At 54.5% G+C, this 57,671-nt stretch carries 52 protein-coding genes, 3 tRNA genes and 1 other RNA gene (2 of these 56 cut by a window edge); 25 read left to right on the top strand and 31 right to left on the bottom strand.

All coding sequences use genetic code 11. The features are described from left to right. On the top strand, nt 1–144 hold the 3' end of the coding sequence (locus tag LH86_RS07580) for a DMT family transporter (RefSeq protein WP_039299824.1). It extends 822 nt beyond the left edge of the window; 144 of the gene's 966 nt are visible here — the last part of the coding sequence; the start codon falls outside the window, past its left edge; its stop codon occupies nt 142–144. A gap of 63 nt (nt 145–207) precedes the next feature. Here LH86_RS07580 and LH86_RS07575 read toward each other — a convergent pair whose 3' ends face one another. Further along, nucleotides 208–1,863, bottom strand: a complete 1,656-nt coding sequence (locus tag LH86_RS07575; protein ID WP_039299822.1) for a methyl-accepting chemotaxis protein — start codon at nt 1,861–1,863, stop codon at nt 208–210. A 245-nt stretch (nt 1,864–2,108) separates the two neighbouring features. On the opposite strand from LH86_RS07575, the gene ytfE reads away from it, so the two are divergent. Next, complete coding sequence (gene ytfE, locus LH86_RS07570) at nt 2,109–2,774, top strand: iron-sulfur cluster repair protein YtfE (protein WP_039299820.1); 666 nt, start codon at nt 2,109–2,111, stop codon at nt 2,772–2,774. A gap of 66 nt (nt 2,775–2,840) precedes the next feature. Here ytfE and cycA read toward each other — a convergent pair whose 3' ends face one another. Both cycA and fklB read right to left on the bottom strand, forming a co-directional pair. Beyond that, nucleotides 2,841–4,253 carry a D-serine/D-alanine/glycine transporter gene (gene cycA / locus LH86_RS07565; RefSeq protein ID WP_039289735.1) on the bottom strand — a complete coding sequence of 471 codons (1,413 nt, stop codon included), beginning with the start codon at nt 4,251–4,253 and terminating at the stop codon, nt 2,841–2,843. 278 nt (nt 4,254–4,531) lie between these two features. Beyond that, the gene (fklB, locus tag LH86_RS07560) at nt 4,532–5,152 is read right to left on the bottom strand and encodes an FKBP-type peptidyl-prolyl cis-trans isomerase (protein WP_008460415.1); all 621 of its coding nucleotides are present in this window, start codon (nt 5,150–5,152) and stop codon (nt 4,532–4,534) included. A gap of 271 nt (nt 5,153–5,423) precedes the next feature. Here fklB and LH86_RS07555 point away from each other — a divergent pair, with 271 nt between their 5' ends. After that, nucleotides 5,424–6,008, top strand: a complete 585-nt coding sequence (locus tag LH86_RS07555) for an OapA family protein (protein WP_039289734.1) — start codon at nt 5,424–5,426, stop codon at nt 6,006–6,008. A 231-nt stretch (nt 6,009–6,239) separates the two neighbouring features. Here the strand turns inward: LH86_RS07555 and rplI are convergent, their stop codons facing one another. From rplI to rpsF, 4 genes are read right to left on the bottom strand one after another with little or no spacing between them, the layout of a single operon-like run. Beyond that, the gene (gene rplI / locus LH86_RS07550) at nt 6,240–6,689 is read right to left on the bottom strand and encodes a 50S ribosomal protein L9 (protein WP_008460412.1); all 450 of its coding nucleotides are present in this window, start codon (nt 6,687–6,689) and stop codon (nt 6,240–6,242) included. 41 nt (nt 6,690–6,730) lie between these two features. Further along, the gene (gene rpsR / locus LH86_RS07545; RefSeq protein WP_000135199.1) at nt 6,731–6,958 is read right to left on the bottom strand and encodes a 30S ribosomal protein S18; all 228 of its coding nucleotides are present in this window, start codon (nt 6,956–6,958) and stop codon (nt 6,731–6,733) included. Between the two features lie 4 nt (nt 6,959–6,962). Then, nucleotides 6,963–7,277 carry a primosomal replication protein N gene (gene priB, locus LH86_RS07540; protein ID WP_008460409.1) on the bottom strand — a complete coding sequence of 105 codons (315 nt, stop codon included), beginning with the start codon at nt 7,275–7,277 and terminating at the stop codon, nt 6,963–6,965. A gap of 8 nt (nt 7,278–7,285) precedes the next feature. Beyond that, entirely contained in the window at nt 7,286–7,681 is a 396-nt protein-coding gene (gene rpsF, locus LH86_RS07535; RefSeq protein ID WP_008460407.1) for a 30S ribosomal protein S6, read from the bottom strand. Nucleotides 7,682–8,028: 347 nt separating this feature from the next. Here rpsF and yjfY point away from each other — a divergent pair, with 347 nt between their 5' ends. Beyond that, entirely contained in the window at nt 8,029–8,304 is a 276-nt protein-coding gene (gene yjfY, locus LH86_RS07530; protein ID WP_008460405.1) for a DUF1471 family protein YjfY, read from the top strand. Between the two features lie 87 nt (nt 8,305–8,391). Here the strand turns inward: yjfY and yjfP are convergent, their stop codons facing one another. Further along, nucleotides 8,392–9,120, bottom strand: a complete 729-nt coding sequence (yjfP, locus tag LH86_RS07525; protein WP_039299818.1) for an esterase — start codon at nt 9,118–9,120, stop codon at nt 8,392–8,394. A gap of 166 nt (nt 9,121–9,286) precedes the next feature. On the opposite strand from yjfP, the gene bsmA reads away from it, so the two are divergent. Together bsmA and yjfN are read left to right on the top strand one after the other, a co-directional pair. Further along, nucleotides 9,287–9,616, top strand: coding sequence for a biofilm peroxide resistance protein BsmA (gene bsmA / locus LH86_RS07520; protein ID WP_039299815.1), 330 nt, complete (start codon nt 9,287–9,289; stop codon nt 9,614–9,616). 157 nt (nt 9,617–9,773) lie between these two features. Then, nucleotides 9,774–10,049, top strand: a complete 276-nt coding sequence (gene yjfN / locus LH86_RS07515; protein ID WP_039289719.1) for a DUF1471 family protease activator YjfN — start codon at nt 9,774–9,776, stop codon at nt 10,047–10,049. 15 nt (nt 10,050–10,064) lie between these two features. Here yjfN and LH86_RS07510 read toward each other — a convergent pair whose 3' ends face one another. The 15 genes from LH86_RS07510 to nnr form a co-directional block, all read right to left on the bottom strand. Continuing rightward, nucleotides 10,065–11,699: an isovaleryl-CoA dehydrogenase gene (locus tag LH86_RS07510; RefSeq protein ID WP_039299812.1), complete on the bottom strand. Its 1,635-nt coding sequence runs from the start codon at nt 11,697–11,699 to the stop codon at nt 10,065–10,067. A 108-nt stretch (nt 11,700–11,807) separates the two neighbouring features. Beyond that, nucleotides 11,808–12,539 (bottom strand): 23S rRNA (guanosine(2251)-2'-O)-methyltransferase RlmB, encoded by a 732-nt coding sequence (gene rlmB, locus LH86_RS07505; RefSeq protein WP_008460387.1) that lies wholly within the window; start codon nt 12,537–12,539, stop codon nt 11,808–11,810. 179 nt (nt 12,540–12,718) lie between these two features. Beyond that, nucleotides 12,719–15,166, bottom strand: coding sequence for a ribonuclease R (gene rnr / locus LH86_RS07500; RefSeq protein WP_039299809.1), 2,448 nt, complete (start codon nt 15,164–15,166; stop codon nt 12,719–12,721). 38 nt (nt 15,167–15,204) lie between these two features. Next, complete coding sequence (nsrR, locus tag LH86_RS07495; RefSeq protein ID WP_008460383.1) at nt 15,205–15,630, bottom strand: nitric oxide-sensing transcriptional repressor NsrR; 426 nt, start codon at nt 15,628–15,630, stop codon at nt 15,205–15,207. Between the two features lie 177 nt (nt 15,631–15,807). After that, the gene (locus tag LH86_RS07490; RefSeq protein WP_039299806.1) at nt 15,808–17,106 is read right to left on the bottom strand and encodes an adenylosuccinate synthase; all 1,299 of its coding nucleotides are present in this window, start codon (nt 17,104–17,106) and stop codon (nt 15,808–15,810) included. A 102-nt stretch (nt 17,107–17,208) separates the two neighbouring features. Then, nucleotides 17,209–17,406, bottom strand: coding sequence for a DUF2065 domain-containing protein (locus tag LH86_RS07485; protein WP_008453600.1), 198 nt, complete (start codon nt 17,404–17,406; stop codon nt 17,209–17,211). A 62-nt stretch (nt 17,407–17,468) separates the two neighbouring features. Next, a complete protein-coding gene (gene hflC, locus LH86_RS07480; protein WP_039299803.1) occupies nt 17,469–18,473 on the bottom strand; it encodes a protease modulator HflC in 1,005 nt (334 codons plus the stop codon). 2 nt (nt 18,474–18,475) lie between these two features. Further along, the gene (hflK, locus tag LH86_RS07475; protein WP_039299799.1) at nt 18,476–19,735 is read right to left on the bottom strand and encodes an FtsH protease activity modulator HflK; all 1,260 of its coding nucleotides are present in this window, start codon (nt 19,733–19,735) and stop codon (nt 18,476–18,478) included. Between the two features lie 84 nt (nt 19,736–19,819). Continuing rightward, nucleotides 19,820–21,100 carry a ribosome rescue GTPase HflX gene (gene hflX, locus LH86_RS07470; RefSeq protein ID WP_008453606.1) on the bottom strand — a complete coding sequence of 427 codons (1,281 nt, stop codon included), beginning with the start codon at nt 21,098–21,100 and terminating at the stop codon, nt 19,820–19,822. Nucleotides 21,101–21,175: 75 nt separating this feature from the next. Beyond that, entirely contained in the window at nt 21,176–21,487 is a 312-nt protein-coding gene (gene hfq, locus LH86_RS07465; protein WP_008453608.1) for an RNA chaperone Hfq, read from the bottom strand. Between the two features lie 101 nt (nt 21,488–21,588). Next, nucleotides 21,589–22,533: a tRNA (adenosine(37)-N6)-dimethylallyltransferase MiaA gene (miaA, locus tag LH86_RS07460; RefSeq protein WP_039299796.1), complete on the bottom strand. Its 945-nt coding sequence runs from the start codon at nt 22,531–22,533 to the stop codon at nt 21,589–21,591. Then, nucleotides 22,526–24,403, bottom strand: a complete 1,878-nt coding sequence (gene mutL, locus LH86_RS07455; RefSeq protein ID WP_039299789.1) for a DNA mismatch repair endonuclease MutL — start codon at nt 24,401–24,403, stop codon at nt 22,526–22,528. The genes miaA and mutL overlap by 8 nt, the downstream gene beginning before the upstream one ends. Before the next feature lie 9 nt (nt 24,404–24,412). Then, nucleotides 24,413–25,744, bottom strand: coding sequence for an N-acetylmuramoyl-L-alanine amidase AmiB (gene amiB / locus LH86_RS07450; RefSeq protein WP_039299786.1), 1,332 nt, complete (start codon nt 25,742–25,744; stop codon nt 24,413–24,415). A gap of 13 nt (nt 25,745–25,757) precedes the next feature. After that, nucleotides 25,758–26,219 (bottom strand): tRNA (adenosine(37)-N6)-threonylcarbamoyltransferase complex ATPase subunit type 1 TsaE, encoded by a 462-nt coding sequence (gene tsaE, locus LH86_RS07445; RefSeq protein WP_008453617.1) that lies wholly within the window; start codon nt 26,217–26,219, stop codon nt 25,758–25,760. A 4-nt stretch (nt 26,220–26,223) separates the two neighbouring features. Then, the gene (gene nnr, locus LH86_RS07440; RefSeq protein WP_039299783.1) at nt 26,224–27,735 is read right to left on the bottom strand and encodes a bifunctional ADP-dependent NAD(P)H-hydrate dehydratase/NAD(P)H-hydrate epimerase; all 1,512 of its coding nucleotides are present in this window, start codon (nt 27,733–27,735) and stop codon (nt 26,224–26,226) included. On the opposite strand from nnr, the gene queG reads away from it, so the two are divergent. Beyond that, entirely contained in the window at nt 27,734–28,873 is a 1,140-nt protein-coding gene (gene queG, locus LH86_RS07435) for a tRNA epoxyqueuosine(34) reductase QueG (protein ID WP_039299780.1), read from the top strand. The genes nnr and queG overlap by 2 nt on opposite strands. Before the next feature lie 272 nt (nt 28,874–29,145). Here queG and LH86_RS07430 read toward each other — a convergent pair. The 4 genes from LH86_RS07430 to orn all read right to left on the bottom strand — a co-directional run bounded on the left by LH86_RS07430 (nt 29,146) and on the right by orn (nt 30,177). After that, nucleotides 29,146–29,221, bottom strand: a tRNA-Gly gene (locus LH86_RS07430). A gap of 36 nt (nt 29,222–29,257) precedes the next feature. Beyond that, nucleotides 29,258–29,333: transfer RNA gene (locus LH86_RS07425), tRNA-Gly, on the bottom strand. A 37-nt stretch (nt 29,334–29,370) separates the two neighbouring features. Continuing rightward, a tRNA-Gly gene (locus LH86_RS07420) sits at nt 29,371–29,446 on the bottom strand. A gap of 185 nt (nt 29,447–29,631) precedes the next feature. Then, nucleotides 29,632–30,177, bottom strand: coding sequence for an oligoribonuclease (orn, locus tag LH86_RS07415; protein WP_039299777.1), 546 nt, complete (start codon nt 30,175–30,177; stop codon nt 29,632–29,634). A 113-nt stretch (nt 30,178–30,290) separates the two neighbouring features. Between orn and rsgA the strand changes: the two genes are divergently transcribed. The 3 genes from rsgA to mscM all read left to right on the top strand — a co-directional run bounded on the left by rsgA (nt 30,291) and on the right by mscM (nt 35,866). Further along, complete coding sequence (gene rsgA, locus LH86_RS07410; RefSeq protein ID WP_008453624.1) at nt 30,291–31,346, top strand: small ribosomal subunit biogenesis GTPase RsgA; 1,056 nt, start codon at nt 30,291–30,293, stop codon at nt 31,344–31,346. 77 nt (nt 31,347–31,423) lie between these two features. Next, entirely contained in the window at nt 31,424–32,383 is a 960-nt protein-coding gene (gene asd / locus LH86_RS07405) for an archaetidylserine decarboxylase (RefSeq protein WP_039299774.1), read from the top strand. 144 nt (nt 32,384–32,527) lie between these two features. Beyond that, a complete protein-coding gene (gene mscM, locus LH86_RS07400; RefSeq protein ID WP_039299771.1) occupies nt 32,528–35,866 on the top strand; it encodes a miniconductance mechanosensitive channel MscM in 3,339 nt (1,112 codons plus the stop codon). Between the two features lie 47 nt (nt 35,867–35,913). On the opposite strand, the gene LH86_RS07395 is transcribed toward mscM, so the two are convergent. Then, nucleotides 35,914–36,804: a LysR family transcriptional regulator gene (locus LH86_RS07395; RefSeq protein WP_008453630.1), complete on the bottom strand. Its 891-nt coding sequence runs from the start codon at nt 36,802–36,804 to the stop codon at nt 35,914–35,916. Between the two features lie 105 nt (nt 36,805–36,909). On the opposite strand from LH86_RS07395, the gene LH86_RS07390 reads away from it, so the two are divergent. The 6 genes from LH86_RS07390 (at nt 36,910) to LH86_RS07365 (ending at nt 45,711) form a co-directional block, all read left to right on the top strand. Then, a complete protein-coding gene (locus tag LH86_RS07390) occupies nt 36,910–37,611 on the top strand; it encodes a pirin family protein (protein WP_039299769.1) in 702 nt (233 codons plus the stop codon). A 1,134-nt stretch (nt 37,612–38,745) separates the two neighbouring features. Further along, the gene (locus tag LH86_RS22770) at nt 38,746–41,412 is read left to right on the top strand and encodes a glycosyltransferase (protein ID WP_039299766.1); all 2,667 of its coding nucleotides are present in this window, start codon (nt 38,746–38,748) and stop codon (nt 41,410–41,412) included. Then, entirely contained in the window at nt 41,412–42,860 is a 1,449-nt protein-coding gene (locus LH86_RS07380; protein WP_039299764.1) for a radical SAM protein, read from the top strand. Before LH86_RS22770 ends, LH86_RS07380 begins: the two co-directional genes overlap by 1 nt. Nucleotides 42,861–42,863: 3 nt before the next feature. After that, on the top strand, nt 42,864–43,655 hold the full coding sequence (locus LH86_RS07375; RefSeq protein WP_039299763.1) for a hypothetical protein: 792 nt from the start codon (nt 42,864–42,866) through the stop codon (nt 43,653–43,655). 81 nt (nt 43,656–43,736) lie between these two features. After that, nucleotides 43,737–44,900: an MFS transporter gene (locus LH86_RS07370; protein WP_039299760.1), complete on the top strand. Its 1,164-nt coding sequence runs from the start codon at nt 43,737–43,739 to the stop codon at nt 44,898–44,900. A 16-nt stretch (nt 44,901–44,916) separates the two neighbouring features. Continuing rightward, nucleotides 44,917–45,711, top strand: a complete 795-nt coding sequence (locus LH86_RS07365; protein WP_039299753.1) for a hypothetical protein — start codon at nt 44,917–44,919, stop codon at nt 45,709–45,711. A gap of 41 nt (nt 45,712–45,752) precedes the next feature. Here LH86_RS07365 and LH86_RS07360 read toward each other — a convergent pair whose 3' ends face one another. Then, entirely contained in the window at nt 45,753–46,850 is a 1,098-nt protein-coding gene (locus tag LH86_RS07360; protein WP_039299751.1) for an AAA family ATPase, read from the bottom strand. Between the two features lie 280 nt (nt 46,851–47,130). Between LH86_RS07360 and LH86_RS07355 the strand changes: the two genes are divergently transcribed. Further along, the gene (locus tag LH86_RS07355; protein ID WP_039299749.1) at nt 47,131–48,057 is read left to right on the top strand and encodes a bifunctional helix-turn-helix transcriptional regulator/GNAT family N-acetyltransferase; all 927 of its coding nucleotides are present in this window, start codon (nt 47,131–47,133) and stop codon (nt 48,055–48,057) included. 432 nt (nt 48,058–48,489) lie between these two features. Here the strand turns inward: LH86_RS07355 and rnpB are convergent. Beyond that, an RNA gene (rnpB, locus tag LH86_RS21765) (RNase P RNA component class A) lies at nt 48,490–48,866 on the bottom strand. Between the two features lie 59 nt (nt 48,867–48,925). Then, nucleotides 48,926–49,735 (bottom strand): DeoR family transcriptional regulator, encoded by an 810-nt coding sequence (locus LH86_RS07350; protein WP_039299747.1) that lies wholly within the window; start codon nt 49,733–49,735, stop codon nt 48,926–48,928. A 251-nt stretch (nt 49,736–49,986) separates the two neighbouring features. Here LH86_RS07350 and kbaZ point away from each other — a divergent pair, with 251 nt between their 5' ends. The 8 genes from kbaZ to LH86_RS07310 form a co-directional block, all read left to right on the top strand. Next, nucleotides 49,987–51,279: a tagatose-bisphosphate aldolase subunit KbaZ gene (gene kbaZ / locus LH86_RS07345; protein WP_039299745.1), complete on the top strand. Its 1,293-nt coding sequence runs from the start codon at nt 49,987–49,989 to the stop codon at nt 51,277–51,279. Between the two features lie 24 nt (nt 51,280–51,303). Continuing rightward, nucleotides 51,304–51,777: a PTS N-acetylgalactosamine transporter subunit IIB gene (gene agaV, locus LH86_RS07340; RefSeq protein ID WP_039299743.1), complete on the top strand. Its 474-nt coding sequence runs from the start codon at nt 51,304–51,306 to the stop codon at nt 51,775–51,777. 10 nt (nt 51,778–51,787) lie between these two features. Continuing rightward, nucleotides 51,788–52,570: a PTS N-acetylgalactosamine transporter subunit IIC gene (agaW, locus tag LH86_RS07335; RefSeq protein WP_008453654.1), complete on the top strand. Its 783-nt coding sequence runs from the start codon at nt 51,788–51,790 to the stop codon at nt 52,568–52,570. Further along, a complete protein-coding gene (gene agaE, locus LH86_RS07330; RefSeq protein ID WP_039299740.1) occupies nt 52,560–53,429 on the top strand; it encodes a PTS N-acetylgalactosamine transporter subunit IID in 870 nt (289 codons plus the stop codon). The genes agaW and agaE overlap by 11 nt, the downstream gene beginning before the upstream one ends. A 12-nt stretch (nt 53,430–53,441) precedes the next feature. Further along, on the top strand, nt 53,442–53,876 hold the full coding sequence (agaF, locus tag LH86_RS07325; protein WP_039299737.1) for a PTS galactosamine/N-acetylgalactosamine transporter subunit IIA: 435 nt from the start codon (nt 53,442–53,444) through the stop codon (nt 53,874–53,876). Nucleotides 53,877–54,225: 349 nt separating this feature from the next. Continuing rightward, a complete protein-coding gene (locus LH86_RS07320) occupies nt 54,226–55,383 on the top strand; it encodes an SIS domain-containing protein (RefSeq protein WP_039299734.1) in 1,158 nt (385 codons plus the stop codon). 10 nt (nt 55,384–55,393) lie between these two features. Next, nucleotides 55,394–56,272 carry a tagatose-bisphosphate aldolase subunit KbaY gene (gene kbaY / locus LH86_RS07315; protein ID WP_039299732.1) on the top strand — a complete coding sequence of 293 codons (879 nt, stop codon included), beginning with the start codon at nt 55,394–55,396 and terminating at the stop codon, nt 56,270–56,272. A 22-nt stretch (nt 56,273–56,294) separates the two neighbouring features. Then, on the top strand, nt 56,295–57,671 hold the 5' portion of the coding sequence (locus tag LH86_RS07310; protein ID WP_039299730.1) for an enterotoxin. Its footprint extends 513 nt past the window's final position; only the first 1,377 of its 1,890 coding nucleotides appear in the window; it begins with the start codon at nt 56,295–56,297; its stop codon lies off the right edge, out of view.

The following is a 57,671-nucleotide window of genomic DNA, read 5'->3' as shown; positions in this document are numbered from 1 at the left end:
GGTCTGGCTTATACCTTTATGATTCGCCAGAGCTGGCCGCCGCTGTTAACGCTGGGCGGGGTGCTGTGCCTGACGATTGGCGTGGTGCTCGCGGTGCGCTCCAAACCGGAGAAAGCAACGGTGGTTCAGGTTTCCGAGGCGTAAAAAAGCCGGGGCTTAGCCCGGCTTGCGAGAAGAAGATCCCGGCTTAGTATCGCCGGGATTTTTTTAGAAGGTTTCCCAGTTCGCATCCGAAACCGGCATCACCTGTTTGGTTTTCAACTGCGGCGTTTTTACGTGAGCTGCTTTTGCGAGACTCGGCGCACGACGGCTGATTTTAAACACCGCCACCGCTTCATTAAGGCGAGAAGCCTGTTCTTCCAGCGCAGCCGCTGCAGCCGCGGACTCTTCGACCAGCGAGGCATTCTGCTGGGTTACTCGGTCCATCTCCGCCACGGCCTGCCCAACCTGATCGATACCCCGGCTTTGCTCGTCCGACGCAGATGCAATTTCACCCATAATATCGGTAACCCGGGTTACGGCGCTGACGATTTCCGCCATCGTTTTACCGGCTTCATTCACCAGGTCTGAGCCCGCGTTAACGCGCTCGCCGGAATCATCGATCAGGGCCTTAATCTCTTTTGCTGCCTGGGCGCTGCGCTGGGCAAGCGTACGCACTTCACCCGCGACTACGGCAAACCCGCGCCCCTGCTCACCTGCTCTGGCCGCTTCTACCGCGGCGTTAAGCGCCAGAATATTGGTCTGGAAAGCAATGCCGTCAATCACGCTGGTGATTTGGGCGATTTTGCTTGAGCTGGTGGCGATTTCGTCCATCGTCCGCACCACGCCTTCCACCACGTTGCCGCCTTTTTTCGCGGTTGTGGAAGCATCCAGCGCAAGACGAGAAGCCTGCCGCGCGTTGTCGGCATTTTGCTTCACCGTAGCCGTTAGCTGTTCCATGCTGGCCGCCGTTTCTTCCAGCGAAGCCGCCTGCTGCTCGGTACGGGAAGAGAGATCGTTGCTGCCGGCAGAGATTTCACCGGCACCGGTATAAATGGTATCGGCCCCGTCGCGCACTACGCTGACGGTATTCGCCAGGGCGGTTTGCATCTCTTTCACGCTGTTAGCCAGCAGAGCCATTTCGTTTTTACCCTCTGCCTCAATAGGCCGGGTCAGGTCGCCTGCAGCAATGGCACGAATGTGATCCATCACTTCACTCAGAGGCATCAGCAGGACGCGGCGCATCGCAACCCAGCTCACCACAATCACGCCTATGACACCAAGCATGACGACGCCAAGGATCCACAAAATCCGCTGGTAGTCGGCCTGGTTATCGCGCACGCCCTGACTGGAAAGCTCGGCCTGCTCATCGCGCCATTCGCGGTAGACCTTCTGCATCGCCACCTGCTTTTGTTCCGCATTCTGCTTGAACATTTGCTCCAGGTTGCCCTGGGCCAGGAAGGTGTTCATTTTGGCAAGCGTCGAGGCGTAGTTATGGTATTGCGCTTCCAGTTCATCGCTCAGGTGAGGCCGCAGCCCAGGGGTGTCGGGTAACGCCTGGTACTTTTCGAAATGGCTTTGCGCTTCCGCCAGCAGTGAATTAGCCGTGGCGACTAACTCCTGGAGCTGCCCGCCGTTGATCTGGTTCGCCATGCTGCCCTGAATACGCAGCATGCCGCGGTTCAGCGTGACGCGAGCCTGGTTGAGACCGATCCAGGCATCGGTAAATTCAGCCACGTTCTGGCTGGAGAGTTGGGAGACAGTAAAGTTGTTCTTATCGTTATTGAGGGCATTGATGAAAACCGTGGCTGACAGCAGCTGCATGAGCCCCAGCACAATCAACACGGTAACCAGTAAGGTGATAACTTTCATTCTTTTAAACATGTATAGCCTTTTCTTATGCAGATATTGTCCGACGTCTAACTATCGGCAGCACCTCCTGGTTATTTATGCTTCTCCTATCCACAAACCACCATTTTTGGGGATTTTTTGTAAGCATTCAGTATGTTAAGTAGAAAACATTTTTTGTGATCCATATCTCGCTATGATCGCTGCCCCGAAAGGGTTATAGTGCTCACATAAAGATGCATTTAAAATGCATCTTATATTTTATGATGAGGAATCAAGCTATGGCCTACCGCGATCAACCTTTAGGTGAACTGGCGCTGACTATTCCACGCGTTTCTGCACTGTTCCGTAAACTGGATTTGGATTTTTGCTGCGGCGGAAAACAGACGCTGTTGCGCGCGGCAACGCGTAAGGAACTCGATCTGGAAGCGATTGAAGCTCAGTTGGCCGCATTAGCTGAACAACCCATAGAGAAAGACTGGCGCGCTGCGCCGCTGGCCGAAATCATCGATCACATCATTGTGCGCTTCCACGACCGCCATCGCGAGCAACTGCCGGAACTGATTCTGCAGGCAACCAAAGTCGAGCGCGTCCATGCCGATAAGCCCAACGTGCCGAAAGGGCTGGCGAAATATCTCACCATGCTGCATCAGGAACTGAGCAGCCACATGATGAAAGAGGAACAAATCCTGTTCCCGATGATTAAACAGGGCATGGGCACGCAGGCCGGTGGCCCGATTAGCGTGATGGAAAGCGAGCATGATGATGCGGGCGAACTGCTGGAAGTGATCAAGCACACCACCAATAACGTCACGCCGCCGCCGGAAGCCTGCACGACGTGGAAAGCGATGTATAACGGGATTAATGAACTGATTGAAGACCTGATGAACCACATCAGCCTGGAGAATAACGTTCTGTTCCCACGCGCGTTGGGCGGAGAGAAATAAGCACTTCGCATTACAAAAAAACCTCTCCCGGAAAGGAGAGGTTTTTTTAACATTTACACTGCGTGCTTATTTACCGATATTTGCCAGACGTTTCTTACCGATGAACAGCCAGCCAGCTCCCAGAACAATGAACCACAGCGGCGTCACGATCAGCGCCTGACGGGTATCATCTTCCAGCGTCAGCAGGACAATCACAAAGACGAAGAACGCCATGCACACCCAGCACATCAGCTTGCCCAGCGGCATCTTATAGATGGACTTCTCATGCAGATGAGGACGCTGTTTGCGGTACACCAGGTACGAGCAAAGAATGATAGTCCAGACGAACATGAACAGAATCGCGGAAACCGTGGTGATCATAGTAAAAGCGGCAATCACATTCGGGTTCACGTAAAGCATCACCACGCCGCCCAGCAGGCAGATACAGGAGAAGGTTAACCCTTTCGCCGGTACCGCACGTTTGGAAAGCTTAGCGAACGCTTTAGGCGCCACGCCGTCCTGCGCCAGGCCGAACAGCATACGGCTGGTAGAGAACACGCCGCTGTTCGCGGAGGAGGCCGCAGAGGTCAGCACCACAAAGTTGATGATACTTGCCGCAGCCGGCAGGCCGACCAGCATGAAAAGCTCAACGAACGGGCTCTTGTTCGGTACCACGGAGCTCCACGGCGTCACCGACATGATGATGATCAGCGAGAAGACGTAGAACATAATGATGCGCACCGGGATCGAGTTAATCGCCCGCGGCAGTGATTTTTCAGGATCTTTGGTTTCTGCGGCCGTGGTGCCCACCAGCTCAATACCCACGAAGGCAAAGACCGCTATCTGGAACCCGGCAAAGAAGCCGCTGATGCCTTTCGGGAACCAGCCGCCGTCGTTCCAGAGGTTGTTGAAGGAGGCCTCAACGCCGGACGGAGAATGGAAACTGGTCAACACCATCACCAGGCCGATAACGATCAGCGCGACAATGGCGACGATTTTAATCATCGCGAACCAGAACTCCATCTCACCGAACATTTTCACGGTGGCCAGGTTCAGGCTCAGCAGCACCAGCACAACGGCAAGTGAGGCGACCCAGTCGGAAAGCCCGGGGAACCAGAACTGAGCGTAGGCGGTTATCGCCACGACGTCCGCCATACCGGTCACCACCCAGCAGAACCAATACGTCCAGCCGGTGAAATACCCCGCCCACGGCCCCAGCAAATCTGCGGCAAAATCGCTGAACGACTTATATTCCAGATTCGATAACAGCAGTTCGCCCATCGCACGCATCACGAAGAACAGCATAAAGCCGATGATCATGTAGACGAAGATGATGGACGGCCCCGCAAGGCTGATGGTTTTCCCTGACCCCATAAACAAGCCGGTGCCGATAGCACCCCCAATGGCAATAAGCTGAATATGACGGTTTGTTAAATTACGCCGCAGCGACTGCTCGGTCGGCGCCTGAGCGTCGTCCGCGACTTTGACCTGATCTACCATGTTTGTATTTTCCTGTACCTGTCTGTTTTTTCAGGCTCTACTGGCCCGTGAAGTGTTTTTACGTGATGTTGTTTTGTGTGATACGAGGTAAGAATCGGCGGGATAAATAATAAGCACAAGGGTAATGTTAATTTTTTGTTTAATTTGAGTGTGAAATCGCATTCACTGCGCGATATAGCTCACAAAAATACCCGTAAAACAGGTTAATGCAAGATAAAATCACGTTAGTTTATTATTAGGCAATGCAAAACCCCGCACCTGGCGGGGTTCCGAGCGCTTTACAGAATTTCCAGCAGCTCGACTTCAAACACCAGGGTGCTGAATGGTGGGATAGAAGCACCGGCACCGCGCTCGCCGTAAGCGAGGTTGTGCGGAATAGTCAGTTCCCATTTGGAGCCTACCGGCATCAGGGTCAGCGCTTCGATCCAGCCAGCAATAACGCCGCTTACCGGAAACTCTGCCGGTTCGCCACGCTGGACGGAGCTGTCGAAAACGGTGCCGTCGATCAGCTTACCGGTGTAATGCACGCGAACGTGATCTTTACGGGCCGGGATTGGGCCTGTGCCCTGAGTGATAACGCGGAACTGCAGGCCGGATTCGGTGCTGCTCACGCCTTCTTTCTCTGCGTTCTCAGCCAGGTATTTTTGGCCTTCTACCGCCAGCTCTTTCTGACGCTCACGACGGACTTCGTCCGCACGTTCGTGAACTTCACGCAGAGCGCGGTGTACAACGTCAACAGGAACTGCCGGGGCATTCCCTTCCAGCGCGTCACGGAGGCCAGCGACCAGCGCTTCTGGCAGTAAACCTTGCAGACCGGATTCGCTCAGCTGCTGGCCTACCTGCAGACCAATACCGTAACTTGCTTGTGCTTCGACGCTGTCAAAAGAAGGGGTTGTCATGGGTTTTCCTTTCATGATGTTTAAAAGCAAGCCCGAAGCATAACAGCGTCAATCCGCAGGGTAAATGACATTGGAGGAAAGGTGACAAATGCAAACGAAACGGGAACAATAGCTTAAACGGGCGCAAAACTGTGGTTCACCGTTACGGGAACCAGGATTGCTTCAGGCATCAGACAGTTAGCGTTTACACTCTAAATAATTCGAGTTGTAGCCAACATCGGCAGCTTGAAGCAGGACGAGTCTATACTGGAAAGTAGTCTTTTGAGGAGGGTTGCCCATGCAATTCGCTGTTAAACCATGGCTTACGCGGATTTGGCATGCACCTGAGCATATCCGCTTGTTGGATCCGTTACCTCCCCTGCACCGCCGAGGCATTATTCTTGGCTTCGCGTGCGTGATTCTCGGCTTTCTCCTGCCAGGGGCAGATAACGATAGCCGCCCGGTCACACGCGATGCGCAGCTCTCCGTACAATCTCAGTCACCGATGCAGGCCGAACTGACGCCTTCCAATGTCCCCGCGACGCCGGTTGAGCCTCCACGCGTGGAGGAGCAAACCCAGGCTCCAGTTCCCCACGATAATAATGATATCGAGCAGCAGTGGCGCTCCTACCGCGTAGCGGCCGGCCAGACGATGGCCCAGCTGTTCCGCGATCATAATTTGCCGCCAGCGGACGTTTACGCGATGGCGCAGGTAGAAGGTGACAGCAAGCCGCTAAGCAATCTGCAGACCGGGCAAATGGTGCAAATCAGGCAAAATGCTAACGGTGTGGTAACGGGCTTAACCATCGATATCGGCAACGATCAGCAGGTGCTGTTTACCCGCCAGCCGAACGGCAGCTTTATTCGCGCGCAGTAAACGGATCCAGCCTCAGAAAAGCAAAACGCCAGCACGAGGCTGGCGTTTTCAGATCGGTGACAAACAGACGAAAAACGTGGTTTTCGTCTGTTTGGGGTAAACCAGCCAATCTCATCTGTTTTCTTATTTGGCCGAAGCGTAACACTCCGGAAAAATATGAATTTCCCACCGACGTCAGAAAAGCAAAACGCCAGCACGAGGCTGGCGTTTTTACGAGCAGTGAATAAAAACTTATTCAGCTACAACGTTTACAGTCAGTTTAGCGAATACTTCGCTGTGAACCTGGAAGTCCACTTCGTGCTCACCGGTGGTGCGCAGAACGCCGTTCGGCAGGCGAACTTCGCTCTTAGCAACAGCAACGCCAGCTGCAGTTACAGCGTCAGCGATGTCGCGAGTACCGATGGAACCGAACAGTTTACCTTCGTCGCCAGCTTTGGACGCGATGGTTACGGTTTCCAGTGCGTTGATTTTCTCAGCGCGAGCTGCAGCAGCAGCCAGAACGTCAGCCAGTTTAGCTTCCAGTTCTGCACGGCGTGCTTCGAAGAACTCAACGTTTTTCTTGGTAGCAGGAACAGCTTTACCCTGTGGTACCAGGAAGTTACGAGCGTAGCCCGCTTTAACGTTAACCTGATCACCCAGGCTACCCAGGTTTGCTACTTTATCAAGCAGAATAACTTGCATTACCTTATCCTCTCAAAGTCGTATTAATGGACCGTGACCGATTACTGATGACGATCAGTGTACGGCAGCAGAGACAGGTAGCGAGCGCGTTTGATAGCGCGAGCCAGCTGACGCTGGTATTTTGCACGGGTACCGGTGATACGGCTTGGGACAATCTTACCGCTTTCGGTGATGTAGTTTTTCAGCGTAGCGATATCTTTATAGTCGATCTCTTGAACGCCTTCCGCGGTGAAACGGCAGAACTTGCGACGACGGAAATAACGTGCCATATGGCTAGTCTCCAGAATCTATCAATTCAATCTGCTCGGCATGCAAGACCACTTTGTTCAGGCCATTTTTCATCTGATGACAAGTAATGAACCCATGAACCGTGATTTGCGTACCGACCGTTATACTGTGAGTAATGGCCTGGTTCGCGTGCCCGCTAACAATCACTGGCATTCGGCACCACGCCTGCCGGTTAAGACCGGCTTCCTCTTGCACAGAACGGTGCTCAAGCACGAACTGGCAGTGAGGAATTCCTGAGGGGCTGACCTTGCGAAGGGGCGTCTTGCACACTGTGCCAGACAACGCCAGGCGGTTGGCCATCATCAGAATTACTCTTCAGAATCCCCAGCATCTGCATCATCAGCGGTTTCGTTAGCGAAATCATCGCGACGCTCACGGCGCTCGTCTTTCGCTTTAACCATTGGAGATGCTTCGGTAACCGCGTGCTTAACGCGCATAACCATGCTGCGGATAACGGCGTCGTTGAAGCGGAAGTTAGTTTCCAGCTCATCGATCGCTTCCTGCGGAGCTTCAACGTTCAGCAGAACGTAGTGAGCTTTGTGCAGTTTGTTGATCGGGTAAGCCAGCTGACGGCGGCCCCAGTCTTCCAGACGGTGGATCGTACCTGCTGCTGCAGTGATTGCACCAGTGTAACGTTCGATCATGCCCGGAACCTGTTCGCTCTGGTCAGGATGGACCATAAAAACGATTTCGTAATGACGCATCGAATTGCTCCTTACGGATTATTCAGCCTCCTGTCAGGGTCAGCCGCGGCCCATGGAAGCAAGGAACGTGTTTGAATTGCGGCTGAAAAATTGACGCGTAATCATACTTACCCAGGCCACTAAACTCAAGACCGCTGGCAAATAAATTCTCTTTATGACAGGGGGAATGGCTAAGCCTGTGAATTTCAAAACAAAGCCGCAGATCGTCAAAATATTTTGAAAGAGACCATCAGAAATGGTCACTTTTTATTCAGCCATCAGGAATTACACTTATTGATAACAGGCCGCCACAGCCATTAACAGGAGCGACGACCACGGATTAAAGGTTTGTTGTAGTGGAGCGCATCATGAAAAATATCGTTATTGCCCTTGCCGCTGTACTGCTCTTTAGCGCCAATGCGGCTGCAGCTATAAAAATCGACGCCCGCCAGGCCAGAAATATGGACGATGTTCAGAGCCTGGGCGTTATTTACATCAACCACAACTTCGCCACCGTATCTGAAGCGGAATCAGCCATTCAACAGGATGCTGACCAGCACAACGCGAAGTTTTATCACACGATAATCATGAGAGAACCGGGCAGCAACGGCAATATGCACGTCAGCGCTGACATCTACCGGTAGTTTGAGAGTACGCGTAAACACCAGAGAAGACACCACGACCTAAAAATCCATGTTTGACTTGCCCCCGCTTGCGGGGGCTTTTTTCGCTTACAAGTATCGAGCAAAAAACTGGCTTGTGGCCTCTAACGCCTCGGGCGTAATACGATGTTTGACGCCCGCTTCCCATACACAAGTCAGGTTTTGATCCCGCTTGTTAGCCCCCAGAGCCTGCTGCAATCTGAACGTTTCAACGGCGGGCACCACATCATCTTCTTCACCATGCCAGAGCAGCAGCGGCCTGTTGCTTAGCGCTTCAAGCTTCTCGCTAACCTCGTAATCCTTCAGGCCAACGATAACCTCTTCACGCACCTCCGCCGAAGGTGGAAACAGCGTCTGTGCGAGTGTTGTAAAATAGCCCGATCCCATCAGGCTGGCGACGCAGCGTACTTCAGGATGCCGCGCCATAATCCCCAGTGCCGTCATGCCTCCCATAGAAGCCCCTCCCACGGCAAGTCTGCCCTCGGCAACACCGCCGGAGTTAATTAATGCCTGATAGAGAGCCGGGAATTCATCAATGCTTTTTTTTAAGATTGGCCAGAACTGCTGCAGGCGAGCATGAGCGTCACCGCTGTAGCGAGCGCCATGATCGAGCGCATCCGGCATGACAACACGAAATCCCTGCTGCGCAAGCGCCACAGCGAAATAGCTATATACCAGCTTTGAAGAGGTGAACCCGTGATAGAAAATCACCGTCGGCAGCGGGGATTGCTCCATTCCGGCAGGTACCGCATGCAACACTTCAACATCGGCGAATCGCTCATTATAAATTTCGATCATCTTCTCTTCTCCTCCGGCGAAATATCAGGGAAAGTAACGCAGATTAGGGATTATTGTAACGGTGAGATCTAGCTAGCGATTTTCATTCGAAAGTCAGTCAAAAGCGCGCCAGAGATAACAATTCGGGAACATTCCCCCTTTGCACGGCCAAACCCGGAACTACACTATGATCGTCAAGAAACGAGAAACCATCATGCCCCGGCTATCCGTACTATTTTTGGCGGCCTTACTCAGCGCCTGCAGCGTGCTTCAGGGTACGCCGCAGCCAGCACCGTCGCCGACGAATTATCCGCAGGAAGTACAGCGTTCTCAGACTGCGGAATTAACAAAAATAGGCACCGTGACCGCCGTGGTACGTGGCTCTCCGATGGACTCAGAAGCCATTATTAAGAAGAAAGCCGCAGCAGCAAAAGCCGATTATTATCTCATCATTATGAATGATGAGACGGTTATCCCAGGCCAGTGGTATTCACAGGCTATTTTGTATCGAAAATAGCCCGGGCCGATAGCCGTTATTTATTGATATTTACACAGCTTTTCGCCGCTTGATCGTTTCTTATGCACAATGGACCTCGCCCTCAGGAAGCGGGGTCAGCTTTGAGTAAGCGAAGGATTGCCCTGTCACTTCGGGGTAAAATGATAAGGAACTGACAATGAAACGATCTCTTGCCTTAACGACACTGCTGTTATCTGTTGGCCTCATTCCGACTCTGGCGCAGTCCGCCGAGTTTGCCAGCGCGGACTGCGTAACGGGCCTCAATGAAATCGGATTAATTTCGGTCAATGACATTGCCGGCAGCCCACAGGACGTTGAACGTATGATCGCGCTGAAAGCTGATGAGCAAGGTGCTTCCTGGTACCGCATTATTCAGATGCAGGAAAACTCTCTGGCCGATAGCTGGCGAGCGCAGGCCATTCTCTACGCGTAAAGACCCGCTATTTAATTAAGCCACGCCTCCCGTTGCCCGCAGCAGCACATCATTGATGACCTGCTCGGGCAAAAGCGATTCTCCCCGTTCATCCAGCATCATACGGCACCAGGCTTCTGCTGCCGGAGGTGAGAGTGATTTAAGCAGTTGTGCCCCACAGGCGAGGTTAGCCAGTTGCTGCGTAATTTCTCTGCCTCTCTCCTCCTGAGGTTTTCGCAAACGTTGCTGTAGCTGCCGCCAGCTGCGATCGAAATGCCGGTTTTGCCCTTTAACCTCATCAAACTCGTTGGACAGCATTTCCATTACCGCAGGCTGCCTGGCGAGCACGCGCAGCACATCAAGGCTCATAATATTGCCCGATCCTTCCCAGATGCTGTTCACCGGCATTTCACGATATAACCGAGGAAGCTCGCTCTCTTCGCAGTAGCCCACGCCGCCCAGAACCTCCATCGCTTCGGCCACAAAAGGGATCCCTGCTTTGCAGATGCTGAATTTCGCGGCCGGGGTAAACAAACGGCTGTAGGCCAGCTGTAGAGCATCGCCCGGCGACTCCCACGCTCGTGCCAGACGGAAAAGAAAGGCCGTCTGGCCTTCAAGCCGCAGTGCCATTTTTCCCAGCAACTGGCGCATCATCGGCTGCTCAATCAACGTCTTGCCAAAGGCCTGCCGCTGAAGCGAGTGGTACAAGGCCACCGATAGCGCACGTCGCATCAAGCCGTGGCTGCCCAGCGCACAGTCGAAGCGGGTAAATCCACCCATCTTCAGAATATGGCGCACGCCCTCACCTTCCTCACCAATGAGCCAGGCGGTGGCATCACAGAACTCGACTTCACTGCTGGCGTTTGAACAGTTTCCCAGCTTGTCCTTGAGCCGCTCAAGACGAACGGCGTTACGCTGGCCGTCCGGCAGAATACGCGGTAAGAAGAAGCACGAAAGCCCGCCCTTAGCCTGAGCAAGCACCAGATGCGCATCGCTTTGCGGCACGGAGAAAAACCATTTGTGCCCTACCAGCCGGTAAGCCTCACCGGCCCCTCTGCCCGCCAGCGGTTCAGCTCGGGTGGTGTTACTCAGTACGTCAGAGCCCCCCTGCTTCTCAGTCATTCCCATACCAATCAGCAGACCACGTTTCTGTTCACCCTGCAGCAAATGTGCGTCATAGCGATCGCTCAGCAAGGGCTTGCGCCAGGCTTCAAATGTCTTGGGGAGGTGTTGTAGCAACAGCGGCGTTGCCCCAAACGTCATAGTAATTGGGCAAAGCGTGCCCGCTTCAACCTGAGCATGTTGGATAAACCGAGCCGCACGGGCGACAAAAGCACCCTGTCGCGCATCTTCTTGCCAGGCCAGGTTGTGAACCCGATTAGCAAACAGGCCTTGCATCAGCAAATGCCAGGCCGGGTGAAAGCGAACGTCGTCCAGGCGCTCTCCGCTGGCGTCGAACCGCAGCAGCTCCGGTGGATTGATGTTTGCCAGCCGCCCCAATTCCAGAGATTCGGCAGAACCCAGCTGTTGGCCGATACTGGCCAGAAGTTCAACATCCCAGCCAGCCCCTTCACGGACGACGGCTTCTCGCAGCGGAATGTCTGAAAGAAAAAGATTGCTGTTGCTGAGGGGTTTGGGTTGATTAAAAACGGTGTGAGTTTGCCAGCGCATGCTGTTCCCTCCATCTGTGGCAATGCCAGTAAGTATGGACGGAGATGCGGGTTCTGCGCGGAGGGGGATCACAAACGGGGTGTTTCCACCCCATTCAAATAACGTTGCTTAACCGCGCTGGCGCACGATTTCGAACAGGCAAACGCCGGTGGCAACGGACACGTTCAGAGAAGAAACGGTCCCGGCCATTGGAATGCTGACCAGCTCGTCGCAGTGCTCACGAGTCAGACGACGCATGCCTTCACCTTCTGCGCCCATTACCAGCGCCATCGGGCCAGTGAATTTGCTCTGGAACAGAGTATGGTCCGCTTCACCGGCGGTGCCGACGATCCAGACGTTCTCTTCCTGCAGCAGACGCATGGTACGGGCCAGGTTGGTGACGCGGATCAGCGGCACATTCTCCGCTGCGCCACAGGCAACTTTTTTCGCCGTCGCATTCAGCTGCGCGGAACGATCCTTCGGGACGATAACCGCATGGACACCGGCCGCGTCTGCGCTACGCAGGCAGGCACCCAGGTTATGCGGATCGGTTACACCATCCAGGATCAGCAGGAACGGACGTTCGTGTTCGGCGATCAGGTCAGGCAGATCGTTTTCCTGATACTGGCGACCCGGCTTCACGCGGGCGATGATGCCCTGGTGTACCGCGCCTTCGGCTTTCTCGTCGAGCCACTGGCGATTTGCCACCTGCACCGGGATCCCTTGCGCTTCAATAGCGTGGATCAGCGGCAGCAGGCGCTTGTCTTCGCGACCTTTCAGGATAAAAACTTCCTGAAAACGCTGCGGAGCACGTTCAAGCAGGGCCTGGACGGCGTGAATGCCGTAAATAATTTCACTCATCGATATCACTCATTGCGGACGAGGGTTCGCCCGTGTTGGTTTGTTCATAATCTTGATTTTGCCCCTCACCCCGGCCCTCTCCCCAAAGGGGCGAGGAGGAAAACGATAAAAGCATACATTATCGTTCTGTTTGCCCCCTCTCCCTTTCCGGGAGGGAATACGTCAGAGTGAGGGTAACATCAGCTCGCCTGTTTCTTCGCGGCGCGCTTCGCTTTCGTTGCTGCCGCTATTTTACGGGTTTTGTCCGACGGCGCTTTGGCTTTCTTCGGTTTCTTTCCGGCCTTGTCTTTCTTCGCTTTCGCTCCGTCTTTCTCTTTACGGAAAGCATTGTCCGGCTCGAAGTTTACGCGCTTGCCTGCCTGACGGCGCTTAGACGGCGCGCCCCCTTTTCCGCCTCGCTTCGCTTTATCTTTTGCAGTTTTACCTTCACCACGCGGCGCACGTGAGCTTGAGATCAGCGCGAAGTCGATTTTACGCTCGTCCATGTGCACGGCTTCCACCCGAACCTCAACGCGGTCGCCCAGACGATAAGTCTGCCCGCCGGATTCGCCAATCAGGCGCTGACCAATCTGGTCAAAGCGGTAGTAGTCGTTGTCCAGCGTCGAGACGTGAACCAGGCCGTCGATAAACAAATCGTCCAGACGCACGAAGAAACCAAAGCCAGTTACGCTGGCAATAATGCCGTTGAATACCTGGCCGACCTGATCCTGCATGAAGTCGCACTTCAGCCAGTCCGCTACGTCGCGAGTCGCTTCGTCGGCACGGCGTTCGGTCATTGAACAGTGCTGACCCAGCTGCAGCATCTCTTCCATGCTGTAGTGCCAGCCGCCGGATTCGGTGCTGTTCCCGGTATGCCCCTGCTCTTTTGCCAGTAAGTATTTAATTGCACGGTGCAAAGACAAGTCCGGGTAGCGACGAATTGGCGAAGTAAAGTGCGCGTAGGACTGCAGCGCCAGGCCGAAGTGCCCGCGGTTTTCCGGATCGTAAATCGCCTGTTTCATTGAGCGCAGCAGCATGGTTTGCAGCATTTCGTGGTCAGGGCGATCGGCTATAGATTCCAGCAGATCGGCGTAATCACGCGGCTCTGGTTTTTGCCCGCCAGGCAATTCCAGGCCAAGCTCCGCCAGCACCGAACGGAACGCGGTGATCGCATCGTTGCTTGGGCGATCGTGATCGCGGAACAGCGCTGGCTCGTTATTCTTCTCGACAAAACGCGCCGCCGAGATGTTAGCGAGGATCATGCACTCTTCGATAAGTTTGTGGGCATCGTTACGCACGGTCTGCTCGACGCGCTCAATGCGGCGCTCGGCGTTGAAGATAAACTTCGCTTCTTCGCTTTCAAACGAGATCCCGCCGCGCTGGGCACGAGAAACTTCCAGCACTTTGTAGAGGTTATGCAACTCTTCGATGTGCTTAACCAGCGGTGCGTATTGCTCGCGCAGTTCCTGATCGCCCTGCAGCATATGCCAGACCTTGGTGTAGGTCAGGCGCGCATGGGAGCTCATCACCGCTTCATAGAATTTATAGCCTGTCAGACGCCCCGCTGCGGAGATAGTCATCTCACACACCATACACAGGCGGTCAACCTGCGGGTTCAGCGAACACAGGCCGTTTGAAAGCACTTCCGGCAGCATCGGTACTACCTGCGACGGGAAGTAAACTGACGTCCCGCGATTGCGGGCTTCGTTATCCAGCGCCGTAGGAGGACGAACGTAGTAACTTACATCGGCAATCGCAACCCAAAGGCGCCAGCCACCGCCGCGTTTTTTCTCGCAAAATACGGCATCGTCAAAGTCACGCGCATCTTCGCCGTCAATGGTCACCAGCGGCAGATCGCGCAGGTCAACGCGGCCGATTTTGGCTTCTTCCGGCACTTCTTCTTTCAGTTTTGCAACCTGGGCTTCAACCTCTTTCGGCCAGACGTGCGGAATTTCATGAGTACGCAGCGCCATATCAACGGCCATACCGGTATCCATGTTGTCGCCAAGCACTTCAACAATCTTACCTATCGCTTTGGTACGGCGCGTTGGACGCTGGGTCAGCTCGACCACCACCACAAAGCCCATACGGGCGCCCATTAGCGCTTCCGGCGGGATCAGGATATCGAAGCTCAGACGGCTGTCGTCCGGCACCACGAAACCTACGCCAGCGTCGGTAAAGTAGCGGCCAACAATCAGCCCGGTTCTTGGCTCCAGCACGCGCACAATACGCGCTTCGCGGCGGCCTTTACGGTCCGCGCCGAGCGGCTGCGCCAGCACCAGATCGCCGTGCATGCACATTTTCATCTGCTCGGATGAAAGATAGAGATCGTCTTTACTCCCTTCAACGCGCAGGAAACCAAACCCGTCGCGGTGGCCGATCACTTTACCTTTCAGTAGATCCAGGCGTTCCGGCAGCGCGTAGCACTGACGGCGAGTGAAGACCAGTTGGCCATCACGCTCCATCGCACGGAGGCGACGACGCAAAGCTTCAAGCTGTTCTTCACCGGAGATTTTTAGTTCTTCCGCCAGCTCTTCGCGGCTGGCCGGTTTTTCACGTTTTGAGAGATGGTCGAGAATAAACTCCCGGCTTGGGATCGGGTTTTCGTATTTTTCGGCTTCTCGTGCCTGGAAAGGATCTTTTGACATTTCGGGTCCTCCGTTGTCATCCGCAGATGGAATCGTGATTATTCCACCAGCAGTAATTTGTAGAGCGGTTGGTTTTGGTCCACCAGGTCGGCCAGCGTGTGCTTGTCCAGTTCCTGAAGGAAACTCTGCACCGCCTCAGCCAAAGCCTGTTTGAGTCGGCAGGCGGGGGTGATATGACAAAACTCACTGCTACAGTTCACCAATGAGAGCGGCTCCAGCTCGCGCACCACGTCGCCAATGCGGATCGTTTCCGCAGGCTTACCAAGACGAATGCCGCCATTTTTTCCTCGCACGGCCATGACATAGCCCGCGCGGCTGAGTTGATTGATGATTTTCACCATGTGATTACGGGACACGCCGTACACCTCTGTGACTTCAGAGATATTGGTCATTCTCCCTTCAGGAAGAGAAGCCATATAAATCAAAGCACGTAAACCGTAATCAGTAAAACTCGTTAACTGCACATCAACCTCATGGGTGGGAGGGGAAACGCTTTGCGCAAGGCAAATTGCACCTTAAAGCAGGTACATATTGATGATAAACCAGCCATATGGTTGCCAGCTAATTTATTTGATTGGAATGATGAATAAAGCGGCGGGAAGAAAGCGATACGGGGTGTGAAACCACACCCCGCGACATCATTATGCGTCGAACGGATCGCGCAGAATCATGGTTTCAGTACGGTCCGGGCCGGTTGAAATAATATCAATCGGTACGCCGGTGACTTCTTCAATGCGTTTGATGTAGTTCAGCGCTGCCTGCGGCAGACCGCTGCGCTCTTTCACGCCGAAAGTGGTTTCAGACCAGCCTGGCATCACTTCATAAATCGGTTCGATACCTTCCCAGTCATCCGCAGCCATTGGCGTGGTGGTCACTTCGCGGCCATCCGGCATACGGTAGCCTACGCAGATTTTAACTTCTTTCAGGCCGTCCAGGACGTCCAGCTTGGTCAGGCAGAAGCCGGACAAGGAGTTGATCTGCACGGCCCGACGCACGGCAACCGCATCCAGCCAGCCGGTACGACGACGGCGACCGGTGGTCGCACCGAATTCGTTACCCTGTTTGCACAGGAACTCACCGATGTCATCAAACAGTTCAGTTGGGAATGGGCCAGCACCCACGCGAGTGGAGTAAGCTTTGATGATACCCAGAACGTAATCCACATAGCGCGGACCAATGCCGGAGCCGGTCGCAACGCCACCCGCGGTGGTGTTAGAGGAGGTTACGTACGGATAGGTACCGTGGTCGATGTCCAGCAGCGTACCCTGGGCACCTTCGAACATGATGAAGTCACCGCGTTTACGCGCCTGATCCAGCAGATCAGAGACATCCACAACCATGCTGGTCAGGATGTCGGCAACCGCCATCGCATCGTCCAACACTTTCTGGTAGTCAACGGCTTCAACTTTGTAGAAGTTCACCAGCTGGAAATTATGGTATTCCATCACTTCTTTCAGCTTGTCTGCAAAGGTGGCTTTGTCGAACAGGTCGCCAACGCGCAGGCCACGACGGGCCACTTTGTCTTCGTAAGCTGGCCCGATGCCGCGACCGGTAGTACCGATAGCTTTTGCACCGCGAGCTTTTTCACGCGCAACGTCCAGCGCGACATGGTAGTCAAGGATCAGCGGGCAAGCTTCTGACAGCAGCAGACGCTCACGTACTGGAATACCGCGGTCTTCCAGACCTTTCATCTCTTTCATCAGCGCAGCTGGAGACAGCACAACGCCGTTACCGATGATGCTGGTGACGTTTTCGCGAAGAATGCCTGATGGAATAAGATGAAGAACGGTTTTTTCACCGTTAATTACGAGAGTGTGGCCTGCGTTGTGACCGCCCTGGTAGCGCACAACATATTTAGCCCGTTCAGTCAGAAGATCGACGATCTTTCCTTTACCTTCGTCACCCCATTGGGTGCCCAGTACGACGACGTTGTTACCCATTTTTCAAAATCACCGTTTGCTTAAAAATGGATTCTACCATCGGTTTCTCAGATGAACAGCCCTTTTAGTATACAAAATCAGTTTCTGCCGGATAAATTTCACTCAGCTACTGGCGCGACTCAACATGTAGTAGATCACGATGCCAGCAACCACAAGACCGCCGCCAAAACGGCGCAACAGCGTGTCCGGTAATTGCGCCATTGCCAGAATCATTCGCCGCCAGATGCGCGGATACAGCATCGGTCCCAGGCCTTCGAGTACCAAAACCAGCGCAAGCGCCAGCCAGATTGTTGAATTCATAATCATCCTTTGCGGGCATAAAAAAAGAGCCGGTAAACCGGCTCTTTCACATTACTCAGCGATTAGCGTGCGCTATTGGCTGGTGTTTTCATGTAACGGAAGAAGTCGCTGTCCGGGCTCAGCACCATAATGTCCTGATTAGACTGGAAGCTGGCTTCATAGGCACGCAGGCTACGGATAAAGGCGTAGAAGTCTGGATCCTGGCTAAACGCATCAGCAAACAGCTTCGCGGCTTCCGCATCACCTTCACCACGAGAGATACGCCCTTCACGCTCGGCTTCTGCCAGCGTACGGGTAACTTCGTAATCTGCGGTTGCACGCAGCTTCTCAGCTTCTTCCTGACCCTGTGAACGGTGGCGACGGGCAACCGCTTCACGCTCTGCGCGCATACGGTTGTAAATCGCCTCGGACACTTCTGTCGGCAGGTTGATCTGCTTGATACGCACATCCACCACTTCAATACCCAGCGCCGCCATACTGTTCGGGTTAATCACCGGCACTTTGCCGTTGGTTTCCTGAGTTACGCGCGCTGCGGCAGACGCAATCGCATCATCCGCTGCTGGCGTAGCGACTTCATCATCGGTGCCCGCAGAACCGGAGTTCAGAGCATCACGAACGTCCAGCGTCAGGCGACCACGGGAATCGGTCACGATGTCTTTCACATCCAGACGACCAATTTCAGAACGCAGACGGTCACTGAACTTACGTTTCAGCAGCACTTCTGCCTGAGAAACATCACCACCGCCAGTAGCCAGGTAGTAACGGCTGAAATCGCTGATACGCCACTTGATGTAGGAGTCAACGATCAGGTCTTTCTTCTCTTTGGTCACAAAGCGATCGGCCTGGTTGTCCATCGTCTGGATACGGGCATCCAGGGTTTTCACGGTTTCAATGAACGGGATCTTGAAGTGCAGACCTGGCTCATACACGACCGGTTTGTTTTCATCATCACGCAGGACTTTGCCGAAGCGTAATGTAATGCCGCGCTCGCCCTCATGCACCACGAACAGCGAGGTGTAGATCACGACCAGCACGATGATAATTACTGCAACAAAAGACTTACGCATCGTTATTCACTCCCTACGCGCTGGGTATCGTTGCGCAGTGCATTGGCACGACGCTGATCCATGATATCGCCACTCGAGGAGGACGAAGAGGTGCTGGCACTGCTGCTTGAGCTGGACGCTGGCGGCAGACGCAGCAGATTATTCGCTGCACTGTTATCGCTCTTCGCGGCCGGCTGCTGAGCGCCGCCCTTCAACATCTGATCCAACGGCAGCACCATCAGGTTGCCACCTTTATCGTTAACCAGCACTTTACGGGTGTGGCTAAGGACTTTTTCCATGGTCTCGATATACAGACGCTCGCGGGTGATTTGCGGTGCGGCTTTATATTCTGGCAGCATCTTAGCGAAGCGAGCCACTTCACCCTGCGCTTCCAGAACGGTCTGTGCTTTATAAGCACGAGCTTCTTCCAGAATACGCTGAGCCTGGCCGTTCGCACGAGGCTGCACTTCGTTGCTGTAAGCTTCCGCTTCACGAATGTACTGCTGTTCGTTCTCACGAGCGGCAATAGCATCATCAAAGGCGGCCTTAACTTCTTCCGGCGGACGTGCCGTCTGGAAGTTTACGTCCAGCAGCGTGATGCCCATGTTGTAAGGCTTGATGGTTTCTTCAAGCTCACGCTGGGTATCGCTACGAATTACGGTACGACCCTCGGTAAGGATCTTATCCATGGTGTATTTACCGATAACGCCACGCAGAGCGCTGTCGGTGGCCTGACGCAGGCTGTCATCCGCACTGGTCACGCTAAACAGATAACGCTGTGGATCGGTCACGCGGTACTGAACGTTCATCTCAACGCGCACGACGTTTTCGTCAGAAGTCAGCATCACACCGGACGCAGCAAGTTCACGTACCGACTCAACGTTCACTGCCTGAACGCTGTCGATAAACGTCGGTTTCCAGTTCAGACCCGGCTCAACGAGATGGCTGAATTTACCAAAGCGGGTCACAACACCGCGTTCGGCTTCTTTAATGGTATAGAACCCGGTTGCGGCCCAAATAATGACCGCGGCTGCAGCCACAATACCGATTACACGACCACCAATAGGATTGCCAGGCCCCTGCGATGCATTACCACCGCCGTTGCCACCGCTTTTCCCACCGCCAAGGCCGCCGAGCTTTTTGCTCAGTTTGCGGAAGATATCATCCAGATCAGGTGGCCCCTGATCGCGCCCTCCTTTGTTACCCCCAGAGTCGCCGCCAGGCTTGCTGCTTCCCCACGGGTCGCGGTCCTGTCCGTTATTACCGGGCTGATTCCACGCCATGTTTATGCTCCATATTTGTTGTGCGGTGATATCCCCCGAGGGGGAAATAGTCTTCAGGACATTTATGAGCCGGCTTAATTGCGTCTAAACGATGTAATCCGCGAGTGCCGGTTCTTGTTTACAAAGGCGACGCCAGTCCACGATAGGCATACGAACTTCTAACCCCACGCAGCCGTCTTCCTCTGTCCACTCTTTTTCTATTGCCTGAAGCTGATAAAAACGGCTCCGCAAACGCCCTGCCTGAGGGGGTAAACGCAGCGTATGCTGCGCAATTTCACCAGACAAACGCTCCGTCAGAGCCTGGAAAAGCAGTGGGACACCGGCACCGGTCTGTGCGGAAAGCCAGACGCGGATCGGCACATTCTCGTCATTCCTGTCGATACGCGGCTCAAACTCATCCAGCGCATCGATTTTATTCATGACCAACAGCGTAGGGATTTCATTCGCCTCAATCTCTTCCAGTACGGTATCGACTGCTGCAATGTTTTCCTGCATCCGGAAGTCGGCCGCGTCAATCACGTGTAACAACAGCGTGGCCTGACGTGTCTCCTGCAAAGTGGCTTTAAACGCTGCTACCAAATCATGCGGCAGGTGGCGAATAAAACCGACAGTATCTGCCAGCACGGTTTCGCCCACATCGGCGACGTCAATGCGGCGCAGTGTAGGATCGAGTGTGGCAAATAGCTGATCCGCGGCATAAACATCGGCCGCGGTAATTCTGTTAAATAGCGTGGATTTACCGGCGTTGGTGTAGCCCACCAATGAAATCGTCGGCACATCTGCTTTATTACGTGAACGCCGTCCCTGCTCGCGCTGTTTTTCCACACGTTCTAAACGCGAGAGGATCAGCATAATGCGGTTGCGCAGCAAGCGACGGTCTGTCTCGAGCTGGGTTTCCCCCGGACCGCGTAAACCGATCCCGCCTTTCTGGCGCTCAAGATGGGTCCAGCCGCGAACCAGGCGCGTAGCCAAATGGCGAAGCTGGGCCAGCTCAACCTGCAATTTACCCTCATGGGTACGTGCACGCTGGGCAAAAATATCTAAAATTAACCCGGTGCGGTCAATAACACGGCACTGGCACAGGGCTTCCAGGTTACGTTCCTGGGCGGGGGATAACGCATGATCAAACAGCACAACCGACGCCCCAGTAGCCTTAACGGCCTCGGCAATCTCAACGGCTTTGCCTTCACCAACGAAATACTTTGGGTGCGGGGATTTGCGGCTACCGGTTACCACCTGCAGTGCTTCGACACCGGCTGAAGAGACCAGGGATTCAAACTCCGCCAGGTCTTCCATGTCTTTGTCTTGCGAAAAATAGATGTGAACCAGTACCGCCTGCTCACCGGCATCATAACGGTCAAACAAGCGTATAACCTCTCAAAAAGACCAGCGGGGAACGCAGTTGAACTGGTCCCCCGACCGGGAAAACAGCAAGCAACCTTATTCGGTTTCTTCGCTGTCTTGTTGCGGCGCAGAACCAGCCTGCGCGCTGCCGCCGTGATGGTAGCCGCCAGAACCGCCGGTGCCGGTGTTATTGCTATGATGAGAAACCGGACGAGACGGAACAACGGTAGAAATCGCGTGCTTATAGACCATCTGGCTGACCGTGTTTTTCAACAGGATCACGAACTGATCGAAAGACTCAATTTGCCCTTGCAGCTTAATACCATTCACCAAATAAATAGAAACTGGAACACGTTCACGACGCAGTGCGTTCAAGAACGGATCTTGTAAAGATTGCCCCTTAGCCATTCTATCTTTTCCTTATATGTTTGTTGTTTGTCACTCAAGAGCGATTAGCTCTGAAAAACTGCGTAAAAATTTGCGCACGCTGACGATTCAATTGTACACATTCACCCATGCTTCGCACTAACAACCTGTAGCACTTCGCTGTATGCCTGCTCTGGTTTTTCACTGTCTAACCAGTGAACACCTTCCCAGCCACGCAGCCAGGTCATCTGGCGCTTAGCCAATTGACGCGTCGCGCAAATACCTCGATAAACCATTTCATCGTATGACGTTTCACCGGCCAAATAAGACCACATCTGGCGGTAGCCCACACAACGGATGGAAGGCATCTCCGTATGCAAATCTCCGCGAGCAAAAAGCGCCCGCACTTCTGCTTCAAAACCTGAAGCTAACATCTGATGAAAACGCTGCTCAATTCGCTGATGGAGCAGTTCACGGCTCGCCGGGGCGATGGCGAACTGATGCACCTGATACGGCAGAGCTTCTCCTGACGTTTGCGTCAGTTCCGTTAAAGTTTTACCCGAAATGAAAAAAACTTCCAGTGCCCGGGAAAGCCTTTGCGGATCATTTGGATGAATCCGGGCAGCGGCAACGGGATCGATTTCCTCCAGTTGACGATGCAGCGCATTCCACCCTTGCTCTGCCGCCTGTTGCTCTATTCTTGCCCTGACTTCGGAGTCCGCCGACGGCAGTGGCGAAAGCCCTTCCAGCAGCGCTTTAAAATAGAGCATGGTCCCACCGACCAGCAGCGGAATACGCCCGGCGGCGGTAATTTCAGCCATCTCGGCCAGCGCATCGCGGCGAAAATCTGCCGCAGAGTACGCCTGAGCCGGGTCAAGCAAGTCCAGTAACCGGTGAGGCGCCTGGGCGAGCTCTTGTTCCGTTGGCTTAGCGGTACCGACATCCATTCCACGATAGATGAGGGCCGAATCCACGCTTATCAACTCTACCGGCAAAGTTTTACGCAAATTAATAGCAAGTGCCGTCTTGCCTGAGGCTGTTGGCCCCATTAAAAAAATCGCCTGTGGCCTTTTTTTATCTTCAGTCATCTTTCAGGGCGTTCATCGCCGATTGTAAATCAACAGGTTGTAGCAAACCGCCGGGGGGTGATTTCACCAACTGCGGGCAAAGACGTTCAACGTCTGCCAGCAGGGTAATCGCCTGAGCCTGACTCCACTGTTCGTGATCGCTTGCCAAATGACGAGCAATCCACAAAGCCAGTTGGCCCGCCGAAACGTCCGCCTGTTGCGCCAGGTATCCTGGCAGTTCGTGAATCAAGATTTGTAAATTTTGTTTCCGTAAAGGTAAAGGTACCGTGCGAATTGTTATCTGCCGGGCATCGGTATCAAACTCAATGCCCATTTCTTTCAAAAGCGCCTGATATTTAACCAATACGTCATGTTCTTCGCGACTGACTTTCAGCCGGAGCGGAATCAGCAGCGGCTGAGCGCGCAGACCTGCACTCCCTGGCGCCAGTTGAGCCTGTTTTAGCCACCGTTCGGCCACCACCAGCGAAAGCAGCGAAAGTTTGCCCTGCCGCTCCAGCAAAGCTTTATCCGGCGGTAAAACCGTTAACACCCGGCCAAAACTTTGCGAGTGGCCCTCTAACGCAGCCGGCTCTTCAACACGAACGACAGGTTTTGGCTCGACGTCAGGTGTCTCAAGCAACTGATGGTAAAGGGCACCCTGCTGCTTTTGATAGCCTGGCGCAGCGTGTGGCCAAAGCGGCGTGCCTCCGGCCCCGGCTGGACGGCCACCGCTGCCCGATACAGGCGAACTCTGCCTTGTCGCAGCCTCACGGGGCTCACGCGCGACGGCTGGCGTGGCAAACTGATTGCGCCCTGCGGCAACACGATTTTCCGGCTGCCAGCGCTCAACAGGCGTTTCCGCCGTTTCTTCCAGCGCCAGAGCGTTCTCACCCTGCTGCTGAAGTACGCTGATCACGCCCTGATAGATAAAGTCATGCACCAGCCGTGACTGATGGAAACGCACCTCATGCTTAGCCGGGTGAACGTTAACGTCCACCTGATGCGGGTCGATCTCCAGATACAGCACAAAGGCCGGCTGCTGATCCACGCCCAGCTTGTCTTCACAGGCCTGACGAATTGCATGGTTAATTAAGCGGTCGCGCATCATGCGCCCGTTAACATAACAATATTGGATCTCCGCCAGGGCCGAAGTGGTTGCAGAAGGCTCAGCAACCCAGCCACGTAGAGTCAAATCACCGTGCTGCCACTCAATGGCAAGCGCCTGTTCAAGAAACGGCGTACCGCAGATGGCCCCCAGGCGGCGCTCGCGTGGCGCACCTTCCTGCACGGCACGGTACTGGCGAATCATTTTGCCGTTGTGATTGAGCGTGATAGAAACGTCGAACCGCGCCAGCGCAATGCGGCGCACAACTTCATCGATATGATTGAATTCGGTTTTTTCGGTGCGCATGAACTTACGGCGCGCTGGCGTGTTGTAAAACAGATCGAGCACTTCAAGCGTCGTCCCGACAGGATGCGCGGCTGGTTTGACCGTCACAGCCTGATCACGCCCTTCAGCATAGGCCTGCCAGGCTTCATTTTGTTCTGCCGTACGTGAAGTCAGGGTCAGGCGGGAGACGGAACTGATACTGGCCAGCGCTTCACCGCGAAACCCGAGGCTGATAATAGCTTCAAGATCGTCAAGTGAAGCGATTTTACTGGTGGCATGACGAGCCAGCGCCAGCGCCAGCTCTTCCTGCTTGATACCACAGCCGTTGTCCCGAATACGAATGAGCTTCGCGCCACCACGCTCGATGTCGATATCAATGCGCGTGGCCCCGGCATCAAGGCTGTTCTCAACCAGCTCCTTTACTACCGACGCAGGGCGCTCTACAACCTCGCCAGCGGCGATCTGGTTCGCAAGCTGCGGCGGCAGAACCTGAATCGGCATGTTATCTCCTTAGTTGGTCACCGCGACCTGCTGCGGCGAACCTGGTTGGCTACGGGCAGTTTGCTCATTCGATGGAGCAGACTGCAGCGGGTGCTCGCGGAAATAGTTACGCAGCCCCTCATAAATGGCCTGAGCTATTTGCTGCTGATAAGTGTCGCTGCCAAGCAAACGTTCTTCGGAACTGTTGCTGATAAAGCCCGTCTCAACCAGCAGTGAAGGAATATCAGGTGAACGCAACACGCCCAGGCTCGCGTGTTCCGGGCGGCGCTTATGCAAAGAACCGACGCGCTGCAGCTGAGCCAACACTTTGGTCGCCACATCATACCCGACGCGCTGAGAATGACCGAACTGCAAATCCAGCACAGCCTGGCTTAGGTAGGGATCGGCCTGGCTATTTGCCAGCACATCTCCCGCACCGCCCAGCAACTCAGATTGCTTCTCATGCTGCTCCAGCCAGCCCGCCATTTCACTGTTCGCACGGCGGTTAGAAAGCACCCATACAGATGCGCCAGTGGCATCACGATTCGGCGCTGCATCCGCATGAATGGACACCAGCAAGTTTGCATTCTGCTTACGCGCTACGTCTGAACGCCCCATGACCGAGATAAAATAATCCCCATCACGAGTCAGTACGCCGCGGAACATTGGGTCATCGTTCAGCAGAGCTTTCAGCTTCCGCGCGATAGAAATAGTGACGTTCTTTTCCTGCGTACCGCCGGGGCCAATCGCACCGGGGTCCTGACCGCCGTGACCGGCATCAATGGCGACCACGACGGTATCCGACGGACCGCTGTTTTTTGCTCGAGCCGCCGGGCGAGTGACGGTATTAGAACCTATCACGCCGGTGACCTGCTGAGGCTTAAAGGGATTACGAGCCGGATCGGGAGCCTGAACGGGGGCAACAGGTTCAACGCGCTTAGCCACAACTGGCGGCGGTGGTGGCGGCGGAGGTACATCAGCGTTGATCGTAAAGATAACGGTATAGTTGGCCCCGTTTTGCTGTTTCACGGCACGGGTTTTACCTGGCTGGGTTAAATCGACGACGAGGCGCAAAGATTGATCGTCTTTTGGCTGCCCGGCGCTGATGCTTTTCACCAGATTGCTGCCGCTAAACTGCAAAGGCAGGCCGCGAATCACGCCGGTTTGTTTGATATCCAGCGCAACGCTTCGCTTATTATCCTGTGAAAAAGTGTATTCCGGGTCACCCATAAAACTAAAAGTGATACGCGCCTGATTTTCACCGTTAGAAACCTGAATATCAGACAACGCCGCCGCCCCCGCTTGTGCACAGCACAGCAGCAGGAATCCAGCCATCAACCAACCTTTCACGCGATAGATCATCCCGTCATCCTTGCTATTTGGCTAACCGCGCCAGTAACGCTTCACCAGATGAGGAAACGGCAGCAATGCGCGCTTCGCGACCTTGCGCCTCGTAGCTCAGGTGAATTTCGACATCCGGGTCCGGGAGCACACCTGTCCCCTGCTGCGGCCATTCCACCAGGCAAATTGCGTCGTTGGTGAAGTAGTCACGGATCCCCATAAACTCAAGCTCTTCCGGGTCAGCCAGGCGATACAAGTCAAAGTGATAAACCATCAGGTTATCAAGCTGATACGGCTCAACTAATGTATAGGTTGGGCTTTTAACGTTGCCCTTGTGCCCCAGCGCCTGTAAAAAGCCGCGGCTAAAGGTGGTTTTGCCCGCGCCGAGGTCACCATAAAGGTAAATCACCGTCGCGCCCTCACAGGCCTGTGCCAGGCGTTCGCCCAACGCTAACGTTGCCGCTTCTTCAGGTAATGCAATAACTCGATTCATCATGGCTTCAGGTATTCAAATCCGGGTTAACAAACAGGTAAAGCGTTGAAAGCAGGTCGCTTGCCAGCATACCGCGCGTGCCTCGCTGGCGGGCTAAAACATCAGCCGCCGCGCCGTGAGCCACGCAGCCTGCACAGGCAGCATCATAAGGGGTAAGCTTCTGTGCCAGCAATGCGGTAATAATCCCCGACAGCACATCCCCCATTCCTCCGCTTCCCATCCCAGCATTGCCAACGTCGATAATGCCCAGCCGATCGTGGCTGGCAACCAGAGTGCCGGCACCTTTTAAGACCACGGTCCCGCCATAACGTTTGACCAAACGCCTTACTGCAAGTAAGCGGTCACTCTCAATTTGTGACACAGCGCAATTTAGCAGTCGAGCCGCTTCGCCGGGATGAGGCGTAATCACGCGATTCTGACGTTTATCCGGGTTGATTGCCAGAAGGTTAAGCGCGTCCGCGTCCCAAAGCATCGGTTTACGGCTGTTTTCGACTTTCTGCAGCGCTTTCTTGCCCCATTCCTGTTGCCCAAGCCCCGGCCCAATGGCCACCACATCCGCCCATTCCAGAGCCTCATCAAGCGATTGCGGCGTCAGCTCATGAACCATTAACTCCGGGCAAGCGGTAAGCAACGGAGCAACATTCTCAGCACGAGTAAGTATCCGAACAAGACCAGCTCCCGCTCGCAGTGCTGCCTCACCGGCCATACGAATGGCTCCGGCAGTGCCGCAGTCCCCCCCAATCAGTACCAGCCGCCCGTTATCCCCTTTATGCGACGTCGGCCGCCTCGGTTTAATCCACCCGACAAGCTGCTGAACATCAAACCGGGAAATGGGCGCGGCCTGCCCTTCGAGCCAGGGTTCAAGCCCCAGGGCGGCATAGTGCAATGTGCCAACCACATCTCGCGCTTTCCCCGTGAGCAAACCTGGCTTCAGTGCGATAAACGTCACCGTATCCGCAGCCTGAACCACCTGGCCGGGCACAGCGCCTGTTTCTGCCAGCAGACCAGAAGGGATATCCAAGGCGACAACCGGTGCAGGGTGAACGTTCATCTGCTCAATCAGCCGGGCAATGCCTTCACGCGGCGCACTGCTTAAGCCAATGCCCAGCAAGGCATCAACAATCAAATCAACGTCTGCGGGCCAGATTTTATCGGGAGCGTGCGGAACGCCGCCCGCATTAAGCCACGCTTCACGCGCCTGACTCGCCTCATCGGGTAAGGGCTTATCGCTTTCTACAGCCAGCAACGTTGTCTGAAAACCCGCCGCCTGCGCCAGCCGGGCAACAACATACCCGTCCCCGCCGTTATTTCCGTGTCCACAGGCAATCAGCCAGTGGCGGGCGTCAGGATAACGCGCGCGGGCAATCTGAAATGCCGCTTCACCGGCACGCTGCATCAGTTCATAAAGCGTAATGCCCAGGCTATCGGCTGCGTCTTTTTCAGCATTACGCAGCCAGTCCGCTGGCCAGACCGAATGTGGTATACTTTTGGCGTACTTTTTCAGGTTATGGTCCGTCATGTCACAGCCCCTCGATTACAATCAGTTAGCGCAAAACATTAAACAATGGGGCAAAGATCTTGGCTTCCAGCAGGTCGGTATTACCGATACCGATCTCACCGCCAGCGAGCCACAGCTGCAGGAATGGCTCGACAAGCAATATCACGGTGAAATGGACTGGATGGCCCGGCACGGCATGATGCGCGCGCGCCCACACGAACTGGTGCCCGGTACACTCAGGGTCATTAGCGTCCGCATGAATTACCTTCCCACCAACGCCGCCTTCGCCTCAACGCTGAACAACCCGCAGCTGGGCTACGTCAGCCGCTATGCGCTGGGCCGTGATTACCATAAGGTCTTGCGTAACCGCTTAAAAAAGCTGGGGGAAATGATTCAGTCCCACTGCTCCACGCTGAATTTTAGACCTTTTGTCGACTCCGCGCCGCTTCTTGAGCGCCCGCTGGCCGAAAAAGCGGGGCTGGGCTGGACAGGTAAGCACTCACTTATCCTGAATCGCGAGGCAGGTTCGTTTTTCTTCCTTGGCGAACTGCTGGTCGATATTCCGCTGCCGATTGACGCCCCCGTTGAAGAAGGCTGCGGCCGCTGCGTAGCCTGCATGACAATTTGCCCGACCAGCGCCATCGTCGAACCCTATACGGTGGACGCCAGGCGCTGTATTTCCTATCTGACCATAGAACTTGAAGGCGCCATTCCGGAAGAATTCAGGCCGCTAATCGGCAACCGTATCTACGGCTGCGATGACTGCCAGCTTATCTGCCCGTGGAACCGCTACTCGCAGCTTAGCGAAGAAGATGACTTCAGCCCGCGTAAGGCGCTCCATTCTCCACCGTTGACCGAACTGTTTGCCTGGAGTGAGCAGCATTTCCTGCGCGTAACCGAAGGCTCAGCGATCCGCCGTATCGGCCACCTTCGCTGGCTGCGTAATATCGCCGTTGCACTGGGCAATGCACCCTGGGATGAGTCAAACCTGGCCGCGCTTGAACAAAGAAAAGGTGAGCACCCACTTCTGGATGAGCACATTGAATGGGCGATTGCGCAACAATTAGCCAGACGAAGCGAGCAGGCCGTTGAGGTTCAGTTACCGAAGAAACAGCGTCTGGTGAGGGTGATTGAGAAAGGGCTTCCGCGCGACGCATGATATGTCCACAGCGTGTGCATAACATTCAAAAACACGTTGTCATTCAAGTGTCAAAATTTCTGCAAGCATTACATTAATATTTCGACACTAAATTAACTTCTTTATTATCAATAAATTAAAATATTGGTGTAATAAATATTACATTTGTAGAAGACGCATGGAAAGGCAGAAGGCTGTGGATAAGTCTGTTCATAGTTGTATTGCAAGACAGCAAAATACCACCCGCGACGCTTGTTGGGCGCTGTGGATAATTTATGCTTGAAAGGAAAATTTGGAGCGGGAAACGAGACTCGAACTCGCGACCCCGACCTTGGCAAGGTCGTGCTCTACCAACTGAGCTATTCCCGCTTGGGTGGTGCGTGGCTGTAAAAGCCAATCAAATTTTGGAGCGGGAAACGAGACTCGAACTCGCGACCCCGACCTTGGCAAGGTCGTGCTCTACCAACTGAGCTATTCCCGCTTGGGTGGTGCATGGCTGTAAACGCCAAATCAAATTTTGGAGCGGGAAACGAGACTCGAACTCGCGACCCCGACCTTGGCAAGGTCGTGCTCTACCAACTGAGCTATTCCCGCTCTGTGTAACGCTGCAAATTCTGCATCGGTACGGGAGGCGCATTATACGAGAATTCGTTTTTGTCGCAAGCCCTCAAACGTTTTTTTTCACGATTTTCGTCTGACTGCTGGTTAAATCGCCATGATGATTATTTTATCGTCGCCATTGGTTGTTTTCCCCTCACCTTTCGGTAAGGGGACTGTTTTTAAAGCTTAATAAAATTCTCGCGATAGTAGGCGAGCTCCGCCACGGACTCGCGAATATCGTCCATTGCCTGGTGAGTCCCCTGCTTTTTGAAGCCAGGCAGAATTTCCGGCTTCCAGCGGCGCGCCAGCTCTTTCAACGTGCTCACGTCGAGGTAACGATAATGGAAGTAGGCCTCCAGCTCGGGCATATACTTAAACAGGAAGCGGCGATCCTGCCCGATGCTGTTCCCGCAAATCGGAGAAGTATTCGCCGGCACCCACTGCTTCAGGAACTCCAGCGTTGCCAGCTCCGCCGCACGGTCGTCAAGCGAACTTGCTTTCACGCGCTCAACCAGCCCGCTTGCAGTATGGGTGCGAACGTTCCAGTCATCCATTAGCCCCAGCTGTGCATCCGACTGATGCACCGCGATGGTTGGCCCTTCTGCCAGAATGTTCAGGTTGGCATCGGTCACCAGGGTAGCAATCTCAATAATGCGATCCCGCTCGGGATCCAGACCGGTCATTTCTAAATCAATCCAAATCAGATTGTTTTCGTTTCCACTCATGCTATTTTCCACCCTTCTTGTGCGTCGCCCACCCTTGACGATGGGTTAATTCGTATAAAATAGTGTGTATCATAGAGGTTTTGCCCACCAGGGGCGACCAGGAGCCAGTACGCTTGAGCAAAAATAAACTCTCCAAAGGGCAGCAGCGCCGCGTCAACGCGAACCACCAGCGTCGTCTGACAAAAACCGTGGAGAAAGCCGACTATGACGATGCCCAGTTTGGTGAACCGCGCGAAGGCACGGTTATCAGCCGCTTTGGCCAGCATGCGGACGTCGAGTCGCACGAAGGCACGGTACACCGCTGCAACATTCGTCGTACCATTCGTTCGCTGGTTACCGGCGACAAGGTTGTCTGGCGCTTAGCGAAAGAGGCCGCCGAAGGCGTCTCGAAAAAAGGAATTGTGGAGGCCGTGCATGAGCGCACCTCCGTTCTGACCCGCCCGGACTTTTACGACGGCGTAAAACCAATTGCGGCAAACATCGACCAGATCATCATCGTTTCTGCCATCTTGCCGGAGCTGTCGCTGAATATCATCGACCGCTATCTCGTTGCCTGCGAAACCCTCGACGTTGAGCCGCTGCTGGTGCTCAACAAAACCGATCTGCTGGACGATGAAGGCCGGGCCTTCGTTAACGAGCAGATGGATATCTACCGCAAAATTGGCTATCGCGTGCTGATGGTTTCCAGCTACAAAGCGGAAGGGCTTAAAGAGCTTGAAGCCGAACTCGTAGGCCGCATCAGCATCTTTGCAGGCCAGTCCGGCGTAGGCAAATCAAGCCTGCTAAATCACCTGTTAGGCTTCACCGATAAACAAATTCTGGTGAATGACGTTTCCGACGTCTCCGGTCTTGGCCAGCACACCACCACGGCTTCCCGCCTTTATCACTTCCCCGGCGGTGGCGATGTCATCGACTCCCCCGGCGTGCGTGAGTTTGGCCTCTGGCACCTCGAGCCTGAACAAATCACCCACGGGTTTGTCGAATTCCATGACTATTTAGGCCGTTGTAAATACCGCGACTGCCGCCACGACAACGATCCAGGCTGTGCACTGCGAGAAGCCGTGGAACAAGGCCAGATCGCTGAAACACGTTTCGAAAACTACCACCGTATTCTGGAAAGCATGGCGCAGGTAAAAACGCGTAAAAGCTTTTCTGATACGGACAACTGACAATTAAGCTGGGCGTCGCTAGAATCGCCCCTTTTCTGTATCGGCCCACATAGAGGGCATTTAGCCAGGAGGCTATTTTGTTAGACAACATTAAACTTTCGCTGCAGTACATTCTGCCAAAACTCTGGCTGACTCGCCTGGCGGGCTGGGGCGCAAGCAAACGTGCTGGCTGGCTGACCAAACTGGTCATCGATTTGTTCGTCAAATACTACAAAGTCGACATGAATGAGGCGCAGAAGCCGGACACCGCCGCTTACCGCACCTTCAATGACTTTTTTGTGCGTCCGCTGCGCGATGACGTGCGCCCGGTAAATACCGATCCTAACGTGCTGGTGATGCCGGCCGATGGCGTAATCAGCCAGTTGGGCAACATCGAAGAAGATAAAATCCTGCAGGCAAAAGGCCATAACTACAGCCTGGAAGCGCTGCTGGCAGGTAACTACCTGATGGCCGACCTGTTCCGCAACGGCAGCTTCGTCACAACTTATCTTTCACCTCGCGACTACCACCGCGTTCACATGCCGTGTAACGGCATTCTGCGTGAAATGATCTATGTTCCGGGTGACCTTTTCTCCGTCAACCACCTGACGGCGCAAAACGTCCCGAACCTGTTTGCCCGTAATGAACGCGTGATCTGCCTGTTCGACACCGAGTTTGGCCCAATGGCGCAAATTCTGGTTGGTGCTACCATTGTTGGCAGCATCGAAACCGTCTGGGCCGGTACCATCACCCCGCCGCGTGAAGGCGTGATTAAACGCTGGACATGGCCTGCAGGCGAGAGCGAAGGTGCCGTTGCGCTGCTGAAGGGCCAGGAAATGGGCCGCTTCAAGCTGGGCTCGACGGTGATTAACCTGTTTGCGCCGGGCAAAGTAAACCTGGCGGAGCAGTTGAAAAGCATGTCAGTCACGAAAATTGGCGAAGTGCTGGCTGTCTCAAGCGAACCCGTCATTGAGCCTGAAGTTCCGGTGAGCGAAATCCCTGCCGAGGTGCTGGACACCAAAGCAGACGAACCCGAAGCGCCAAAAACCGCAGAATAACGTCTAAAATCAGGCGACGGGTCCCCCCGGAGCCTGAAAGCTCACAGCACTTAACCACGAAAATCAACCCAATGATTTTCTGCTAAAACACCCAGAGGGGAACATAGCTTTCCCTCTTTTCCAGCAACGTTATAGGTAACTGACGTGCGCCTGATTATCACTTTCCTGATGGCCTGGTGCCTCAGCCTGGGGGCATACGCAGCGACAGCCCCCGATGCAAAACAAATCTCGCAGGAACTGGAGCAGGCTAAGGCCGCCAAAAACACGCCGAATCAGGCGGAAATTGTCGAAGCACTCCAGTCGGCACTAAATGCGCTGGACGAGCGTAAAGCCTCACTCGAGCGCGCCGAGCAATACCAACAAGTCATTGATAATTTCCCTAAGCTGTCGCAAACCCTGCGTAAACAACTGACCAACCTGCGCGATGAACCCGAGGAAGTTTCTCCGGGCATGAGCAGCGACGCGCTGAACCAGGAGATCCTGCAGGTCAGCAGCCAGCTTCTGGACAAAAGCCGCCTTGCTCAGCAGGAACAGGAAAGAACCCGGGACATCAGCGATTCGTTAAGCCAGCTCCCTCAGCAGCAAACGGATGCACGCCGCCAGCTGAACGATATCGAGCGCCGCGCCGGTGCCCAGCAAAGCGGCAGTACTCCGCTTGCCCAGGCCCAGCACTTCCTGCTGCAGGCCGAATCCGCACGCCTGAAAGCGCAGGTTGATGAACTCGAACTGGCGCAGCTTTCCGCTAACAACCGCCAGGAGCTTTCGCGCATGCGCGCCGAATTGGCGCAAAAGCAAAGCACCCAGTTGGATGCCTACCTCCAGGCGTTGAGAAATCAGCTCAATAGCCAGCGTCAGCGTGAAGCGGAACAGGCGCTGGAAAGCACCGAATTGCTGGCAGAAACCAGCGCTAATCTGCCGCCGGAAATCGTCGAGCAGTTCAAAAATAACCGCGAGCTTTCCCAGGCACTCAACCAGCAAGCTCAGCGTATGGATCTGGTTGCCTCTCAGCAGCGTCAGGCCAATAACCAGACGCTGGAGGTCCGCCAGGCGCTGAATACGCTACGCGAACAGTCTCAGTGGCTCGGCGTTTCCAACGTGCTGGGTGAAGCGCTTCGTGCCCAGGTCGCCCGGTTGCCTGACATGCCCAAACCGCAGCAGCTGGATACCGAGCTGGCTCAGCTGCGCGTAGAGCGCCTGCACTATGAAGATTTGCTCAATAAACATGCTCAACTGCGGCAGGTGCGCCAGGCCGATGGCAGCCCGTTAACGTCGGAACAAAATAAGATCCTGCAGGCCCAGCTTCGCACCCAGCGTGAGTTGCTGAATTCGCTGCTGCAGGGCGGCGATACCCTGATCCTTGAACTCACCAAACTGAAAGTGGCCAACAGCCAGCTGGAAGATGCCCTGAAAGAGGTGAACGAGGCGACCCACCGCTATCTGTTCTGGACGTCAGACGTCAGCCCAATCGGCATCAGTTGGCCACTGGAAATCGTTCAGGATCTGCGGCGTCTGGTGTCGCTGGATACCTTCAGCCAGTTGGGGAAGGCCGCGATCATGATGGTGACCAGCAAAGAAACGCTGCTGCCGCTCTTTGGCGCGCTGATTCTGGTCGGATTTAGCATTAGCTCGCGCCGCCACTTCACCGCCTTTTTGGAACGCTCCAGCGCCAAAGTCGGCAAAGTGACCCAGGATCACTTCCGCCTGACGCTGCGCACCGTGTTCTGGTCGATTCTGGTCGCCTCTCCGCTTCCCGTGCTGTGGGCGACGCTCGGCTATGGTTTGCAGGAGGCATGGCCTTACCCTATCGCAGTGGCGATTGGCGACGGTGTTACCGCCACGGTTCCTCTGCTTTGGGGGGTGATGATTTGTGCGACCTTCGCGCGCCCTACCGGGCTGTTTGTGGTGCATTTCGGCTGGCCGCGCGAGCGCGTGGGCCGGGCCATGCGCTACTACATCATGAGCATCGGCCTGATTGTGCCGCTGATCATGGCGCTGATTATGTTCGATAACCTCAACGACAGAGAGTTTTCTGCCTCACTGGGCAGGCTTTGCTTCATCATGATTTGCGGCGCGCTGGCTATCGTCACGCTTAGCCTGAAACGCGCCGGACTGCCGCTCTATCTCGACAAGCAAGGTGATGGCGACAACATCGTCAACACCATTCTTTGGAACCTGCTGCTTTGCGCACCGCTGATGGCCATTCTGGCGGCTGTCGTCGGCTACCTGGCGACGGCTCAGGCGCTACTGGCACGTCTGGAAACCTCCGTGGCTATCTGGTTCCTGCTGCTGGTGATTTATCACATTATTCGCCGCTGGATGCTGATTCAGCGCCGCCGTCTGGCCTTTGACCGTGCCAAACACCGTCGGGCTGAAATCCTTGCCCAGCGAGCGCGTGGCGAAGAAGAAACTGCGCACGCCAACAGCACGGAAGGATCGGCCGAAACAGTAGACGAACCGGAAGTCGATCTGGATACCATCAGCGCCCAGTCCCTGCGTCTGGTTCGCTCGATTCTGACGCTGATCGCCCTGCTGTCGGTGATCGTTCTGTGGTCGGAAATCCACTCGGCGTTTGGCTTCCTCGGTAACATCACGCTGTGGGATGTCACCTCCACGGTTCAGGGTGTGGAAAGCATCGAGCCGATTACGCTTGGCGCTGTACTGATTGCCATTCTGGTGCTGATTATTACCACCCAGCTGGTGCGTAACCTACCCGCGCTGCTGGAGCTGGCAATTCTTCAGCACCTGAACTTAACCCCCGGCACCGGCTATGCGATCACAACCATCACGAAGTACCTGCTGCTGCTGATTGGCGGGCTGGTTGGCTTCTCGATGGTGGGGATTGAGTGGTCCAAGCTGCAGTGGCTGGTAGCGGCACTCAGCGTGGGCTTAGGCTTCGGTTTACAGCAAATCTTTGCCAACTTCGTCTCCGGCCTGATTATTCTGTTCGAGAAGCCGATACGCATCGGCGACACGGTCACCATCCGCGATCTGACGGGCACCATCACGCGAATCAACACCCGCGCGACAACCATCAGCGACTGGGACCGCAAAGAAATCATCGTGCCGAATCAGGCCTTTATTACCGAACAGTTCATCAACTGGTCGCTTTCGGACTCGGTCACGCGCGTGGTGCTCACTATTCCTGCTCCGTCAGAAGCAAATACGGAAGAGGTCACCCAGGTCCTGCTGGAAGCCGCACACCGCTGCACGCTGGTGCTCGATACACCAGCGCCGGAAGCCTTCCTGGTTGATCTCCAGCAAGGTATCCAGGTTTTCGAACTGCGTATTCACGCGGCAGAAATGGGCCACCGAATGCCGCTGCGCCACGAAATCCACCAGCTGATTCTGCAGGGCTTCCGCGAGCACAACATCGAGATGCCGTTCCCACCGTTCCAGATGCGTCTGGAGAGCCTCGGCGGGCAGCGTAGCAGTAAGACGATTAAATCCGCAGGCAGAGCCGCCAGAACGCCTGGCAGCCTGTAATTTCGAGGAAGGGCAAAAACGCGTTGGCAAAAAACCAACGCGTTTTTTTATTTCAGCAGTTTAGGCAGCTCGCGCAGGCACCAGGCTTTGGCTTCGCCCATGCTGTCGCGCCGCCATGCCATAATGATATCAATCTCGTTGGTATATTCCGGGCTAACCACCCGCAGGCGGCCTTCGGCAATGTCCTGCTCCACCAGTGGATATGGCATCGTCGCCACGCCAAGCCCGGCCAGCAGCGCCAGCCGCTTCTCTTCGATAGAGCTCACCGTCAGGCGCGGCTGTTTGTCCAACAGACGCACCGTTAGCACCGGCCTTTCACGGGCGGTGTCCGCCACTGCCACGCCACGATACTTCACGCGGGTCACCTCAGAAAGCGGCTCCGGCTCCTGATGAATCGGGTGATCCGGCGCGGCAACATAAACGCTCATCACTTTGTACAGCTTGCGGGAGTTAATCTCCGAGGAACTGCGGAAGTGCATATCCGGCGCGATAACAATATCCGCTCTGCCCTGCTCCAGGCGCTCCCAGGCCCCGGCCAGCACTTCGGTGAAAATAGATAATTGGGTGTCGGCTTTATCGGCCAGCTTATCCACCAGCGGGAACAGTTTTTCCGTCGGCACCAGCGCTTCGGTGACGATAGTCAGGTTTGCCTCCCAGCCCCGCGCCAGCGCTTCCGCGTCGGTGGTCAACTTATCCGCCGCCTCGAGCAGCACGCGCCCTCGCTCCAGCAGCATACGTCCCACGTTGGTAAATTTGGTGCGGTGGCCCGATCGGTCAAACAGCACCACATCCAACTCTTCTTCCAGTTTTTGCATGGTGTAGCTGAGCGCGGACGGTACACGTCCCAGCTCGTCGGCCGCAGCGGCAAAGCTTCCGCGCCTGTCGATCGCATCCATGACCCTTAACGCTTCCAGCGTCAACGCCCTTTCTTTCGCCATTTCGTTCTCATTCAGGAAATTTGAACATACCGAGCAGATTAACTGGCTAACAATGCAGCGTCCAGACCCTTAACATGGGTTTAGTGTAAAGAGAGGTCAAGAATTATGATTACGACAAGAACAGCCAAACAGTGTGGTAAAGCTGACTACGGATGGCTGCAGGCTCGCTACACCTTTTCTTTTGGACACTACTTCGACCCGAAACTGCTGGGCTACGCCTCTCTGCGCGTGCTCAACCAGGAAGTTCTGGCCCCTGGAGCCTCGTTTCAACCACGCGGTTACCCGAAAGTAGACATCCTCAACCTGATTCTGGAAGGGGAAGCGGAATACCGCGACAGCGAAGGCAACCATATCCAGGCCAGCGCCGGCGAAGTCCTGCTGCTTTCCACCCAGCCGGGGATCAGCTATAGCGAGCACAACCTCAGCAAAGAGAAATCGCTGACGCGCATGCAGCTGTGGCTGGATGCCTGCCCGGACCGTGAAAATCCGCTGGTACAAAAGATCCCGTTCGCGGGAGCATCACATCAGCTGATTGCCTCGCCGGACGGCAGCAATCACAGCCTGCAGCTCCGCCAGCAGGTGTGGATCCACCATATTGAGATGCAAAAGGGCGAGCAGCTAAGCTTCCAGCTTCATGGCCCACGAGCCTATCTGCAGTCGATTCACGGCACGGTGCATGCGGTAACGCCAGCAGAAGAGAAGGAAGCACTTACCTGCGGCGATGGCGCGTTTATTCGTGATGAGGCGAATATCACCCTCGTCGCCGATACGCCGCTGCGTGGCCTGCTGATCGACTTACCTGTCTAGCTTACAGCCAGCCTCTTTCGCTCTGAAAGAGGCTGCTCATTTCCTTCCCTGGTATTTATTCACAGAACGCATTCTGTAGAAAACACCTCATCCTGACCACACGCTGTATACGGTGAAATATTGCCATACCTACGAATAGCGGCCTCGATATATTCTCGTTAGCTTTGGCATTTTTTTGCTTTGGTTAATGGCCATCCACAGGATGCGCGTCATCGCTAACTCATTCAAATATTTCGATAAATTTTTATTCAATGTTTCAATCAGCGCGCGCGTAGACTATCGATTCCAATTCTGTAAAAGCCTCATATAGTAAGTAAATATTTAGTGGCTGAGTTTCCTCTAGCCCTTACTATTTATCATGATTTAAATAATAATCTAATATTTATAATGAGTTACGAATACCGGGTGTAAGTTTTACTCTTCCCATACCAAAGTTAAGGGTTCGGTATATCTGAGAGCGCTCTTTTATTAGGGTAAAGCGGTAAATTGCCTTTTATATTTCGCAAATGTCAGCCTTGTGGCTGTCGGAACAGTAGACACAGAAGCAGCAAATTCGCACCACATTGGGAACATTCCCAATTTTTGTCATTTTTTAAAATCAGTATCTAAACGTTTACGTAATTCATTATTTAAAAGGCCTGAAATGTATATTAATGTTCGTCCGGTTATTAAAAATTCAGCTTTAAAAACAAAAACAGAATGTGTGATAACGCTCACCAACTGGAACGTTCCCGCTTTACGGTAAAAAATAGAGATGTTTAAGATTGCGTGGTCTTTTGAACAACTTTTCTCGGAATCCAACACCAGTAAAAAAATCAAAAACTGATAATTACAAAATCAGAAAAATGCCAGATGAAGTGAACCGGAAAATTAAAGAAAACCGGCGAACTCTCTCGGCCTAAAAATATAATACTGATAAACGCCAAAACGTTTAACTATCCCGCAAGCTTATTCTTGCAGGCACTTTGATACATACAGCACTTGAAAGCCAGCGCAGGTACCGCTGCTGGCGATGTTTTCTGATTTTGCCGGTTCTGAATGGCTTCGGGCGTCATCGAAAACGCAGCCATTCGGGATGTATCAATTGCTTACAACAAATAAGCGTAGCAGTTTCGCTTCAAAGGGGTAGTCGCCATGGACGTTTATGGTCAAAGATATGCCATGTTTATCTCTTTTGATGCTGTTGCCGTCTCAGGTATTACGGTAGAAGCATTAAAAGTATCACAAAGCCTTAAACAAAAAGGCATCAACTCTTATCTCGATCTTGGGTATGACATTAAGGTTGACAAAGGCAATTTTAATAAGCCTTACGATCATGAGCCCGAAATTTATCGCGATGCCTTTACCTTAACGCGCATTAGCGAGATTACCTCTGTACCTCATTATTCCCCGGAGTTTATTGAAAAAGCACATGCGGTGCTTATCAGTGAAAGACTTTCTGTTTCATTTGAAGAAAAATCAGAAATAATCCGCGCCGTTGAATATTCCGCCCAAAGTCTGGCCGAAAGAATTTTACTTCAATGGGAACAACTTCGAATTTGCACCGTCATTGTCGAAAACGGCACGCTGCCAGAGAATATCATTTACACCCGCGCTCTTTATCTCGCTATCGAACAATACGGCCATCGCCACCAGTTAGGGAATTTTGTTATCTGGCGCGATCACGACCTCATGTGGAACAGCGAGAAAAATATTATGAAGTATGGTTTACCGCCGTATAAGCATGCCATTAAACCTGCCAAATCCCCTTTTATTAGCTACGTTACGCTGAATAACGATCTCAAAGAAAAGCTGGAACACTGGTGCCACCGGGAAGTCGATATTCACGTAGTGAAAAATACCTACAGCTTTACCGGGCAACAGGCGCTGAAAAACATCCGGGCATCCCTGAATATTCCCGCCGATGACATAGTCATTGCCCGAACGACGCGCATCATCCCGCAGAAGCGCCTGGATCGCGACGTACTCTTAGTTCAACGCCTTAACCACCTGTTCAGAAAGCACAATATCGATAAAACCGTCTGGCTTTTGATCGCCGGTGATCCTCGTGAACACGCCACGCATGCAGGCGAGCTTGAGCAGCTGGCGCAGGAGCTGGACATCACTTCCTACGTGAAGTTTCTTGGCCCGCTGCATCACAACTTCATGCCCATGAGTCTGGGAAAAATCACCATCGAGGATCTCTACCATTCCTGCGACCTGGTGTCGTTCCTGACTTCATGGGACTACGACAGCTACGGCAATCCCATTGGAGAAGCAATCAGCAGCCAGCGCTGCTACATCACCACCCGCTATGAATACTACCCGGAAGTCTACGGCCAGCACGGCTTTGAAGCTCCGGTGATGCCTATCTCAGACGGGCAGGACGGCCTGCCTGACGAAGCCTTTATCAACGAAGTCTTTTTGCTGCTGACCAATAAACCTGAAATGGCTCGTATAGCCGCTAAGAACTTCGCCATCGGCAAAAACATCCTTTCCAACAACGTGATGGACATTCTGAACATCACCGCCCCAGGAGTAGATATGCGCGATAACATTTTCGTCTCGGTAGTGCTGCCTGTTTACAATGAAAGCGACCGAATTGATGAAGTTCTAGCCTCACTCTTTGACCAACAAACGCATGGCCGATTGGTTACCCATGACGCTTATGAAGTGATCATCGTGGATAACAACTCCCGCGATGATTCCGTGGCAAAGATAAACCTCTTCAAAGAAAAACATCCGGCGATGGATGTGCACATTATTCAGGAGAAGATTCAGGGTGTCTCATCGGCCCGTAAATGCGGTATGGATTACGCCGCCCTGCGCTCAAGGGCGCGTGATGCCCGGCTGGGCAAAAGCAATAAACACTATATTGTCTCAGCCGATGCCGACTGCACCGTGGATCCTTACTGGCTGCATACCCTGATAGAAAAAATGATTGCCGACGACGGCGATCTCGGCACCTGCAATTACTACTACGACCGAGAAGCATTCCAGCAGCGCCCCAACCTCTTCCGTGAAATTCAAAAAACCCTGCGCTGCCGCGACGTGTCGTTCTCGCTGTTTGGCGGCTTCCCGGATGGCAAAGGCTTCGCCGTGGAGCGCGGTCTGTACGAAAAAATTGGCGGCATCGAGATCTTCTACCAGTTGGAAAAAGGCCGCTTCGTGGAACACCTTTCCGACGACTGGGATTTCGGCATCAAGATCATCGCCTGGGGCGGCAAACCGGTTTACGCCAAAGAATCTTTTGTGGAGATCAACAGCCGCCGCGTGGACACCATTATTGACGATGTGATCAACGGCATCGCCTACGGCAGCGACGGCATCATCATCATGAAAGACGTGCGCCCGGACGTCTCAATCCAAAAAAACACGCTGATTGACCTCACTGAGGAACAGGCCAGGCAGGGCTGGGAGTACTCCATCAAGGACTACATCCCGAAAAACATCGTGCTTCCGGCCCTGCTGAATCCGCACATTTTGCTGGAGAACGAGCGGGTGCGAGCCTTTTTCTCCCCGCAGGTTGCAGAGCGGCTTTATCAGCGTATTCACGCTATTAAGCGTGAAATGAGCATCATCGACTTCAAGCCAATCCATAGCTACAAAACGCCGGCCTACCGGCTCTATTTCGAGTTCCGCCACGAGATATTCACCGCGCTACGCAACGCCGTCGGGGAGGACATTGGTTTTGCGCCACCGCTTCCGGCCTGCTTTGACAGCGTCGCGGAAAAAGATTTCGAACGCTTTGTCTGGTACTTCTGTGAAGATCGCGAGTCCGGTGAAGCCCACAACTACTTTGCCAACGGAGGTGTTTTCTGATGAATACCGAAGCTCTCGCGTCCTTAAAAGATCTCGACCCGGCTTATCCGGTTCCGGCAGTTTACGACTTCCTCCTCCAGCCGGAGAACGAGGCTTTTCTGGACTACGTCCATAAAGATCCTTTTGGCTGCCATGTTTTTCCCGGTGACATTGAGCACTACCCGCTGGAATCGTTTTTTGCCGATATGGAGCACGATATTCGGGCTGCGAAACAGATCCATCTGTGGGCCTATATTCCCACCTGCCGTTACCGCTGCCACTTCTGCCAGTATCCAACGGTGATCCTCAATCCAAAATCGCCTTCGGCGGAAGGCGTCTTCCGGGATCTGGTGGACTACAACATTAAAGAAGCGAAGATGTGGCTGGAAAAAGTGCCGAGTCTGTCAAAAGCGGAAATTGGCGAATTCAATATCTTTGGCGGCACGCCTTCCCTGCTCCCGGAGCCGGAGCTGCGTCGGCTGATGGACTTCTATTACACGCATTTTAATTTCTCGGCGGCAACGCTGCGCTTTGAAGGCGAACCAGGGACATTAAACCGCGAATACATCGGCATTCTGAAAGAGCTGGGCTTCAGCAAAATCAGTTTCGGCACCCAATCCTTCAACGACGCCATTATTGCCGCCTGTGGTCGCCAGCACACCGCCGACGAGTGTGAAGAAACCATCCGCAGCGCCCGGGAACAGGGCATCGAGTGGGTCAGCGTCGATCTCATCTACGGCATGCTGGGCCAAACCGTGGATGACGTGAAGTACGACATGGAGCGCACCCTGGAGCTGGATCTCTCCCACGTCGTCTGTACCAAGCTGCACATGGAAGAGTTCATGAAAACGCGCACCGGCGTTTCCGGCGAGCGTGAAAGCCTGTGGCAGAAAAAAGGGCTGATCAACATGAACAACATGACGTTCCCGGGGCTGGGCAAGCAATATCAAATGCGCGAGCTGGTCGAGAAATACCTCACCGAGGGCTATCGCGAACACCCCACGATGTATTTCCACCAGAACCACCTGGAAGCTGAAAAGTGGAAAGGACTGATCACCGATCTCGACAAGCAGTATCCCGAAGTTGCTATCGGCCTGGGTGGCAGTTCGAAGTGCACCCGCGCCGAAGCCATCAACATCACCGGCTATAAGCAATACAAGCAGTTCCTCGACGAAGGCCGCCTACCTATCGAAGAAAGCCACGGTATTTCACCGGAACAGCGCGAAGTTAACGCCTTCAAAATGGCCCTCTCCACGCTCATTCCGGTGGACGACGCCGTGTTCGCGACACGCTTCAACGGCAACAGCTTTTTTGAAAACCGCATCATCAAACCGACGCTGGAAAAGCTGCAGGCAAAAGAACTGGTGGTAATTGAGCACGGCGTAGTCACGCTGACGCCCATCGGCGTCACGCTGGTTGAAGCCATCATTAACACCCAGTTCATCTCAGCCGACGCAGAGCAGGAGTAACCCATGAGCCACTCTTCAACCACGCCGGTTTTCAGCCTGTTTTACATCGCCATCGATACCGAAGCGGGCATTACCCAGCAGGCGTTTGAAACCTTTGTGCAGAACAAAGGCGTGCATATTCCCTGCTATCCGGGCTGGCGCTGGACGCTGCTTCGCGGCCTACGCGGCGAACGTGCCGGGCAATATTTGATGCTGTTTGAAATTGAAAATGCGGCAATGCGCGATCGCTACATGGCCGCAGACGGCAACCAGACCGAAGAAGCTCGTGAGTTCTGGCGGCAGCATCCCGAAGCACAGGCGCTGCTGGCCGAATGGCGCCGCTACGGTACGTTCAGCGAACTGCCAACGCTGTTCACCGATTATCGCCTGCTGGCAGAAAACCAGAAAAGTACCGTCAAGCCGGGCCCCCGCTACCAGCAGCAGCCCCCGGTTGCTCGGGTGATTGGTATTCACAACCTCGCGCTGCGGCCTAACGTCAGTGCCGAACAGTTTGAAAGCTTTATCGAGGGTAACCATCACCGGATTGAAGATTATCCGGACTGGAAGTTCCGGCTGTTAAAAGGGGAGCGCGGTAACCGGCTCGATCAGTATGTGGTGCTGATGGAGATCGCCAGCCTGGAGGCGCTGGATGTCTTTTACCCCGAGCCGGATATCGCCACCGACGAAGCAGCCAAATTCGCCCAGGCGCACCGCGATACCAAACAAATGTACGAGGAATGGAAAAAACTCGCCTCGTTTTCCGGGTCGCCGCAAATCTATACCGATTACCTCTCGGTAGCAGAAAGCCTTAATTAACGCTTACCGCCGCGCGTGCCCGAAGGACCGGGCACGACGCATTCACGCGAGTGAATCCACACACTGAGTCACGAAATTACTATGACGATTAACTCAACCCCAACCCTGGCGGACGTACAGTCACGGGAACAGCACGCCACGCGCGCCATATTTTTCATGGCCGGTTTAGCCATGTCGTCCTGGGCCCCGCTAATTCCTTTCGCCAAAGCACGGCTGGATATCAACGACGGCGCTTTAGGGCTGCTGCTCTTTTGCATCGCCGCGGGCTCAATGCTCGTTATGCCATTTACCGGCCGCCTGATTACACGCTTTGGCTGCCGCCGGCTGATGATCCTCAGCGTGCTGGGGCTTGCCGCGGATTTACCGCTGCTGATGCTGTTTGACCAGCGCGAAGCCATGGCGTTGGCTTTGCTGCTCTTCGGCACCTTCAACGGCATGCTCGACGTCGCTATGAACGCCCATGCAGTGGTGGTCGAACAGGAAAGCGAGCAGGCAAAAATGTCCGGTTTTCATGGCTTTTACAGCATCGGCAGCATTGCCGGCGCGGGCAGCGTCAGCTTCTTTCTGTGGCTGGGGGCAACGCCGTTGCTTGCCGTGTGCGCCATCACCGTTTTTCTGGCTTTGCTGCTTGCTGCCTCTGCCCGGAACATTTTGCCCAAACAAAATGGAGCCACAAGCGGCAAAGGCGAGACGCTACGCGTGCTGAGCCATCCGCCCGTGTTGGTCATCGCGATACTTTGCTTTTTCGTCTTTATGCTTGAAGGCGCCATGCTGGACTGGTCGGCGGTATTTATGACCTCGGAGCGCGGCATGAGCGCTTCGCTCGCGGGCTTCGGCTACACCTTATATTCCATTACCGTCACCCTTGGGCGGCTCAGCGGCGATCGTCTGGTCAGCGCCCTGGGCGGCAAGCTCGTGCTGCTCCTCGGCTGCGCTATTGCTGGCACCGGGATTGCCCTGCTCGTCTTTACCCATTGGGGCACCCTGCCGGGGTTTATCCTGGTCGGAGCCGGTCTCGCCAACATTATTCCCATTATCTTCACCTCCGCCGGTAACCAGCCGGGGGTTTCAGCAGATTTCGCCATCCCTGCCGTCACGCTTTTTGGCTACAGCGGCCTGCTCGCAGGGCCTGCGCTGATTGGCTTTATCGCCCATCACATTGGGCTCAGTTTGACCTTCAGTGGTGCCCTGTTGCTGCTTTTCTTTGTGGCTTCAGGTTCGCCGTTTATTTCTCGCCAGCGTTAATGAAACAGGAGTTTGTATGAGTCACTCATCACCGGCAGTATTCAGCCTTCACTATGTGGGCCTTAACCTGAAAAAGGGCGTGACCGAAGAGACGTTTGAAGCCTTTGTGCAGGCCAAAGGCGTGCAGATCCCGGCCTATCCTGGCTGGCGCTGGACCTTGCTGAAAGGCCTGCGCGGCGAACGTCAGAACCAATATCTGATGCTGTACGAAGCAGAAAATGCCGACAGCTACGCGCGCTATATCGATAGCCAGGGGGAACAAACGGAGCTGGCGCGTGCTTTTTGGCGCGATCGTCCGGCAGGTATCGAGCTTATCAACACCTGGAAAACTTTCGCGACGTTTGGCGAGCTGCCAACGATTTTCTCCACCTATCAGCAGCTCGCTGAAAACGAACATAGCTCTTTGGCGGAAGGGCCAAACTACCAGCTACGCGACGGGCAGGAACCGATTAAACGCGTCGTCGGGCTACATAATCTCGCGCTACGCTCGGGCGTTTCACCCCAGACTTTCGATGCGTTTATCCGCGACAACGTCCACCGCATTGACGACTATCCGGGCTGGAAATTCCATATGCTGAAAGGCACCGGCGGCAACCGCATCGAGCAATATCTGGTGATGCTCGAGATAGAGAGCCTGGCCTCGCTGAACTCTTTCCACCCGGAGCTGGACGTCTCTACGGAGAAATCTCTGCAGTTTGTGAAGGAGCATCAGGAAAGCGAAAGGATGTACGACGAATGGCGAGAACTGGCTTCCTTCTCCGGCGCGCCGCAGCTTTATACCGACTACATCACCATCGCCGGTAGCCTGTAACCTTAGGTTTCCCTTCTCCTTGCGGGGAAGGGAAAACGGCGTCAGGCCAGCTGAGTCATCGTGGTTTCCCCTTTCTCAATACCCAGCTCGTACAGCGTAAACGCCGTGTGTTTTTCGATAAGGGTGGCCAGTTCAGGGGAATGGCTGGTGAGCCAAATCTGCGTGTAGCGGCTCGCCTCGGCAATCAGGCGGGCAAGCGCCGGAAGCATTTGCGGATGCAGGCTATTTTCAGGCTCATTTAGGGCGATGAACTGCGGCGGTCTCGGGCTGAGCAGCGCCACCGTCAGGCAGAGAAAACGCAGCGTGCCGTCTGAAAACTCCGCGGACTCCAGCGGGCGATTTATCCCCTGTCGGTTCATCATCATCTGGAAGCGCCCGCCGCTGTTATCACAGAAAAACGTACATTCCGGGAAAGCCTCCTCCAGCACGGTAAACATCAGCTCGCTGTCGCCAATTTCGACGATGGTCTGAAACGCGGCGGCCAGGTTCAGGCCATCGCCGGACAGCACCGGGGAACGATAGCCCACCTGAGGCAGCCTCAGGCCAGCGCCTTTGGAAATATCGAACTCGTGGTAGAAACGCCAGTTACGCAGCGTCTCCCTGGCGCTGGAGACTTCCGGGTACAAATGAGGCTCGCCAAGCTGGCCAAAGAGGGATTCATTTTCATATAGCGTGGCGGCGTGAGTGACCTTTTCGCCGTTGACGTTATTAAGAAAAACCGTCTGATTACGCCGCTGCATTACCGACGACGAAGGACGACGCCGGTAGCCGCTGAGCCAGATTTGCTCCTCTTTCACGATAGGATCGAGGCTAAACATCGTCGGGTACGGCAGCGGCTCAGGGAAGCCCACCTGTAGTTCATATTCAAACGTGTCGGTTTCGACCGCCAGCGTCAGTCTGCGCGGCGCGCTGGCGTAGCCGCGGGCACGATCGCCCGCCCACATCGCTTTCTGGATCCCGCCTTCATCAGAAAGCCAATGGGACAATTGCCCACTCCCCGCGCCGTGGATCAGATGGATCGCCTTATAAATATTAGACTTACCGCACCCGTTGGGCCCAAACACCACGTTCAATCTCCCCAAATCAATGGAAAGCTTACGCACGGAACGGTAGTTGTCGATGTAGAGGGATTTGATCATGATTTTTCGCCGAGGTGAAACTTGAGGACCATTATGACAAATACCCGCCAAAGCGCACTTATTTGCCGCCAGAGACTCAAAGCGATCCCACCGCAACCGCAATATAAAAACACAGCACAGCAACGATCGTACCGATCACAATCCTTCTGTCCGTCGTATCGGGTTCTCTGTTTTGCATCCTGTCCTCCTGCTCGCTTGCCTGCCTGCTTAATTTCGGTATGATACACAAACTAGTTAACAGTGTTAACCAAATACATTTCCCCCATTGATGTGAGTTGTTATGCAGACCAACGAAATTGAAGAATTCCGAGCCGCGCTGCGCGAGATGGTGCGCGAGCTGGGCATGCTGAACAGGAAAAGCAGCGGGACCGATCTGTCGCCGTTACAAAGCCATATTTTGATCGAACTCGATCGCGAGCCCGCCGGGGTAACGGAGCTTGCCCGCCGCCTGTGCGTGGAAAAATCCAGCATTAGCAGAACGCTTCGCGGTCTTGAAAGTGCCAATCTGTTGGCAAGAATGCAGGATGAAAACGACGGGAGAGCCACTGTGTTCAACCTGAGCCAGGAGGGCATTGCCGCACTGAAAGATCTCACCAAACACGCTAACGACTTCACGGCCCAGGCTCTTTCTCTGGCATCAGACAGCGAAAAACAGCAGATCTATCAGTCGGTCAAATCGCTGACTCGCGCGCTGGTCAATGCCCGCAGCCAGCGGGATCTTCAGGTTCAGATTCGGCCCATTCGCCCAGAGGACAATCTCGCTATCGCCGAGGTTATCCGCCAAAGCTTCTGTGATAATAAAATCGATCATCTCGAAGGCGTGAGCCTGCACGATCCGGCGCTGAATGACCTGACCAGCGCCTACCAAAAACCCGGGTCTGGCTACTGGGTAGTTGAACACGAAGGCAAAATTTTAGGCGGCGTTGGCATCGCCCCGCTGCAGGGTGCAGGCGAAGAATATTGTGAATTACAAAAACTCTATCTGGACAGCAACGTGACGGGAATGGGCCTGGGAAGACGCCTGATGGCGCTGGCGATAGAGCAAGCCGAAGCGTTCGGCTATCGTTACTGCTACCTGGAGACGCTCGATGAGCTCAGCTCGGCGGTCTCACTCTACGAAGCATTTGGTTTCAAACACCTGGACGGCAGCCTGGGCAACACTGGCCACAACAGCTGTGAAATCTGCATGCTTAAAACGCTGCAATAGTATGAAGGCAAAACGCCCCGCAAGCTTGCACCTGCGGGGCGTTTCTATATGAATGAGTTGAAGCTGACCGATAAGCCGCTTTCTTTCTATGAAGAGCGTCGTGGACAGTCATTCATCTTGTTGTCTCTGAATGCAAAACGCCCCGCAAGCTTGCACCTGCAGGGCGTTTCGATATGAATGAGTTGAAGCTGACCGATAAGCCGCTTTCTTTCTATGAAGAGCGTCGTGGACAGTCATTCATCTCGTTGTCCCTGGATGCAAAACGCCCCGCCAGCTTTCACTGTGCGGGGCGTTTCGATATGAATGAGTTGAAGCTGACCGATAAGCCGCTTTCTTTCTATGAAGAGCGTCGTGGACAGTCATTCATCTCGTTGTCCCTGGATGCAAAACGCCCCGCCAGCTTTCACTGTGCGGGGCGTTTCGATATGAATGAGTTGAAGCTGACCGATAAGCCGGGTTCTGTCGTGGACAGTCATTCATCTAGGCCAGCAATCGCTCACTGGCTCAAGCAGCCTACCCGGGTTCAGTACGGGCCGTACCATGTGAACCCCTATTTGGCCTTGCTCCGGGTGGAGTTTACCGTGCCACGGACTGTTACCAGCCGCGCGGTGCGCTCTTACCGCACCCTTTCACCCTTACCTGATCCCGCTTGCGCGGGCCATCGGCGGTTTGCTCTCTGTTGCACTGGTCGTGGGTTTCCCCCCCAGGCGTTACCTGGCACCCTGCCCTATGGAGCCCGGACTTTCCTCCCCCTCGCCCGTCTCCCCCGAAGAGGACGACGACGAAGCGGCGACTGTCTGGTCAGCTTCGGCGCGCAGTATAGAGGGTTTCATCTCCCCTGTCACGCGGGCCCGCCAGAAACAAAACGCTAGTCGCCCACCAGCACAACATCAATGCCACTCTTGCGCAGCGCAATCAGGCTATCTGCCGGAATGCCTTTATCGGTAATCACCCGGTGAATTCGCTGGATATCGATGATTTTATGCAGGCTGGAGCGGTTAAATTTGCTGGAATCGGTCACCACGATAATCCGCTCGGCGACCTCGCACATTTTGCGGTTGAGGCGCGCTTCATCCTCATTATGAGTGCTCACGCCGCGTTCCGGATCGATAGCATCTACCCCGAGGAACAGCATGTCGAAATGATAATTTTGCAGCGACTGTTCCGCGCTATCGCCGTAAAACGACAGTGACTGACGACGCAGGTGCCCGCCTGTCATCAGCACCTCTACCCCTTCTGCTTCCAACAGGGCGTTAGCTACGTTGATGCCGTTGGTCATGGCGATCACTTCTTTATGCTGCAGCATCATCCGGGCAATTTCATATGTCGTGGTACCGGAGTCCAGAATCACCTTATCTCCGGACTGGATCAAACCTGCCGCCACACGAGCGATGCTGCGCTTCAGTGTAGTATTCAGCGAGCTTTTATCTTCCACCGAAGGCTCTGCTACCGCGCTACCAGGCTCACAGATCAACGCCCCGCCGTAGGCACGAACCGCAATGCCCTGCTTTTCAAGAAACGCAAGATCGTTGCGGATTGTGACGGTTGAAACACCAAAAAAAGAAGATAAATCATTAACCTGCACGCTTCCCTGCTGGCGAAGACGCTGAATAATCTGTTCGCGTCTTTCGCTGGTACCCGGAATACGTTTGTCCGTTGCGGTATCACTGTTTCTCATAGGGTAACCTTTCAATATATCTTTCGTTTCATTTCTATTTGTCTATTAACACCTTTCTTTTAGCAGAAAGCAAGCCCCAGGAATCTTCGTTCAAAAGGCGCAGTAAGCACACCAGCGCCTTTCATTATGTTTCTTTTGCGAAACAGATCTCAATTCCAGTATCTTTCTTTTTATTCTCAAACGCCATTAAGGCACGATTAAATGAAATGAATCGAAAGAAAATGTTTTAACCCATCAGCGTGGAGAGGAAAGTGAAACAGTTGATCGAATTTGTCGCTAACCACAAACGGAACAACCAGCACGGGATCTTTGCGGTGTGCTCCGCGCATCCGCTGGTACTTGAGGCCGCCATGCGCCACGCTCGCGAAGCCGGCACCAGCTTGCTTATCGAAGCGACCTCTAACCAGGTGGACCAGTACGGCGGCTATACCGGAATGACGCCTGCGGATTTCTGCGGTTTCGTTTATCAACTCGCGGAACAACACCGCTTTCCTTATGCCAACCTGATACTCGGCGGCGACCATCTTGGGCCAAACCGCTGGCAAACCCGGCCAGCCGAAGAGGCAATGTCCCATGCCGAAGAGCTGATCCGCAGCTATGTCGCCGCAGGCTTCAAAAAAATACACCTCGACTGCAGCATGTCTTGTGCAGACGATCCCGTGCCGCTCATGGATGACGTCGTTGCCGGGCGAGCAGCCAGACTGGCGCTGATTGCTGAGCAAACCTGTATCGACCACTTTGGCCATGCCGATCTGGTGTACATCATCGGCACTGAAGTACCGGTGCCTGGCGGTGCCCATGAAACTCTCGCTGAGCTCGCCGTCACAACTCCGCAGGCCGCAGATGCCACGCTGGAAGCTCACCGTCGGGCCTTTTCTGAACAGGGGCTAAGTGAAATCTGGCCGCGAATTATTGGCCTTGTTGTTCAACCCGGCGTCGAGTTCGACCACACCCAGGTGATTGACTACCAGCCGGAAAAAGCCCGGGCGCTAAGCAAACTCATTGCAGATTCGCCCTCGATGGTTTTTGAAGCGCATTCAACGGATTACCAGACCACGCAGGCGCTGCATCAGTTAGTGGAAGATCACTTTGCGATACTAAAAGTCGGCCCGGCCCTGACTTTTGCCCTACGTGAAGCCCTTTTTTCGCTCTCAGCCATTGAGCGAGAACTGCTCCCGGCACACAAATGCTCCGGCCTGAGGGACGTCCTGGAAAGCGTGATGCTTGACCACCCGGAGCACTGGCAGCAGCACTATCACGGCAACGGCGATGCGCTACGCCTGGCACGCGGCTACAGCTACTCTGACCGGGTACGCTACTACTGGCCGGATCGCGACATCGATGAGGCTTACGATGTGCTGGTCAGAAACCTTGCCCATGAACCCATTCCGCTACCGTTAATCAGCCAGTATTTGCCGCTTCAGTACGCCAAAGTGCGGGAAGCACAGCTGGCCGCCAGGCCTCATGAGCTGATTATCGACCATATTCAGGATGTGCTGCGCCAGTATCACGCGGCCTGTCACGGTGAGTTACCTCCTCATTAACACAATGATAATAAGGGAAATACCATGCCAAATATTGTCTTAAGCCGCATTGATGAGCGCCTGATCCACGGTCAGGTTGGCGTGCAGTGGGTCGGGTTTTCCGGCGCAAACCTGGTTCTGGTCGCGAATGATGAGGTGGCGGAAGATCCCATCCAGCAGAACCTGATGGAGATGGTGCTGGCAGAAGGGATTGCGGTGCGCTTCTGGCCGCTGCAAAAAGTCATCGACAACATTCACCGCGCGGCGGATCGCCAGAAGATCCTGCTGGTCTGTAAAAACCCGCGGGACTTCCTCACCCTGGTGAACGGCAACGTGCCGGTAACGCGTATCAACGTAGGCAACATGCACTACGTCGAAGGCAAAAAGCAGGTTGCTAAAACCGTATCGGTTGATGAACAGGACATTGCCGCCTTCACCGGCCTGAAACAGGCCGGCGTCGAATGTTTTGTGCAGGGTGTACCGACGGAATCAGCTCAGGATCTCTATAAGCTTCTCTGAGGTATTTGCTATGGAAATCAGCTTACTGCAAGCGATAGCCCTGGGCCTGCTGGCCTTTATCGCCGGTCTGGATATGTTCAACGGCCTGACCCATATGCACCGCCCCGTCGTCCTTGGCCCACTGGTTGGCCTTATTCTTGGCGATTTGCACACCGGTATTCTTACCGGCGGCACGCTGGAGCTTGTGTGGATGGGCCTGGCTCCGCTCGCTGGCGCACAGCCACCTAACGTCATTATTGGCACCATCGTCGGCACGACTTTTGCCATTACCACCGGCGTGAAGCCCGAAGTCGCCGTCGGCGTCGCGGTGCCTTTTGCGGTTGCGGTGCAGATGGGCATCACCTTCCTGTTCTCCGTGATGTCCGGCGTCATGGCACGTGCCGACCGCATGGCTGCGAACGCCGATACCAATGGCATTGAGCGCATTAACTATCTGGCGATGCTCGCACTCGGCATCTTCTATTTTCTGTGCGCCTTCTTACCCATTTATTTTGGGGCTGAGCATGCCAAAACGGCCATCGACATGCTGCCCGCGCGGCTGATTGACGGGCTTGGCGTCGCCGGGGGCATCATGCCGGCTATCGGTTTCGCCGTACTGCTGAAAATCATGATGAAAAACGTTTATATCCCCTACTTCATCATCGGCTTTGTTGGCGCAGCCTGGTTGAAATTACCGGTGCTGGCGATTGCCGCCGCCGCGCTAGCGCTGGCCCTGATGGATTTGATGCGTAAAGACCCTACTCCACCGCAGCCCGCTCGCGTCCAGAAAGAGGAATTCGAAGATGGCATCTGATACCCAAACGCTTTCACAGGCCATTGAGCCTGAGAACATCATCTCAAACGATAATATTTATGAAGATCAGAAGATTGGCGCGGAGCTAACCCGGAAAGACATCAACCGCGTGGCATGGCGTTCCATGTTGCTACAGGCCTCGTTTAACTACGAGCGTATGCAGGCCTGCGGCTGGCTGTATGGCCTGCTGCCTGCCCTGAAAAAGATCCACACCAACAAACGCGATTTAGCCCGGGCCATGCAGGGGCATATGGGGTTCTTCAATACCCACCCGTTCCTGGTCACCTTTGTGATCGGCATTATTCTGGCGATGGAGCGTTCGAAGCAGGATGTAAACAGCATCCAGAGCACAAAAATTGCCGTTGGCGCGCCGCTCGGTGGCATCGGGGATGCGATGTTCTGGCTAACGCTGCTGCCAATCTGCGGCGGTATCGGCGCCAGCCTGGCGCTTCAGGGATCGATACTCGGTGCCATCGTGTTTATCGTGCTGTTTAACGTGGTGCATCTGGGCCTGCGTTTCGGCCTGGCGCACTACGCTTACCGCATGGGCGTGGCCGCCATTCCGTTAATTAAGGCCAATACACGCAAGGTCGGGCATGCCGCTTCTATCGTCGGGATGACCGTTATCGGCGCCCTCGTTGCAACCTATGTTCGCCTGTCTACTACGCTTGAAATTACCGCCGGGGATGCGGTGGTTAAGCTGCAGTCTGACGTCATCGACAAGCTGATGCCGGCGTTTTTACCGCTGGTGTATACCCTGGCAATGTACGCCCTGGTCCGCCGTGGCTGGAGTCCCCTACGCCTGATTTGCATCACCGTCGTTTTAGCCGTTGTTGGGAAGTTCCTTCACTTCCTCTGAGGAGAAAAGCAGATGTTAAGCATCATTTTGAGCGGCCATGGAGGCTTTGCCAGTGGGATGGAACAGGCAATGAAACAGATCCTCGGCGAGCAGCCGCAGATTATTGCCATCGACTTTCCGGAAACCTCTTCCACCGCACGGCTGACGGAACAGTTTCACGAGGCTATCGGCCAGTTGGATGAACGCGAAGGTTTGGTCTTTCTGACGGATTTGCTGGGCGGTACGCCTTTCCGTATCGCCTCAACGCTCGCGCTTGAGAAGTCGGGGCGCGAGGTCGTTACAGGCGTCAATCTGCAGCTTCTGCTGGAAATGGTACTGGAGCGCGAAGGGCTAAACGGCAGCGAGTTTCGCCAGATGGCGCTGGAATGCGGGCACCGAGGCCTGACCAGCCTGGTCGACGAGATGGCTCGCCACCGGGCAACGGAAGCCAGCGAAGAAGGCATCTGAAGTAAAAGACCGGGTCGTTTATCTCCAGTTTCGAACCCCGTTTAATGCAGGCGGCGGCTCCTGCTGCTTTCATTATGCATCACTTTGGCCTGTGGCGAGATCCGCTATGGGCCTTTCTTTTTCTTTTCTTAATTGTCTGGTTTTCAATAACTATCTAAAAAAAACAATGCATTAGTCATAAACAAAGATCCACATCATGATTTTCGTTTTATTTCATTTTGTATATTGATCTTGTCGATTCCTTTCTATAAATTTTCACAAAGCACGATAAACCATCAAATGAAACAAAACGAAAGATTATGGGCGATAAAAAGCCGACATCTGACGCTGTAATGCTAAGGACTGAGTCATGAGTGAAACTTCCACGGCCACAGATCGCAGCCACACGACCTGGACTGAAAAAGAGATCCGCCAGCAGCCCGTGAGCTGGATCCGTTCCCTGCAACAGATAGACCGCACGCGCGACGAGATCGCCGCCTTCCTTAACCCGCTACTTGCGAACGACAAGCTAAAAATTATCCTCACCGGCGCCGGAACCTCGGCGTTTATCGGCGACATCATTGCGCCGTGGCTGTCTCGCCACACCGGCAAACAGTTTGTTGCCGTACCGACTACGGATCTGGTGACCAATCCGCTGGACTATCTATCCCCTGAACAGCCCACGCTGCTGATTTCCTTCGCTCGCTCCGGTAACAGCCCCGAGAGCGTGGCGGCGGTGGAACTTGCCAACCAGCTCGTAAAATCCTGCTATCACATCACCATCACCTGCAACGAGGGCGGCAGCCTCTACCGCAGCGCGCTGGAGGACAACCGTTCACTGCCGCTGCTGATGCCTGCGGAAACGCACGATCGCGGTTTTGCCATGACGAGCAGCATCACGACCATGATGGCAAGCTGCCTTGCGGTTTTCGCCCCGGACGTTATCAACACGCAATCATTTCAGGATGTCGCTCACCGCTGTGCCCAAATCATTCATTCACAGGGCGATTTCAGCGAAATTCCGTTTGGCGATCTTCCCTATGAACGCGTGGTCTACCTCGGCAGCGGTGGTTTGCAGGGCGTGGCGCGAGAAGCCTCTCTGAAGGTACTTGAACTCACGGCTGGCAAGCTGGCGGCGTTTTATGACACACCAACCGGCTTCAGGCATGGCCCAAAATCTCTGGTCAATAGTAAAACGCTAGCTGTCGTGCTGGTCTCCAGCGATCCGTACACTCGCCAGTACGATCTGGATCTTCTGGCGGAGCTGCGCCGCGACGGCCTGGCCATGCAGACGATCGTCATTTCGGCCGCCACCAGCCCTGAAATAACATCAGGTCCGCATATCCTGATGCCTGCCGCAGATCGCACGTTCCTCGACGTTGAGCAGGCGTTTTGCTTCCTGATGTATGCCCAGGTTTTCGCCCTCACCTCTTCTGTTAAAGCAGGCATTACGCCAGACACGCCTTCCGCCAGCGGCACGGTAAACCGCGTGGTTAAAGGCGTCGTCATTCATCCCTGGAAAGGCTGAGAGGTTCATTATGAGCATTATCTCCACGAAGTATCTGCTTCAGGACGCCCAGGCCAGAGGCTATGCGGTGCCGGCTTTTAATATCCACAATGCCGAAACCATCCAGGCGATTCTTGAAGTATGCAAAGAGCTGCATTCCCCGGTGATCCTTGCCGGTACACCGGGCACCTTTAAACACATCGCTTTCGAAGAGATTTACGCGCTGTGCCGCGCCTATTCCGAAAGCTACGGAATACCGCTGGCGCTGCACCTCGATCATCACGAAAGCCTGGCGGACATCAGCCGCAAAGTTAACGCTGGCGTGCGCAGCGCCATGATTGACGGCAGCCACTTCCCCTTCGCTGACAACGTGAAGCTGGTGAGATCCGTGGTCGAGTTTTGCCACCGCAACGACTGCAGCGTCGAGGCCGAACTGGGCCGCCTGGGCGGCGTGGAAGACGACATGGACGTGGATGAAGAAAGCGCTTTTCTGACCGATCCGCAGGAAGCCCGCCGCTTTGTCGAGCTTACCGGCGTCGACAGTCTGGCGGTTGCTATTGGTACCGCGCACGGCCTGTATACCAAACGCCCGAAAATAGACTTCAAACGGCTGGGCGAGATCCGTGACGTCGTCAGCGTCCCGCTAGTACTGCACGGCGCGAGTGACGTGCCTGACGAGTTTGTTCGCCGCGCCATCGAGCTTGGCGTCTGCAAAGTAAATGTCGCGACGGAATTAAAAATCGCCTTCGCCGCCGCGGTGAAAGAATGGTTTGGCGCTAACCCGGAAGGCAACGACCCACGCTTTTATATGCGCGTCGGCATGGACGCGATGAAAGAGGTGGTGCGTAGCAAAGTCGCGGTATGCGGCTCGGCGAATAAGTTGCTGCCGGAATCAGAAGCGGCGCTTTAACTCTCTGGTGTAAGGACCTCTGATGAAGACAATAATAAAAAGCTCCCTGCTCATGATGTTCATGAGCAACGCCGCGCTGGCGGCTCAGTATCAGCTGGAAAACACCAACCTTGCCGTCTCTTTCGACGATTCAGGCTCGGCGGTGGTGGTGAAGGACCGGCGATCCGATCACAAACTGGCGCCTGTCGAACTCTTCTTTCTGACGCTGCCGGATGAAAAAGTTATCCATACCGCCGACTTTAAAATCAAAAACGTCAGCAAAACCGCAGACGCCATTCAGATTGATTACGAGCGGGACGATTTCTCGGTCAACGTGACCCTGAAGCTATTGAAGGGTAAGTACGCGGCAGTGGACTACACGCTACAGGCAAAAGGCCAGCCGCGCGAAGTCGCGAAGGTCACCTTCTTCCCGACCAAAGGCCAGGCTCAGGCACCTTATGTCAACGGCGCCATCAACAGCTCTCCCATCGTGGCAGACAGTTTCTATATGCTGCCGCAAAAACCGATCGTGAATACCTACGCCTACGAAACCACCACTAACCTGAACGTTGAACTCAAAACGCCGATTAAAACCGACGCCCCGGTGACCTATACGGTCTACTTCGGCACGTTTGAGGCAACCGATCAGCTTCGCCGCAGCTTTAATGAATTTATCAACGCCATGCGCCCGCGCCCTTACCAGCCTTACCTGCACTACAACAGCTGGATGGACATCGGTTTCTTTACGCCCTACACCGAGAAGGACGTGCTGACCCGCATGGATGAATACGCCAGCGAACTCAGAAGCAAGCGGGGCGTAAAGCTCGACGGCTTCCTGCTGGATGACGGCTGGGACGATTTGACCGGGAAGTGGCTGTTTAGTCCGGCGTTTAAGCACGGCTTTGGTGTCATCAAAGAAAAAGCGGACAGTTTGCATACTTCCGTGGGGCTGTGGCTGTCACCGTGGGGTGGCTACAACAAGCCACGCGACGTGCGCGTTTCACACGCCAAAGAGAACGGCTTTGAAACCGTGGACGGCAAATTTGCCCTCTCAGGCCCCAACTACTTCCGTAATTTTAATCAGCAAATTATCGGGCTTATCAAAAACGAACATATCACCTCGTTTAAGCTCGACGGCATGGGCAACGCCAACTCGTACATCAAAGGCAGCCCCTACGCCTCTGACTTTGATGCCTCCATTGAGCTAATCAAAAACATGCGCGCCGCCAACAAAGACCTGTTTATCAACCTGACAACCGGCACCAACGCCAGCCCGTCCTGGCTGTTCTACGCCGACTCCATCTGGCGCCAGGGTGATGACATCAACGTTTACGGCAAAGGTTCGCCGGTGCAGCAGTGGATAACCTATCGCGACGCGGAAACTTATCGCTCCATCGTGCGTAAAGGCCCACTTTTCCCG

The sequence above is a fragment of the Cedecea neteri genome (assembly GCF_000758325.1).
Lineage (GTDB): Bacteria > Pseudomonadota > Gammaproteobacteria > Enterobacterales > Enterobacteriaceae > Cedecea > Cedecea neteri_B.
This window is presented reverse-complemented; position numbering and strand designations above follow the sequence as displayed.

Coding starts and splice junctions, on each gene's coding strand:
- LH86_RS07575 (WP_039299822.1), bottom strand. CDS start 1,863: ATGTTTAAAAGAATGAAAGTTATCACCTTACTGGTTACCGTGTTGATT.
- ytfE (WP_039299820.1), top strand. CDS start 2,109: ATGGCCTACCGCGATCAACCTTTAGGTGAACTGGCGCTGACTATTCCA.
- cycA (WP_039289735.1), bottom strand. CDS start 4,253: ATGGTAGATCAGGTCAAAGTCGCGGACGACGCTCAGGCGCCGACCGAG.
- fklB (WP_008460415.1), bottom strand. CDS start 5,152: ATGACAACCCCTTCTTTTGACAGCGTCGAAGCACAAGCAAGTTACGGT.
- rplI (WP_008460412.1), bottom strand. CDS start 6,689: ATGCAAGTTATTCTGCTTGATAAAGTAGCAAACCTGGGTAGCCTGGGT.
- rpsR (WP_000135199.1), bottom strand. CDS start 6,958: ATGGCACGTTATTTCCGTCGTCGCAAGTTCTGCCGTTTCACCGCGGAA.
- priB (WP_008460409.1), bottom strand. CDS start 7,277: ATGGCCAACCGCCTGGCGTTGTCTGGCACAGTGTGCAAGACGCCCCTT.
- rpsF (WP_008460407.1), bottom strand. CDS start 7,681: ATGCGTCATTACGAAATCGTTTTTATGGTCCATCCTGACCAGAGCGAA.
- yjfY (WP_008460405.1), top strand. CDS start 8,029: ATGAAAAATATCGTTATTGCCCTTGCCGCTGTACTGCTCTTTAGCGCC.
- yjfP (WP_039299818.1), bottom strand. CDS start 9,120: ATGATCGAAATTTATAATGAGCGATTCGCCGATGTTGAAGTGTTGCAT.
- bsmA (WP_039299815.1), top strand. CDS start 9,287: ATGATCGTCAAGAAACGAGAAACCATCATGCCCCGGCTATCCGTACTA.
- yjfN (WP_039289719.1), top strand. CDS start 9,774: ATGAAACGATCTCTTGCCTTAACGACACTGCTGTTATCTGTTGGCCTC.
- LH86_RS07510 (WP_039299812.1), bottom strand. CDS start 11,699: ATGCGCTGGCAAACTCACACCGTTTTTAATCAACCCAAACCCCTCAGC.
- rlmB (WP_008460387.1), bottom strand. CDS start 12,539: ATGAGTGAAATTATTTACGGCATTCACGCCGTCCAGGCCCTGCTTGAA.
- rnr (WP_039299809.1), bottom strand. CDS start 15,166: ATGTCAAAAGATCCTTTCCAGGCACGAGAAGCCGAAAAATACGAAAAC.
- LH86_RS07490 (WP_039299806.1), bottom strand. CDS start 17,106: ATGGGTAACAACGTCGTCGTACTGGGCACCCAATGGGGTGACGAAGGT.
- LH86_RS07485 (WP_008453600.1), bottom strand. CDS start 17,406: ATGAATTCAACAATCTGGCTGGCGCTTGCGCTGGTTTTGGTACTCGAA.
- hflC (WP_039299803.1), bottom strand. CDS start 18,473: ATGCGTAAGTCTTTTGTTGCAGTAATTATCATCGTGCTGGTCGTGATC.
- hflK (WP_039299799.1), bottom strand. CDS start 19,735: ATGGCGTGGAATCAGCCCGGTAATAACGGACAGGACCGCGACCCGTGG.
- hfq (WP_008453608.1), bottom strand. CDS start 21,487: ATGGCTAAGGGGCAATCTTTACAAGATCCGTTCTTGAACGCACTGCGT.
- miaA (WP_039299796.1), bottom strand. CDS start 22,533: ATGACTGAAGATAAAAAAAGGCCACAGGCGATTTTTTTAATGGGGCCA.
- mutL (WP_039299789.1), bottom strand. CDS start 24,403: ATGCCGATTCAGGTTCTGCCGCCGCAGCTTGCGAACCAGATCGCCGCT.
- amiB (WP_039299786.1), bottom strand. CDS start 25,744: ATGATCTATCGCGTGAAAGGTTGGTTGATGGCTGGATTCCTGCTGCTG.
- tsaE (WP_008453617.1), bottom strand. CDS start 26,219: ATGATGAATCGAGTTATTGCATTACCTGAAGAAGCGGCAACGTTAGCG.
- queG (WP_039299780.1), top strand. CDS start 27,734: ATGTCACAGCCCCTCGATTACAATCAGTTAGCGCAAAACATTAAACAA.
- nnr (WP_039299783.1), bottom strand. CDS start 27,735: ATGACGGACCATAACCTGAAAAAGTACGCCAAAAGTATACCACATTCG.
- orn (WP_039299777.1), bottom strand. CDS start 30,177: ATGAGTGGAAACGAAAACAATCTGATTTGGATTGATTTAGAAATGACC.
- LH86_RS07395 (WP_008453630.1), bottom strand. CDS start 36,804: ATGGCGAAAGAAAGGGCGTTGACGCTGGAAGCGTTAAGGGTCATGGAT.
- LH86_RS07390 (WP_039299769.1), top strand. CDS start 36,910: ATGATTACGACAAGAACAGCCAAACAGTGTGGTAAAGCTGACTACGGA.
- LH86_RS22770 (WP_039299766.1), top strand. CDS start 38,746: ATGGACGTTTATGGTCAAAGATATGCCATGTTTATCTCTTTTGATGCT.
- LH86_RS07380 (WP_039299764.1), top strand. CDS start 41,412: ATGAATACCGAAGCTCTCGCGTCCTTAAAAGATCTCGACCCGGCTTAT.
- LH86_RS07375 (WP_039299763.1), top strand. CDS start 42,864: ATGAGCCACTCTTCAACCACGCCGGTTTTCAGCCTGTTTTACATCGCC.
- LH86_RS07370 (WP_039299760.1), top strand. CDS start 43,737: ATGACGATTAACTCAACCCCAACCCTGGCGGACGTACAGTCACGGGAA.
- LH86_RS07365 (WP_039299753.1), top strand. CDS start 44,917: ATGAGTCACTCATCACCGGCAGTATTCAGCCTTCACTATGTGGGCCTT.
- LH86_RS07360 (WP_039299751.1), bottom strand. CDS start 46,850: ATGATCAAATCCCTCTACATCGACAACTACCGTTCCGTGCGTAAGCTT.
- LH86_RS07355 (WP_039299749.1), top strand. CDS start 47,131: ATGCAGACCAACGAAATTGAAGAATTCCGAGCCGCGCTGCGCGAGATG.
- LH86_RS07350 (WP_039299747.1), bottom strand. CDS start 49,735: ATGAGAAACAGTGATACCGCAACGGACAAACGTATTCCGGGTACCAGC.
- agaV (WP_039299743.1), top strand. CDS start 51,304: ATGCCAAATATTGTCTTAAGCCGCATTGATGAGCGCCTGATCCACGGT.
- agaW (WP_008453654.1), top strand. CDS start 51,788: ATGGAAATCAGCTTACTGCAAGCGATAGCCCTGGGCCTGCTGGCCTTT.
- agaE (WP_039299740.1), top strand. CDS start 52,560: ATGGCATCTGATACCCAAACGCTTTCACAGGCCATTGAGCCTGAGAAC.
- agaF (WP_039299737.1), top strand. CDS start 53,442: ATGTTAAGCATCATTTTGAGCGGCCATGGAGGCTTTGCCAGTGGGATG.
- LH86_RS07320 (WP_039299734.1), top strand. CDS start 54,226: ATGAGTGAAACTTCCACGGCCACAGATCGCAGCCACACGACCTGGACT.
- kbaY (WP_039299732.1), top strand. CDS start 55,394: ATGAGCATTATCTCCACGAAGTATCTGCTTCAGGACGCCCAGGCCAGA.